Here is a 57671-nt window from a genome sequence, read left to right as displayed (position 1 = left end):
AAATCATCTGGCGTCAAAAGTGCTGTTGTTAGCCTTCGACAGTGATTTTGCCAACCATGCCAGCGCCACGGTGAGGTTCACAATAGAAGGTGTAATCACCAGCGGGTGCATCTGCTGGGAAGGTGGTTGTTTGCTTTTGACCAGGACTCATCAACAATTTCTTATAAGACAGCGCTGTGGCTAGAGCAGCGTCCTTAGCAGGGTTTTTAGCCTTATCAAACACAACGTTGTGGGGGGGAACTTTGTTGTTCACCCATTCAATGGTGTCACCTGCTTTAATTGTCAACTTTGATGGTTGAAATTGTAGTAGTCCTTTGTCACTACCCAGTTTGACTGTGTATGTGTCCGCCGCAGCGCTGGGGGTAAATACAGCAAAGCTGCTAACAACTAAAACAATTGTCAATACAGCTAGACTCAAGCGTCGCCAGCTGGCCGCAATCGATTTCATGGCTCTCTCCTAACAAATAGTTTTATTTTCTCTTTCTCATTTTAAATACAATTAACGCCAAACTATGACAATCTGTCGTAGATGCAATTTTTTTTTAAGGATTGGCAGTCATAAATAGCAAAAACCTGTGCAATCAGCAAAATTACTACATTGCCATACACTTATATATATATGTATTTAGTTTTTTGGAAAAAATGAAGTTAAACCGCAAAAACGTGGATTTTTATGTTTTATGAGGAAATAGCTTTAACTACAGTCTTAGTTGTGGATTAATCTTCAGTCTTGAGGTTATAGCTTGAGTGTAGGTAGTTACAAACCATTGACCCAAATAAAATTCCGAGTTCCCAGTCCTGACTCCAGAAAGAAAATTCCAGCATTGGCACAGAATTGATGGCAATCAGGTATCAGGACTCAGAACTCAGGATTTTACAGTAGTAAGGGTAGATTTCCCCGCCCCTACATCACATAGTATTGAGATTTGCTAGCCTGGATTTAGTAATAAATCTTGCCACCTCCCCACTTAATGCCAACAACTTTTGGTTGTAAGAGAACATGACCTGCGATCGCCACCAAGTCATCATCCGTCAGATTTCGCATTTCTGTGAAAATATCTGCACTCTTCATACTGGGATGCACTTCAGAAATTTCCTCTTCTCCGTCGTAAGTAGTGGGATTTTTCAGATAGTCCACCAAACCTTCAATATTGTTACGGTTAGGTGTTGCCAGTGCCAAATCTTCTGGAGTCAGTCCCACATTCTGGTTTGTCTTGGTAACTCCCCCAGCATGACATTGGGCGCAAGCGTAATTAAATAAAGCTTTGCCTTGCTTAACTTGTTTCAGGCTGAGTACAACGGTATCACCCTGAGCATTTAATGGCACTGTTCGGATAGCTTCATCCAGTTCCACCGCTGTTGCACTACCGACAACCAACTGAAACGTCAGCAAAACAGTAACCACAACAACGCCAATTAGTCTTTTAAACATGTTTCCCCTTAAAAATTTTGATGCTCAACACAGATCAACAAGCGATGCTCAATCTCCACGTTGCCAATTGCCAATAGCTAATTATTCTTTGCTATTAGTCATTAACGATTAGCCAAAGCCTGAGATAGCTCTTCAGGTGACTTCCGTATCACCCACCAAGTTGCTAGTACCTTTTGGGTGTGTTTCAGACAATATTTGGATTTGGGAAAGAATTGCCTTTGCATCCTCTAAGGCCAAACGGGTCTTTTGGTGTTTATAGGCAATTCCCAGTTGGTTGCACAGAGAAAACACTTTTTCTACAGGAATACTGTAGTCTGCTGCTATCTCTGCGATTGATAGGTCTGCAAAACCCATAATGCTTGTTAACTGATAGATAGAGATTGAGTCGCTGTAATACCAATATCACGTTAAGAGTGCAATTTGTTGCCCAAAATTGGGTTGAATCTCAGATAGGGTGATGAGGAGAAATAACTCTTAACAATTAACCTTTGCCCCCTGTCAAGGTCACACCTTGAATAAAATAGCGGTTAAAAAAGGCGTAAATGCCTAAAGCAGGCAAGGTGAATACCATAGAAGCGGCCATAATATAGTTCCAGTAGCTGATGTATTGACCTTTGAAGGTATTCAGTCCCAAGGGGAGAGTAAACATTTCCGGGTCAAACAAAATCACCAGGGGCAGTAAGAAATTATTCCAACTACCCATGAATACAAAAACCGCCTGTGCTGCCAGGGCTGGTTTTGCCAGAGGTAGGACAATAGAGCAGAAAATCCCCAAGGTATTTAAGCCATCCAGTTGCGCGGCTTCCTCTAGTTCTTTAGGAAAATTAACAAAAAACTGCCGCATCATAAAGATGAAAGTGGCATTGACCATACTGGGGACAATCATGCCCTGGTAGGAATTCAGCCAACCGATGGCTTTCAAAATCAAGAAGGTGGGAATCAAGGTAATCTGAGCCGGTACCGCCAACACCGCCAGAATCAAAAAAAACCAGAAGCGTTTACCCGCAAAGCGCAATCTCGCCAAGGCATAACCTGCCATTGAATTTAACAGCAAGTTTAAAATCGTCACACTCAAGGCAATCACCAGACTGTTGAACAGCCAACGCCAAAACAGCGATTCCTGTAGAAAGATTTGTTTGTAGTTGTCAAAAGTAAAATTCTGCGGTAAGAAATTCGGTGTACCGCTGACAATCTCCGATAGCGGCTTAAACGATGCCGAAAGTGCCCACAAAAAAGGAATTAGGGTGATGAGAGCATAGACACTCAGCAACAGGTATAACAGGAATTTGAGCCACCAAAAGCGAAAGAATTGAGTCAAATCCTTTCCCCTCCAAAAATTCGCCGTTGAATTAAAGTGATAGCAATGATTACCGCTGCCAGTAAAAAGGCAACTGCTGCTGCGTAGCCCATCTGTAAATTACGAAATACAGCTTGGTAAATTAGCAACACCACCGTTAGGGTAGCGTTGTTGGGGCCACCGGTGCCGCCAGAGAAGATATAAGATTGGTCAAACAGTTGAAAAGTGCCAATCACCCCCACGGTGACGACAAAAAAAGTTACAGGCTGGAGGAATGGAATAGTAATGTGTATAAATCTTCCCCACCCGCTAGCCCCATCGAGTTCAGCTGCCTCGTAAAGTGTTTGGGGGATGTCTTGCAACGCCGCTAGGTAAATCACCATGTAAAATGGCGCAGTTGACCAAATATTCATGATCATGATGCCTTTTAGGGCAACTGCCGGATCTCCTAACCAGTTATAAGTAGGAAGTCCCACCCAAGCGAGAAAATCGTTTAGTAGCCCATCGGTGTTATAAATCCACATAAAAATGAGGGTCAGTACCGCTGAAGATGTAACTGTGGGCAAAAAGTAGAGGATGCGCCACCAGTTTTTGCCGCGAATCCCAGAATTTAGAGTTATTGCTAGAACTAAAGCCAAAATCGTTTGAGTTGGCACCACAATTGCTACGTATTGTGCTGTGTTTCTCAACGCAATCCAAACCCGTTCATCCTCAACTAACTGCGTGAAATTGCCAAAGCCAATAAATTCATATTTAATGTCGCTGAGAAGTTGGACTTTGTGCAGTGCCAAAAATACAGCGTAGAGAATGGGCAATACTACAAAAGTTCCTAAAACTAGGATGGTGGGCATCATGAATAGATACCCAGTGAAGTTTTCTGTTTGATTCCATTTGGGGTTTCTTCGCCGCCTACTAGTCTCAAACATGACTGAACCTCTGCCTAAACTAACTGTAGCGATGGTTATGCATAATTATTTATCATAGTTAATTTTGAAATTTTGGCAGTTTATGTTCAATCAGTGGAAGCGGCTACTAATAAGTATAGGATTTTTTTCAGATGCCCGACTTCTTAGAGAAGTCGGGCATCTTGTTGTTTTATTTATTCTCCTACTTCATCATATTAATCTGATCATTAGCTGCGTTTTGGGCCTGCCACATTGCCTGTTTTAATGGTTGTTCTCCCAGTAGAGCACTAATAAACTGGTTGTCAAAATTGTTGACGATCGCACTTGGATAATTCCCTACCTGCCAAGGTGTAGCGTAATTAACACCCGCCACTAATGGCGATCGCAATTTATCCTGGTCATAGCCTAACTTTTCAGCCACAGATTTACGTGTTGGTAGGGCAAAGCCTGTACCCGTCCACTTGGACATCCCTACTTTACCCGTGAGATAAGAAATCAACTCCCAAGCTTCAGCTTTATGTTTTGCTTGTTTATTCATCACGTAGGCAACTGTAAAAACCATCGTGCCTTTTTTATTATTAATTCTCGGCACTTCTGCGGTAGCAAAATCTAACTGGGGAAAGGTTTCTTCTAAATAAGGAATTGCCCAATTACCCTCAATCACCATTGCTACCTTACTCTGACCAAACATTTCGCTCCCTGAATTTGTCCCCACATCTGATTTTTGGGCAGCAGTACGGTCTTTTTGATACTGGTCTATCACCAACTGTAAACCCTGTAAACCTGCCTCACCAGCAAAAGCTGCATAACCATTTTGGTCAACAATTTGTCCACCAAAAGCTTTAATTTTGTAAGCCTGACGTGCCAATTCTGGGATAATACCAAAGCCATATTTGTTAAATTTACCTGTCAACTGTTGGGAGTAGTTACGTAATTCATCCCAAGTAGTTGGGGGACTACTCAAGCCTGCGGCAGTAAAGGCTTTTTTGTTATAAAATAAAGCTAAGGTGGAATAGTCTTTAGGAAGACCATAAATATGATTTTGGGACTTAAAGCTGTTGAGTAGAGGTTCTTCAAAATCCTCTAGGTCAAATTCTGGGGTAATGTAAACATCTAGGGGTTCCAAGACATTTTGACTCATTAAAAAAGGAGCCTCCAATGCATCGAGATAGAAAACATCAGGGGCTGCTTCTCCAATCAAACGAGTTTTGATCACATCCATATATTGGTCAGATATCACTTCATACTTAACTTTGATTGCGGGATGTTGTGCTTCAAAGTCTTGCAATACTTGTGTTAAAAGTTTTGGCTCAACGGGGGAACCTCCCCAACCACTGAGTTTGATAGTAACTGAGGATGTGTTTGGCAAAGGTAGACTATGACAACTAATAATAGCGATCGCGATCAGCAATCCCAAAAAACTGAACAATCGATTTTTCATCACTTACTGATGACAGTCCTTCTACCCTCACTTATAACGAAAAATTATTAGTTCCTTGATTTAGCCTAGAGTGCTTCACCCGTAAATATTAAGTTATGGATTCTGTTCAGATTGAAACATCTGCACCTTTAAGTCTGGAAATTCCTCAGATTCAGGTAAATTCCAAATCTCAAACTGCCAAAAATTCTATTCGCACCAGTTTACGAGCCTCAACCTTGGATGCGGTTTTCTCAACAGTTTTTTCCATGACGACTGGCGGGATTTTACTCAGTAATTTTCTGGTGGAATTGGATGCAACTCCAGTGGTATTTGGAATGCTATCTTCAATTCCCATGCTAGTAAATCTGATTCAGCCCTTGGGTGCTTACTTATCGGAACGCACCACGAGCCGTTTTCAGTATTCTTTCTTAATTTATGGAATTTCTCGGTTACTATGGCTGATTCTCGTGATTGGCATTGCAGGTGCAAGCTGGGGAAAATTTAATTCTCAGCAGTTGGTGGTATTAACGCTCTTGATTGTCCTCTTCAGCCATCTTATAGGAGGGTTAGGAAGCGCATCTTGGCTCAGTTGGTTAGCAGTGATTGTTCCCCGGCAATTGCGAGGCAGATACTTTGGCATACGTAATAGCGCCATCACTTTTACCAATTTGGTCTACGTCCCTTTCGCTGGATTAGCCGTATCACATTGGCCTAGTGGGACTCAACAAGGTTATGGGGTAGTTCTGCTATTGGGTATTGTCTTTGGAATGGTTGGTTTAGGGTGTCAGTATTTCAAACGTGATATCAATCCCAAATTACAAAATAGTCATGTTGTCAAGTTATCTCCCAACAGTGAAAATGCACTTACCCCCATAGCTAACAACTCTTGGGTTAGTAGTATCTGGCAAAACTCTAACTTTTTGGTATTTTTGTTATATTTCAGCCTATGGATGCTAGCGATTAATCTCAGTGGACCTTTCTTTAGCCTCTATATGCTAGACACCTTGCAACTAGATGTGAGTTGGGTGACTGTTTATAGTAGCCTACAAGGGGCGGCCAATCTGCTAATGATGATTTTGTGGGGGAAATTAGCAGACAAAATAGGCAATCGTCCCATCCTGATCTTCATTGGGATTATGGTTGCAATTACACCATTGCTATGGTTGGGAATTGGTACTAGTAGCCTGAATCTTTGGTTATGGTTGCCACTATTACACATCTTTCTTGGGAGTATTTGGGCAGCAATTGACTTGTGTCACAACAATATGCTGATAGGAATTGCCCCAGTCAAAAATCAGTCTATCTATTTTGCGATCGTCGCTGCTGTGGCTGGAGCTAGTGGTGCTTTGGGCACAACCCTTGGTGGCTTTATTGCCCAACTTCCTCAGTTTCACGGGTTACTAGGATTGTTTGCTCTGTCTAGTGTGTTCCGACTAGCAGCGCTGATTCCACTGGCCTTTGTCCAAGAACCACAAAATTGAGGAGAGGGGGAAATTCAAAATTTTGAATTGTCCCGCCTCCCATCCATTTATTCAACAACAGTAGAACTCAAGCTCATTGATTCCCACAACAGCATGGGGGGTGTAGTTGGTAAGGGCTGGTGCAAAGCAATTAGCTGGGCTAGGGTGCTCTTTAATTGGGTACGAGACACAATATCATCTACAAAACCGTGCTTGAGCAAATCTTCAGCAGTCTGAAAATCATCGGGCAGTTTTTCCCGCAGGGTTTGTTCAATTACGCGCCTTCCAGCAAAACCAATGGTTGCCTTTGGTTCTGCGATAATGATATCGCCTAACATGGCAAAACTAGCAGTAACGCCGCCTGTGGTGGGATTAGTTAAAATGGGTATGTATAATAATCGGGCTTCTTGATGGCGTTGTAGGGCTGCGGATATTTTCGCCATTTGCATCAGGGAGAGCATTCCTTCCTGCATTCTCGCACCACCAGAGGTGCAGACGATGACCACAGGATAGCATCTCTGGGTAGCTTGCTCAATCATTCGGGTGAGTTTTTCCCCCACGACGGAACCCATACTACCACCCATAAAGCGGAAGTCCATGACTCCCAGGGCAATGGGTAAGCCGTTAATTTGACCCAAACCAGTTTTAACTGCGTCTATTAAACCAATTTTTTCCTGCATTTCCCGCAAGCGATCGCTGTAGAGTTTGCGATCGCGAAATTGTAGGGGATCGGTTGGGCGTAAATGCTCATCCATCGGTCTCCAGGTATTTTGATCGATCAATTGCCGGATGCGTTCATCGCTATCCACCCGGTTATGATGACCACATTCAACACAGACCATCTGATTAGCCCGGAGGTCTTTTGCATAAGACAAAACACCACATTTAGGGCACTTGTGCCACAGCCCATCAGCAATTTCACGTTCTTGGCGTTCGAGGCTAGTAGATCCTGATTTACGCCGATTTGCAAACCAATCAAACAGGGACTTTAAACCGCGTGATTCTTCGTTGTTCGCCATTTTTATCTTATTCAAGTAGGTATGAGGTCGAAAACAGGTCAAGCCGCTACTGTCCGTTTAGGGTAAAAAGTCGAACGTCCAGATTAATTTTGACTTTTTACTCCCGACTTTTGTAGAGACCCGATGAATTGCGTCTCTACACTTAACATTTCGACTAAATCGACAAATTATGCTTCTCAGCAATTCAAACCTGATTTTGCATCTTTGGTTGCCAGCTTAACGAAAATGCTTATCCCAATACAAGTTTTTTACCAAGTGTCACGGTAGTTAATTATATGAACTGACAGGCATTGCAACTGGAATATTCACCCCCCATCAGCACGCCCTTGCCTCCAAATTAATTATTCTTGCTGCCAGGTTATGAGAGCAGTCAGCATCTGTAGTATTTAGTCATGTTTGCCAACTGATTTTTTTTAGAGGCTAATACAACTCACAGGTTAATATTACCAAAATCTGAATCGCAGATGGGGTAATGCAAGTTACAGTCATGGAGGATGGCGGTTTCTGATGATGGGATCACAAGGTAATAAGTAAAGAATAAAAAAAGACATTTAATTTTGAATTTTGAATTTTGAATTACTCCTGTGTTTTAAGATACGGGAAAAAATAACCCCAGGTAACTAGACAAAATCGCTTCGCCGCTAAAGATAGTAACCATGGCGCCTGAAGATAAAAAAGGGCCAAAAGGCATTTTTTGACCCAATCTTCGTCGTGATGAAATAATTGCGCCGCTACCCACTAACACACCCAAGGTACAGGCAATAAAACCAGCTAGAAGCAAATACTTCCAACCCAACCAAGCTCCCATCATGGCGGCTAATTTAGCATCACCTGCACCCATTGCCGCTTTACCAAAGGCGATGGAACCAATGATAGAGATGGCATCAAATAGCCATAAACCCAATACTGCTCCTGCTATCCCCATCATCAGGTGCTTTGTCAATCCCAGCCAGCTAGCTTCTGGTAAATAACCAACCACCATTTGAAAGACAATCCCCACTACCAAGCCTGACTTAGTTAGTGAGTTGGGTAGAGTCATGGTATCTAGGTCTATAAGCGATAAAGCTAATAACCAACTAAAAAATGCCCAATAACCTATTGTAAAAATCGAAACTTTAAATACTAAAAAAACTAGTAAAAATATTAAACCCGTTATGGATTCGATGACAGGATAACGCAGAGAAATTTTGCTTTTGCAATAACGACAGCGCCCTTTTAACCACAACCAACCTAGCACTGGTACATTATCATAGCTTTTAAGCTGGTTTAAGCAATGAGGACACCGAGAAGGTGGCCAAAGAATTGATAATTTAGCAGGTAGCCGATAAACAACAACATTGATGAAGCTGCCAATAGATGCACCCAAAGCGAAGACAATCAGACTCGCCGGGGCGAAGATCAAAATGTCCATAGAGTTTTTTTGTCAGTTGTTGGTTGTAAGTCAGTGCGGTATTGGGGGTCTGCTATACAAACAGTAGCTCCCAATTAGCAACTAACATGTCTCTTTTGGAGGTGCTAAACGCAAGGCGCTTGCTAACGCGTAGCAGCGACCTAGGAGATACCCGGAGGGTCAGTTGTCAGTTGTCAGTGATTAACTAATGACTACTGACTAATGACTAGTACATATACGATTCAATTTGATTCAACGGTACAAAACATTCCTGTGGTAACAGAACTGGTTGATTAGTAAAAATCACTTTACCCCGATGAGTCACGCGACTAATTGCTACACCTGAAGCTTGCCCAACAATTTCGGGATGTACTTCACAGTAGGTATAGTAGATTTGCCCAGCTGCCCTGATCACGGTGGGATCAACCAGAGGCGGCTGGTTTTTTGGGGTAGCAAAATTAGCTTGTCCTTGTCGTAAAGCGTACACTATAAGCTCTTTATACAATTTATAGAGTTCTCTCTAGTTTATCCGAAACTTTCAGCAGTTTATCCGAAACTTTTGGTAACTAATGCTAAAATTTTCCAGCTAAGACTAGCAGATTATTTGGCTTCGAGAATTTGAATCAGTGCGTCGCCCATAGCGCGGCAACCCAAAAGATTCATCCCCACAGACATAATATCTCCTGTGCGATCGCCTTGTTGTAAAACTTGTAACACTCCGTTTTCCATAAAATCAGCTGCCTCTGGTTGATTTAAGCCGTAGCGTAACATCATTGCTGCACTCAAAACCTGGGCTAGGGGGTTGGCTTTATCAAGTCCGGCGATATCAGGGGCGGAACCGTGAACGGGTTCAAACACGCCGGGCCCAGTTGCACCCAAACTCGCTGAGGGTAACATTCCAATACTACCAGTCAGCATGGCAGCCGCATCAGAAAGAATATCGCCAAATAAGTTACCTGTAACGATGGTATCAAACTGCTTGGGAGCGCGTACCAACTGCATCGCTGCGTTATCGACGTACAAATGAGATAGTTCAATATCTGGATATTCTGTGGAAAGTTTGATCATGCGATCGCGCCAGAGTTGCGATACTTCTAACACATTGGCTTTATCCACAGAACAGAGTTTTCCACCCCGCTTGCGTGCCGCCTCAAAGGCCACTCGCGCAATACGTTCAATTTCTGATTCTGTGTAAACCATCGTATTTACACCACGTTTTTCACCTGTTTCTGTACTAAAAATACCCTTGGGCTTACCGAAATAAATTCCCCCGGTGAGTTCCCGAACTACCATAATATCGACACCTTCCACAATTTCTCGCTTTAAGGTGGAAGCATCAATTAACTGGGGTAAAATTTTCGCTGGGCGCAAATTGGCAAATAGTCCCAAACCCGCCCGCAGTCCTAACAAACCTGCTTCTGGGCGTAGATGGGATGGTAATGAATCCCACTTGTAACCACCGATAGCGGCGAGTAAGACTGCATCACTATTGCGGCAGATATCTAAGCTGATAGCTGGTAGGGGTTCCCCTGTAGCATCAATTGCTGCACCACCGATGAGGGCTGTTGTGAATTCAAACTGAATATCAAAGCGCTTCCCTACGACTTTGAGTACGTTTATCGCTACAGCCATAATTTCAGGGCCAATGCCATCGCCGGGAAGTAAGGTAATGCGGTAGTTCTGAGTCATAGCTAATTTTTACTGGGTAAATGTTTGCCGATAAAATATCATACCCAGCAAAATGTACATTATGAAGTTTTTAATTTATTTATCAGTAGTATCGACAGATTAATAAGAAATAAAAAATACATAAGCTAAAGATTAGAAAAACCTATCTATAGATATTGGTAGTCTAATTCGTTCTATCTTTATTGTATTGTAAATATACAAACAAAAATTATGGATTTCAAGCAAATCGGCCAAGTGACGATCGCACTGTTAACTCAGTTTGGACTAAAAATTGTCGGTGCGATTCTGCTGTGGTTTATCGGTCAGCAACTGATTGACTTTGCTATCAAGCTAGTGCGACGCGCTTTCAGAAGCCAACATCTTGATGCCACACTTATTAATTATCTTGTCAATATAATTTCCATTACCCTAAGAATTGTGCTGATTGTGGCACTTCTGGGCTTTTTTGGAGTAGAAACAACCTCCTTTGCCGCATTGTTAGCAGCAGCGGGTATTGCCATTGGCGCTGCCTGGAGTGGACTGCTGGCCAACTTTGCCGCAGGTGCTTTTTTAATTGTCTTTCGACCCTTCAAAGTTGGTGATTTCATTACAGCAGGCGGTATTACAGGCACTGTGACAGAAATTGGATTGTTTACCACCAGTATTAATACCCCTGATAACGTGTTGACCATTATCGCTAATAACAAAATCTTTGCTGACAATATCCAGAATTTTTCTGCTAATCCTTACCGTCGCGTTGACTTACAGGCCCAACTCCATCACGATGTTGAACACAACCAGGCGATCGCACTGTTGAAAGAGAAAATTAGCCAAATTCCTCATGTGCTCTCAAATCCAGCACCAGATGTAGAAATTCTCACCTTTAATTTGGCAGGGCCTGTACTAGCAGTTCGTCCTTATTGCAGTAATGATTATTACTGGCAAGTGTTTTTTGACACTAATAAAGCTATACGTGAAACCTTTGGACAAGCTGGATATCCAGTTCCCGAACAGCGTTATACAGTTAATGAATCATCAGTGAATGGAAATTTGCCTCCCTTTGTCCCACCATCATCTGTCTCCTCTGAATCATGAGACAAAAGCAAATATTTCAATAGCAATTTTAAAAAGATAGGACTTAACGGACAGGAAACACCGAATATGAAGCATTGCTTAAGTCTGTTGTAGGGTGCGTCAGACCCAATAATTTGGCAATAATGAACAGATTTTGGACCTCTGACGCACCCTACAAAGCCATGTTCAAAAGCCGAAAATGACCAACTATCGTTGCTCCATATCGTGTTCAATTTGTATAGTGCGTAAGTTCTAAAAGAGGTAAATAGACTCATTATGTAGGGGCAATTGATCAATTGCCCCGTCAGTATATATATGGAAATCTCCGCCAATTTTCTCCAACCTAGTTACCATTTCCGAAACAAGCCTGACAAATGCTGTAGAGAGAGGTTAGCTTAACTATTAATCTCCAGGCGCATTCTAGCAGCTATGGTAAAAGAACTAGCAATTAGAACCAGTGGACTGACTAAGGAATTTGACCGACATATTGTCGTTAACAATATTGACTTAGAAATCCAGGTGGGTGAAGTTTACGGACTGATTGGCCCCAATGGCGCGGGTAAAACAACTCTCATCAGGATGTTAGCAGCAGCGGAGGAAGCAACTACAGGTGAGATTTATATTAATGGTAATCGCTTAGTTCGGGACAAAAGCAACCCCACCCTCAAGCGTCGTCTGGGTTACTTACCCGATGACTATCCCCTATATGAAGATTTGACAGTCTGGGACTATCTAGATTATTTTGCCCGTTTGTATCGCTTACGAGATCCCCGCCGTACTCAACGCCTACACGAAGTTTTAGAACTCATTCAACTCGGTAGTAAACGCTATAGCCCAATTTCTACCCTATCGCGGGGGATGAAGCAACGCTTGAGTTTAGCGCGAACCATTATCCACGAACCGATTTTACTATTGCTAGATGAACCGGTTTCTGGACTTGATCCCATTGCAAGGATGCAGTTTCGCGACATCATCAAAGCTTTGCAAGAAGCTGAGATGACGATTTTGATTTCCTCCCACGTTCTCAGCGACTTGGCTGAGTTGTGTACCTCTGTGGGAATTATGGAATTAGGCTTTTTGGTAGAAAGTGCCTCACTGCAAGAACTTTACCAACGTCTAGCCCGTCAGCAAATTTTAGTCTCAACCTTGGGTAACTTAGAAGTATTAGTGGCTGAACTAAAAAATCAACCTTTGGTAGAAGAGTGGGAGGTAATCCCAAGCAAAAACAGCGTGCGGGTGAATTTTTCTGGTAAACAGGAAGATAGCGCTGAGTTATTGCGATCGCTAATTAGCGCAGGTATTCCCCTAACTAATTTTCACTGCACCCAAGAAGACTTAGAAAGTATTTTCCTCAAACTAGGTCACAAACAAGCATCTTAATCCGTCAATATTTTGGAGAATTTTTTCCTATGATGCTCAATTTCGTAGACAAAGTGGGTGAATGGAATCCCCAACTGTTTCGGGAACTCAAAGGACGGCTGAAAACTTTCAATGTAGCGATCGCCCTAGTCTCATCCCTACTGCTACAACTGGTAATATTTTTGTACCAGTTAACCCAATTGCCCGATGAAAAATATGCCCTCACCGATAACTACTGTCGTCTGCGTACATTGTACGAACAACAACAAACCCATCTTTACCAGCAACAAGACGCCCTTAATCAAAAAATAAGTAATTATCAACAGATTCAACTAGCCGATCTGACAATCATCCCAAATCTCAAAGCACAACTTCAGCAAGTCAGAACAGAACTGACTAACTTGCAGAATTATATATCAAAGAATGTTTGCCCTCAAAAGGACATTGATTGGCAATTGTGGTGGAAAGATCACTGGGAATATACCTTTCTCTCTATCAGCGTAATTTTTGTTTTCACACTAATAGTTGCTGGAACTTTTTTACTCATCAGCGATTTAGCCAAAGAAGAACATCGCGGTACACTGAATTTTATTCGCCTCAGTCCCCAGTCAGAAGCGAGTATATTGACTGGCAAGCTGCTAGGAGTACCCTGCTTAATTTATCTCTTCATTCTCACAGCAATTCCTCTGCATTTATGGGCTGGACATTCTGCTGGCATCGCCACAAGCCACCTTTTTAGTTACTATGCTATTCTTTCCGCTAGCTGTTTTTTCTTCTACAGTGCTGCCCTATTTTTTGGCTTAATTAGTCGTTTCTTCAGTAGCTTTCAACCTTGGTTAGGTACTGCTGCCATTTTCATGTTCTTATTCATAACAATGGTGATGGCATCATCTTCTGTCGGCTACTCAAACAATCCCACTGCTTGGTTGAGAATGTTAAGCCCTTGGGATATGATAAATCATCTGTTTCCCAATTTCTTTAATAATCATTACGGTCATTTGCCCCTAGGAAAATTGCAATTTTTCTATTTACCAATAGGAGCAAATCTGGTCAGCCTTGTTGGCTTCAATCTAGTCAATTATGGAATCTGTACTTACGGCATTTGGCAAGCAATGAAACGTTGCTTTCGTAACCCCAACGCGACTATTTTAAGTAAAAAACAAAGTTATTTGTTTGTTGCTTGTCTTCAAGTGATACTTTTGGGGCTGGCTATGCAAGATTCCAATAATACACCAGAAGAGGCAATTATCTACTTAGGGTTATTCAATTTTGTCATATCTTTGGCATTAATAGCCATTCTCTCGCCTCATCGCCAAACTATACAAGATTGGGCAAGATATCGACACCAAAATGTCTCTGATTCTAAGAGTGATAAACGTTATCCCTTATGGCAAGATTTGATGTTGGGAGAAAAAAGCCCTGCAATATTAGCGATCGCCATTAATCTGGTAATTACTACTACACCAATCATGGTTTGGATTGTACTTACACCTGATACGACGATGATTGGCGATTATGATAAAATTAAGGCAATTTTAGCTGTGGCTTTGTCGGTCACTTTAATGATGATTTACGCCACTATAGCCCAAATAATGCTGTTGATGAAAAATCGCAAGCGTTCATTCTGGGCAATTGGTACCATAGCCACAGCAATATTTTTACCCCCGATAATTTTATCCTATCTCAGCATATCCCCATCTGATAATCCTGCTGTATGGCTATTTTCAACTTTCCCTTGGGTAGGTATAGAATACGCCCAGACGATCACAATTTTTAAGGCATTTCTAGCTGAGTTGACTGTTCTCACATTGTTAAATTTCCGATTGACAAAGCAAGTCAAATTAGCCGGGGAGTCTGCAACCAAAGCACTGTTAGCAGCACGCTAACTACAGTAGAGACGTTACATACAACGTCTCTACACTCGGCAAACTTACCACCCATACAAGGATGCTAAACTCCCCAACTCAAGAATTGCGCGATACTGCAATTAAATTTTTAGAAAAAAGCCCCCAGCATCGCTTACAAATTCTCCAAAAATTGGGAATTGCACGTTACTATTTTTTAACCGAAATATCTTTAAATGAAGCTAATATTATTTGTATAATGCGGTTTTTACAATTTCCAAATCAGCTAAAATTTCCCAATCTCAAAGGTGCAGATTTATCTGGTTTAATTTTAGATGAAGTAAACTTGATTCGGGGAAATTTATCTGTAGCAAATCTACAAAGTACCAGTTTAGTTAATGCCGACCTTCTATTTGTTAATTTTACCAGAGCCGACTTGAGAAAGGCAAATTTGACAGGGGCTACGCTAAATCAGACTATTTGGTTAGATACCTTAGTAGATGAGTGTCAGTTAGGCGCGGGTATTGGGTTAACACAACTGCAACGTAAAGATTTACAACTGCGGGGGGCTAGATTCAACTATTCAGATGATGATATTTAAAATAAATTAAAATGCTTGGATTGTTGCCCTAAATAAATTTTATGAAAAATTCCCTAAAGCTGCCCAAAAAATTGATGTTACTGGGTTCAGGTGAACTAGGCAAAGAATTTGTAATTGCTGCTCAACGTTTAGGCAATTATGTGATTGCAGTTGACCGCTATGCTAATGCTCCGGCTATGCAGGTGGCTGATTGTGATGAAGTTATTTCTATGCTTAGTGCTGATGACTTAGAAGCTGTTGTTAGTAAGCATCAGCCTGATTTGATTATACCAGAAATTGAAGCAATTAGAACTGAAAAGCTGTTAGAATTTGAGCAAAGAGGAATTACAGTTATTCCTACAGCGGCGGCGACTAACTACACAATGAACCGCGACAGAATTAGAGAATTAGCAAGTCAAGAGTTAGGGATTAGAACGGCTAAATATGGTTATGCAGTGACTCTAGAAGAGTTGATTGCAGCTTCTGATAAAATTGGGTTTCCCAATGTTGTCAAACCCGTGATGTCATCTTCTGGCAAAGGTCAATCTGTGGTGCAGACTCAGAGTGAGGTGGAGAAAGCTTGGCTGGATGCGATCGCCAATTCTAGAGGTGACAGCCAAAAAGTGATTGTCGAAGAGTTCATTAACTTTGAAATCGAGATTACCTTACTCACCATTAAACAATGGAATGCACCAACAATTTTCTGTTCTCCCATTGGACATCGTCAAGAAAGAGGTGATTATCAAGAATCTTGGCAACCAGCAGCCATTGCAGAAGATAAGATATTAGATGCCCAGGCGATCGCCCAAAAAGTCACCGATGCCTTGGGGGGAGCGGGAATTTTTGGAGTTGAGTTTTTTATCACCCAAGACGAAGTGATTTTCTCCGAACTTTCTCCCAGACCCCACGATACAGGCATGGTAACGTTAATTTCCCAAAATCTCAACGAATTTGAATTGCACCTACGAGCTATTTTAGGCTTACCCATTCCCCATATAGAACAGTTGGGAGCATCAGCCAGCGCCGTAATTTTAGCTTCAGAACAATCGGATGCAGTTACTTTTACAGGAGTCGCAGATGCTTTATCAGAAAAAGATGTAGACATTAAGCTATTTGGTAAACCCAATGCTCATCCATATCGCCGGATGGGAGTAGCTTTAGCAAAAGGTGCAGATGTAGAAGAAGCGAGGGAAAAAGCGACGCTGGCGGCAGGTAAAATTAAATTAGTTTAAAAATCCGTAGAACAGGCGAGACGCCTGTTTAAAGGCATTTTCAGGGCAGGCAAGATGCCCGCCCTACGGGATCAATTACGTATTAGGAGAATCAGCTGAAGCCACCGGAATCGGCTGATTTAGGTAATTGTAGACTAGCTGAGAAACTTGGCGAATAAATTCTCTACCTCTCACATCTTTATAAGGACGTTTGACGAAAATAGCTGCTAGATAATGCTTACCATTAGGCATAGTAATAAACCCAGCATTACCAATCAGAAAGCCGATATCGCCAGTTTTGTGGGCGATAACTGCACCTTTCCCCAAACCGGCAGGAAGCAATGTGCGCGTTTTCGTCTGACGCAGAATATCTAAAGCCTGTTCTTTGCTTTGGCTAGAAACTAGTTTATCATTCACCAACAAAGCCAAGGCCCGCGCCAAATCTTGGGGACTGGTGGTATTAGTTCCCCGGAAGTCACCTAAAAGACGACGAATTACTGTGTCTTTCAGTCCCCAACTACGAAAACGCTGATTGAGTCGCGCTGGGCCACCCAAATAATCGATAATCATGTTGGTGGCGGTATTGTCGCTGATCACACTCATCTTGGTGATGGTTTCCAAAGCCGTGTATTTTTTCCCGACTCGTTCATATTGCATGACTCCAGAACCGCTGGCTACCAAGTCACGGCGCATAGTTAGCTGTTTATCGAGGCTGACTTTACCCTCGTCTAAAGATTGAAAAAAGGCGAGTAGAATCGGCAGTTTGATGGTGCTAGCGGCGGGAAAAACGCGATCGCCTCCGATATCTAAATAATCCCCATTATCCAGATCCAAAAAGAACATCCCCGTTTGCAAAAAGCTGTACCGACTCATCAAAGCTTTAATCTGCGGTTCCAGCGCCTTCATTGGTGAATGCAAGGGAACCACACCAGCAAACAAATTTCTATCACTTCCTGGGGAAATATTGGGTTGAAACGCCCTCATTGGTCGAGTGGGACTTACTTGCAGAGGCTTAGGTAACTGCACAGACCAACGGTTAGAGGAATCCTTTTGCAACTTCACCTGTGCAGGGTCGAAGCTGTAACCAGGTGCTAAAGTAATCTGAATGCGAGTCGTATCTGCGTTAAACTGTCTGATGCCAACTTCTTTAATGACAAACCCAACTCTGCGGCTAGCTTGGGGATATCCTAGATTCACACCTGGCAAATCAATTACCAAACGGCTAGGGTTGGTAAGTACTTGCACTTTGGGTTGTACATTTTCATCTGTGCTGAAGTTTAGATGATTGCGGTTGCTGTCAAAATGCCAATTAGCGACGGTTGCGGCTTTGACAGTAGAACCAAGGAGAAAAACGCTTAAAAAGCCGGATACAAACCAGCTAGCTTTGATAATTTTGTGTGTGTGTGTGAGTGGCATCAATTAAAACTTTGTGTGAAAGAAAGATTGAGGAACCAACGAAAATCGAGTTCCATTAAAGCACAATAGTGGAGATTGTGTTGGCCAATCTGCCTTTTACCAATATTCGGGATAGTATTAGGACTAAAGCTGCGTGTCACACTCAATGTAAGATTGTAGGGTGCGTCAGATGTCGAAAATCTGTTTATGGTTAACTAATTATCAAGTCTGACGCACCCTGCAAAGCCATGCCAGTTGCGTAAGTCCTGAGTATGATAAATATTAGCCACAAGCCCAAACAAAGACAAACTCATGCTTGTGTGACTTGCACTGAAGAATGTGTCCAGTACCCAGATCCCCAAAGGAATAAGGTAGATTATCCTGAGAAGCTAGTTGAAAAACCTGACGCATCGGTTCTTGACAAATGGGGCAGCCAGGACATTCCATTCCCTGCACCCATACTGGATAACCCCCTAGTTTATCTCCTTCTAGAGGTGCGATGGAATCACAAAAATCATCCAGATCCTCAAAACCCAATCGCTCAATCACTTCATCTTCTAGCGTCTCATTTCCCAATTGATCCCAACCATAAACCAAGGCTATAAGGTCTTCCAAATCGGGATAATCTGCCACTTCTTGCCAAGCAATAATAGTTTTAGCAGGAAAATGAACTCCATATTTTTCCCCATAAATCATTGGTAAAGGTGGAATAGCCCCTTCTGAAGTTGGTGAAATCATCCGAATCAGCACATTAGGGATGGGATAGGCAGTTCTACCATAGTAGACTTGAGCAGGTTTTAGGATTCCTTCACAGTTACTAGGAAGACAATGAAACATTTGGATTAATCCAGTACCATATTCGCTTTTTACAGGCTCTGGTAATTCGCTCAAATTAAGTTGAAAAAAGAGTTGCATAGATGACTTACCGCAACAAGGGCAAGTTGGCCAAGATTCATTTTCAGCTAACCAAGGACGACCCGCGAATTTAGAGGATAGTAGCGAATCATCCCCTTCTCTGACGATAGGTTTCCAAGCTGGACGTATGAATTGAGATATATCTAAATCTTTATGCTCCAAGAGATTTCGTTTATTCTTTACTGTTTGCACATATCCTTTCTTCAGTTTCTCATTAACTTTTTTAGATGCTGCTAACCGTGCTTTTTCTACAGTAGGGTAGGTATTAGTAGAAAATTGCCCTTTTGCCCCAATTCGACCATAGTTAATGACTACTTCTGTACCCTTAACGACGACTTCGTAAAACTTGTGAGATTTACTGTCAGAAAATTCTAGATATATTCTTTGTGTTAATAACGTTTCTGTTATAGGAGGAGTTATAGGAATTTCTTCTATAGAGGAAGAAGAAAAAGATTCATAGTTCTTAATAATTGCTAAGTAAAGATTTTCAGCCTCAGCCTGGTCATTCAATTTATGAGTTTCAAAACCTTCTACTTCCCTTTGGGGAATGAATGTTATCAGATTGACTATACAACCCTCTAAACAAATTAGACATTTTATTCCTGTGTTTAATGTTAATAGACGCTGTTTGAATAAAAGCATTTTTTTGTATCACTTAATTTACTATTACAGATTAGCAAAAATATCTAGGAATCCTATTTGATTTTTGTTGGCGAAGAGTTCGCTTTCTGTTTAGAGGATATTTTAAAAGTTGTTTGTGATCAAGCAAACACTCGTAGATTACCCTAAATCCACACAAGTCTCTCTCAATGCAATTTATGGTTGCGAGAATACAGGAAATTAAACCTCACCCTGGTTATTGCTACGCAAAACCTGTCCCTCTCCTTCGCAAGGAGAGGGATGTCCGTTAGGACAGGGTGAGGTTTTTCAAGACTTTTGGGTAATGGGATAACTTGTGTGTACACGATAGCCTCATAGGAGAGAGGTCAAAGTGTATTGCATATAAGCGATAACCGCTGTATCGAGGGAGAAAATCAAGCCTCTGGACTAGAAATCACCACCTCAACCACCCAAAACCCCTGTTTATTCTCCATAATTAAGAGAGGTATTACTTAACACCCGCCCCCACCCATGAACGAACAGCGACAACAAGCTTATCTCCAGCTAATCGATGAGTTGCTAAGTTGCCCTAATGGGGAAGAACCGGGGATTTTACAAGCGCATCAAGACTTACTCGATGCCGACTTTTTGCAAACAGTGGAAGCAGTAGCGGAGTATTTCGCACAGCAGGGAAATGAAAATAACGCTGGTTGGTTGAGGAATTTGGCAACTCAACTCCGTGGGGCGCTGAATTTAAATATGTCAATACTAGATTTAGAGGCTTATGGGCAATTTTTACTAGAGGTGCTGCAAGCAACAGCAGACAGCAAAGGTGACGCGCAAGTAGTTTACCCTTTGCTGGCAGCCAATACCGATAAATTAAATGATACTTTTGCGAAATTATTGCACCGTTGGGCAACAAATAAATTCGCAGAAGCGGAACCAGACACAGCAGCATCTATCGCTGGACTGATTGTTAATTCTAGTAATCTGATTCAGCAGTTTCCCTTGGGTAATACATCCAGGAACATGGAAATTGCCATAACTGGTTATGAAATAGCCTTAACTATAGTTACCCGCACTGTCTTTCGCCAAGCTTGGGCGAGGATACAAAATGATCTGGGTAAGGCTTACAGCGAAAGAATCAAGGGTAATACAGCTGAGAATATCGAACAAGCTATTGCTTATTATATAGCTGCACTAGAAGTCCGCACCCGCATTGACTTTTCCCAAGATTGGGCAAGGACGCAACATAATTTGGGGAATGCTTACAGTAAAAGAATCAAGGGCGATACAGCGGAGAATATCGAACAAGCTATTGCTCATTACATAGCTGCACTAGAATTCCGCACCCGCATTGACTTTTCCCAAGATTGGGCGGAAACACAAAATAGTCTGGGTGTTGCTTACAGTAAAAAAATTAAGGGTAATACATCTGAGAATATCGAACAAGCTATCGCTCATTATATGGCCGCACTACAAGTCCGTAACCACACCGCAAATCCGGGTCAAGAATGGGCAGATACGCAAAATAATCTGGGTGCTGCTTACAGTAATAGAATTAAGGGTGATCCATCTAAAAATATCGAACAAGCTATTACTGCTTACTCTCTAGCTCTGAAAGTTCGTATCCGCACTACCTTTCCCAACGATTGGGCAGGTACGCAAAATAATCTGGGGAATGCTTACAGAGACAGAATCAGGGGAGATAAACCTGAGAATATTGAACAAGCCATTGCTGTTTACTATTTAGCTCTAGAAGTTCGTACCCGCACTGACTTTCCCCAAGAATGGGCAGATACGCAAAATAATCTGGGGAATGCTTACAGTAATAGAATTAAGGGTGATCCATCTGAGAATATCGAACAAGCTATTGCTTATTATAGAGCCGCACTAGAAGTTCGTACCCGCACTACCTTTCCCCAAAACCATGCTGAAACATTATTCAATCTTGGCATTGTCTACCTAGATGCAAAACAGTTTAATTCAGCTTACTCTACCTTTGCCTCTGCCATTGAGACAGTCGAAACTTTACGCTATGAGATTGTTTCTGGGGAAGAAAGCAAACGCAAACAAGCAGAAAAATGGAATCAACTTTATAGACGAATGGTGGAAGTTTGTCTAGCATTAGGCAAAGAAACGGAAGCTATAGAATATGTTGAACGCAGCAAAACCCGGAATTTAGTTGAACTTATCCTCAACCGTGACCTCAAAACAACCTTTCCTCCAGACGTAGTTACTAAACTAGAACAACTGCGAGACGAAATAGCTAGTGGTCAATATCAGATTCAAAATGGCAAAGCTGAAAACCCAACTGTTTTAGCCCAGCATCTTCAAGAATTGCGACAGCAACGCAATGAATTACAAAATCAATATCTACCAGTTGGTTACAGTTTCAAGTTTGACCGATTCCAATCAACCTTGGATGTAAACACAGTAATTGTAGAATGGTATATTACGTTTGAGAAAATTATAGCTATTGTAATTAAACCTCAAGGGCAAAAAATCACAGTTTGGCAATCTCAATCAGAAGATAGAAAATATTTTTATGCTTGGATAAATCAATATCTAGATGACTACTACAGACAAAAAGACCAATGGCAAAATCAGTTAGAAGAACGTCTGAAGAAGTTAGCAGAAATCCTACAAATTGAGGAAATATTAACCATAATACCTAAACACTGTGACAGATTAATTCTCATTCCCCATCGCTTCTTACACCTGTTACCTCTCCATGCTTTACCCGTTAAGGAATCATACTTACTTGACTTATTCCCCAAAGGTGTCGGCTATGCTCCCAGTTGTCAACTATTACAACAGGTTCAACTTCGTCAACGCAATGATTTTCAATCTCTATTTGCTATCCAAAACCCCACAGATGATCTCATTTATGCTGATTTAGAAGTAGAAAGTATTCAGCATTATTTTCCTGCTGATAAAACAACAGTGTTGCGTCAAAACGATGCTACTAGAAACGCTTTAGATATAAATCTAGCAAATCTAGCAGAGGTAAATTATCTTCACTTCTCTTGTCACGGTTCCTTTAACCTGAACACCCCTGAAGATTCTTGTCTATATTTAAATGGTTCTATTCTTAATAAACAAGTTGACCTCAACAAATGCTTAACCTTGGGTGATTTATTCAACAAGGATTTTAACCTTAATCAATGTCGTCTCGTTGTCCTTTCTGCTTGTGAAACAGGTTTGATTGATTTCAACAATACCAGCGATGAATATATTGGCTTACCTAGTGGTTTCCTCCATGCAGGAAGTTCAAGCGTAGTTAGTAGTCTTTGGACAGTTAATGATTTATCTACAGCTTTATTGATGATTCAATTTAATCAAAATATGAAGCAAGATATGACTGTATCTATTGCTTTGAAAGAAGCACAAAATAGATTAAGAAATTTATCTTTAGCTCAATTTGAGCAAATTTTAGAGGATTTAACACCGCAATTAGATAAAGTGTTAGCAAAATTAAGACCTGGACAAAAATTAATTATAAAAGAACAAATTAAGCAAATTAAAAACCGAGGTGAGAAACCATTCTCTCACCCCTATTACTGGGCTGGTTTTACAGCTATTGGTATTTAATTACTTAAGTGTTTTGCTTACAAAATTGTTTTACTCCAATTTTAAATACAAAAAGACCTAGTGGTAAACCTAAAGAGGGATCAACTAAAGGAGAAAGAAGACCGAATAAATCGAGAATATCCTGAGCTTCATCTTTACAAATTACAGAGCGATATTTATTAACTAAGTCTAATAAATTAACAGACCTATCCGGTTCTATTCCTGTTTTTCTCATTTTTATCAAGGTAACAGCGTCCTCTAAATGCCCCTCACATTCTTCAATTACATCCAAACTAGCAAGTGCTTGTTGATGATCAGCAAATTTTAGCCGTAGGTCGGCAATTTCTTCTGAACTCAGGGTAATAGCGTCAGTAGTCATACTTTTTCAAAAAATAATAATTACAATTATTACCCAAATTTAAGTATTATCGCTACTACTTTGTCAAGTTAGTTTTGAGGTTTGTAGTAAGCACTTTAGTGCTTAGAAAAAGCAGGACTAAAGTCCTTACTACGAACTTAATTAAAGCCCCAAATCCGTAGCAATGCGATGGGCGCAAGCGAAGCCAGAAAAAGCCACCGCATTCAAACCCTGACCGGGAAAGGTACTATCCCCCACACAATAAAGGCCAGGAAGCGCTGTGCGATTAAATGGCATCCCCAACAACCCCCGCAACTTGCGCCGGGGAATTGGCCCGTAGGTGCCATCTGCACGACCCAAAAAGCGGCGATGGGTGCGCGGTGTCCCTACTTCCAGATAATCCAAACCCGCATCTAAACCGGGGAAAATTTGCTCTAATCGCTCAATAATTCGCCCTGCTGCTTGTTCTTTCTTCGCTTCGTACTCACTCGGTGAAAGTTTTTGCCAATCATCAATCCAGTGGGGTGTAAAAGCATGAATGATGTGATGTCCGGCTGGTGCTAAATCTGGGTCAAGTAATGTAGGGATGGAAACAAAAATAGTGCCTTCTGGTGCTGCCATTTTTTGCCAATCTTCGAGCAAAATATGATGACATTCTGTCCCCGTTGGTAAAACTGACGCCTTCACTCCGATATGTAGACTCAGAAAACTAGGGGATTTTTGATAACGTTGTTGCCACTTTTTTTCATTAACTGGCATTTCATCTGCTGGTAGTAATTTTTCAAAGGTATCCCAGCGGGTTGCGTTAGAAACTATGCGTTTACCCTGATAAACTTTACCGTTAGCCAGTTGCACGCCTACGGCTTGACCTTTTTCGGTAATGATTTTTGTCACCCTTGCTTGGTAGCTAATTTCACCCCCAGCCTTTTCTAAACCATCAGCTAATTTCTGGGCAATTTGTCCCACACCGCCTTTAGGGTAGCGGACGCCGCCATAATGCCTGTCAGAAAAGACCATGCCAGCATTAATCATTGGTGTCATGTTAGCGGGGACTACTGACCAGCAATAACATTCGATATCGATAAATTTCAATAACTGGGGGTCTTTAATGTAGCGTCGCGCTACATCACCAACATTTTGCGGCAGATACTTGGCTAAACCAAGGCAAGCTAAAGGATGTTGAAAAAAGACCCGCATCACATACCTGGGTTCTTCCAGGGACAGTAAATCTATGCGATTGAGGCAATTGAAAACTTGCTGACATTCGTCATAAAAGCGACGAATGCCTTTTTCTTCATGAGGGAAATAAGCAATAAGATTTTGCAAAAAGTTTTCATAAACTCGGTCAACCTTTAAATCTAATCCATTCGGCAGATGATAGTGAATTTGTACTGGATCGATAATTGACTCTAGGCTGACATTCACAGCTTTTAAGGCGCGGGTGAGTAGGTTGGTCGTACCCTGATCTCCCAAGCCAAAGATCATCGATGCACCAACGTCAAATCGATATTCTTGATGTTCAAAATAACCAGCGCTACCACCTGGAATCAGATAACGTTCCAGTACCAGCACTTTAGCTCCTTTTGCTGCTAGTTGGGTTGCTGTGACTAAGCCACCAATACCAGACCCAATTATAATCACATCAAATAACGTACGAGGGGGCATAAGCAATTCAAGAGGAGAGTTTGGTTAGTAGTGAGGGATAAATCGCTCGATTCAAATATTTTAAGGACTAAAGTCCTTACTACGAACTTTCTTTTAATTTAATTTTTATACTTACATTCAAAATAGTTGCTCAAATGCCCTGTGATGGGTTTGATTGGTTTATTTGGAACTGAGGTAAATCTTTTTTTGTCATACTCGGATTAATTGAGTTCAGAGTATCTCAATTATATTGAAATGGGTAAGTTGGGCAATTGTGAATTGCTTTCTGTTTCCGCACACAAAAAGAGGGACAAGCCTGCTACCGCCCGCTTATCCCGTCTGCCGATTCTTAAAGAGAGGAGAACACTATATAAAACTATAGCTTGGTTGAGAATTAATGTCAACTATTAATGAAAATTTTTATCAATAAATTATGTGTGCTGATTTTAGCTATCAGCCGCACACTGGAAAGAGTATGATGATGTTTCAGTTCTTATAGAATAAAAAGTGGCCCATATATTTGGCTATGACGCAACAACTGCTTGTTTATGTTCCACCCCATCCCCTAATCAAGCACTGGTTGGCAGTCGCTCGTGATGTTGCTACGCCTTCAGTATTATTTCGTAGTGCCATAACTGAGTTAGGACGATGGCTAACCTATGAAGCGGCGCGAGACTGGTTACCAACGCTAGAAACAAAGGTGCAGAGTCCGTTGGATATCTGTCCTGCAACTTTGATTAATCCAGAGATACCTGTAGCGGTTGTGCCGATTCTGCGGGCTGGGCTAGGATTACTAGAAGGAGCACAGACGTTGCTGCCTTTGGCCTCAATTTACCATCTTGGCTTAGTGCGAAATGAGGAAACACTAGAACCTGTGTGTTACCTGAATAAATTGCCAGAAAAATTCGACCCCCAAACGCGGGTGTTAATTACCGATCCGATGTTGGCGACGGGAGGATCAATCATGGCGGCAATGGCAGAATTAGTAAAGCGGGGTGTTGATCCAGCTTTGACGCGCATTGTATGCGTGGTGGCGGCTCCACCAGCTTTGCAAAAACTGAATGCTGCTTATCCTGGTTTAATCGTTTACACCGCTACTATTGACGCAACGCTTAACAGCAATGGTTATATTGTGCCAGGGTTGGGTGATGCTGGCGATCGCATCTTTGGGACTTGAGCTAGTATGCACCTAGGGCAGGAAAATAGCTTAATGACTTTAAAAATCCCAGGTTTCTTCAAGGCGGTAAAGATATGAGTCAGCGAGATGGGTTTGCCAGTGGTTTTTTTGCAGGGGCCTTTGTCGGTGGTCTAGTTGGTGGTATTCTGGGGGCAGCGATCGTTTCTCGGCGTGATGCTCAATTGGCAGCAGAAGGGGAGACAGAACTGACTCAGAACCAGGATGAAATCAACAAAGTACCAGTGAGAAGGCGTCAGATGAAAGCCTCTGCCAGTGAAAACCTGGAAATGGAAACTGCGAGGCGATCGCTAGAAGATAAAATTGCCCAGTTGAATGCGACAATTGATGACGTGCGAAAGCAATTAGGGAATGTCAATGGTAGTGTATCTCAGCCGATGAATGAGCAATCCCTCAGACAAGACTCCTGAGGTGCATCTGTAGCTTCACCAAAGTGGCAATTAAAGATTTTTCAAACACCATGCCCTTAAGCGAAGAAAAGGGTCAATCGCCCTCCCACCTAATTTTGCCGACGCCAAATTAGTGAGGAGGGCTTAGACGTTTCGTTTTTGTCCCCCTTATCTGCCCCAAGGGTGTACCGCTCTCTTTGAGGGACTTACAGCGAATAAGTTAAAATCAATTATAGACCGCGTTTAACACTTAGCAGGAAACCAACACAACCATGTATTTACTGATTAACACTCTGGCTACGTTCATACAGATTTATACTACTTTATTGCTTATTAGGGTTTTGTTGACCTGGTTCCCCAATATCGACTGGTATAACCAACCATTTTCTGCTTTGAGCCAGATTACTGATCCTTATCTAAATCTGTTCCGCTCAATCATTCCCCCATTGGGTGGTATGGATTTTTCTCCTATGTTAGCAATTATACTACTTCAAATATTAGGTAGTATGATAGGTGGTTTACAAGCCTTTGCGTAAAATAGAATTTCTTGTTTGCTCCAGCCACGTGCAATGAAAAAATTTGATATCTGGGCTGATTAGCCCAGATTAATTCAACCTCTAGATTAACGCCGGACTTGACCGCTAAATCCAGCAGCTTTAAACTGCTTCAGCTGTAATGGAGTAGGCTGATTTGCGGGTACTGTAATTCTGAATTCAAAATCACTGATGCCTGGTGGTACCTCAGCAATAGAACCTAGACGGGTGCGGTTTTGCATTACTGAGTCGTTATTAGCATCATAGATGCGCCCAAAAATATCTGCATCGTAAACTGTTTTGTAGGTGCCATTTTCCGCTTTACCAATGACAATAAAGCAACTGGCAGATGCAGAACCGCTACTAATCACAGTTCCTTTTGCCAGTTCTGGGGGACAATCCTTATAGGAAACGTCAAAGAGTTTAATCTGTGTCAACGCTACAGCGCTTGGTGTAAACCCCCAGGCTAGAACACTGATGAGACAGGAAGTAAAGACGACCTTGATTAGTCCTAAGTACTGAGTCTTGAGTTTTGAGAAGTTATTCATGAATACAGCCAGGTAATTCTACAAAAATGCTAAACGGTTTTTCTTTTCCATATCTAAACTTTAGCTGCTAAGAAAGTAGACTGAATCAACCAAGAATTTACCTACTTGGCATAAAATAGCAGAATTATGGGGAGTTTGTACTCACAGAGTTAGGTAATAATTAGGGAAATAGACCCTCAATTGCTTTTAGCTTATGACGACCGATGAGATTGAAGCAGCCTTGCAAGCAGCCTTTAATTGTTGTGATGCAGCCAGCTGTCCTCTCACTGATACGCAGAAACAGATATTACTGCAAGTGGTCGAGCAAATTCAGGGAAACCATAACTCTAGGGTGTCAGATATTGCTAATCCTTTAGACGAACTTACCTCAGAGGAATTGGAAGCATTTTTACAGTTTGTCAAGGCAGAGGAAGAAGAAAATCGGACATGGAAAGTACAATTACTCAATGACTGGCTTCTGCAACAAGATTCCGGAAAAGTGCAATTTATTCGCCAAAGCTATGGTTTGCAGTGGCTAAATCGTGTTGAGTCATACCATTTTGATAAGTATGCTTATTTTGAGGATGCACTAAAGCTGAGGATAGGCGATCGCATTGAAGTTTGCAATGCACTATGGGAATGGGTACAAGATAATGGCCCCTGTCAGCGTGAATGGGTTCCCTGCATGGTGATTCAGATTGAACATATTAGTAATGGCGATGATTCTGTTACCAATTGCCAGATTCGCTTTTATAGCGGTAATGAATATGAAATTCAAGGAATCTATGAATGGAATCGCTATAACTGGCGCTGGCCAAAGGGGTAGGGCAGACAAGGAGATTTCTAATATCGTATCCGGTTAAAGACTTATCATTAAGACCGCTTTCTTGCAGGGGGAAACCCTGTTTTTGCACAGATGTAGGAATTATAACTAATTAGCCGGACATGATAGCAGTCTTAACTAATTAACTGCGCGGCTGAATTAAAAAACTGACGACATAAACCCTTGGTGACTAAAACGGTTGTCAGCAAGTTAGCCACGACTACCATAAACATAATCAAAATTTCGTAGGATACAGCATCGAGTGGTTTTATCCCAGCCAATAATTGTCCGGTGGTGATTCCTGGTAGTGCAACCATACCAATAAGCATCATTTGATTGAGAGTGGGAATCAATGCGGCTCTGATGGCGTCTTTGCGGTATTGGCTAATTGCTTGCTTAGGAGTTGCGCCTAGACTCAAGTGAGTTTCTATTTCCGTAGGCTGCTGTTTAATAGTATTGACAAGGCGTTCTCCGGCGATGGCTGCTGCATTCATCGCATTACCAAATATAATCCCAGCTAAGGGAATCAGATACTGCGGTTCAAACCATCTTTCTGGTTGAATAATCAAGAAGTTGACGTAAAGTAGCGTCAAAGCGGTACTGACGAAAATTGCTCCCCACACCAAAGGCGATAAATAGGGAATTTTTTGGCTGATACGGTTTCGGGCAACAATCGCCGTAATTGTCAGCATTACTGTTAAAATCGCCAAAACTGCCCAAATATTGTCAATAGCAAAGATGAAGTCGAAAACGTATCCCAACACGAGTAGCTGGAGGATAGTTCTGCCGGTAGCAAGGACTAAATTTAACTCTAGTCCTAATTTTTCCCAAGCAGATAAGCCAATGGCTAGAGCCATTAATCCCACAGCCATAGCCAAATCAACTAAATCCAGCTTGATCAAATTCTCCATGGGTTCTGTATCTCCCGACATTTTTTCCTGAACACAGCCCAGACATTTGGAACTTTGATTCCACCCGTCTGATCTTGGTAAATATACATTACCCATTGAGTCGCGGCGAGGAAGCCCCGAAATTTTCTGCAAAATTTAAAATTTAAAATGGCTACAAGTTAAGGTAGATCCTCTGAAGGAGGCACAAAATGCTATAAACCTATGATGGCAAGTACCCAGTATGCTGGATATCTGTAAATTAAATGTACAATCGCTGTCCGCCCTAAAACTTAAGTAAAAACCTTTCTTATTTCAGTATTGTATACAACAGTCTTTGCCAGGCTTTTGAATTAACAATTCTTTCAGCAAACATCAACTGTTGAAATGCCTCCTTTGTATCTCCCGATAAAATGAGTACTCATGATCCAAAGCATAAATTCCATCCCAGCTTTTGATATTAAACAACAATACACCTCCATCGCCGCCGAAGTGAATGCAGCTGTCCTAGAGGTTCTAGCTTCTGGTCGTTATATTGGCGGCCCAGTGGTTGAAGGCTTTGAGCAACAGTTTGCTGCCTATCATGGTGTAACTGAATGTGTAGCTTGTAACTCTGGTACTGATGCCCTCTACTTAGCTTTACGCGCCTTAGAAATTGGTGCAGGTGATGAAGTAATTACTACACCTTTCACCTTTTTTGCCACGACTGAGGTAATTAATGCTGTGGGTGCAAAGCCAGTGTTTGTTGATATTGACGCCACTACCTTTAATTTAGATGTGACGCAAATAGCAGCGGCGATTACACCCAAAACTAAGGCAATTATCCCGGTTCACCTGTTTGGGCTACCTGTGGACATGACAGGGCTGATGGCGATCGCACAATCTCACAATTTAGCAGTAATTGAAGATTGCGCTCAGTCTACAGGCGCAAGTTGGGGTGGTCAAAAAGTAGGTAGTATTGGACATATTGGTTGCTTTAGTTTCTACCCCACCAAGAATCTTGGCGGTTGTGGCGATGGTGGTGCAATCACAACTAATGATTCGGCGATCGCCTCTAAACTGCGGGTACTCAGAGAACATGGCAGTAAAACCCGCTATATCCATGAAGAAATCGGAGTAAATAGCCGCTTGGATGCCATACAAGCAGTTATCCTCCAAATAAAGCTGCGTCATCTCGATATATGGAATAAAAAACGCCAGGAACTCGCCACTTATTACTACCAATTTCTCAGTCAGATTCCCGGTATTGTCCCACCCCAAGAATTACTTGGCGGTGTTGGAGTTTGGAATCAATACACCATTCGCATTTCTGGTGAGGGGCGAAATGGTGCTAGCGCTCAATATCGGGACTGGGTGCGGAGTCAATTGCAAGAAAAAGGCGTGAGTTCGATGCTTTACTACCCCCGTCCTCTACATTTGCAGCCAGTTTATGAAAGTCTCGGCTATCAACCAGGGCAATTACCAGTGTCTGAGCAAGCCTGTCATGAGGTGATATCTTTGCCTATGTTCCCCGAATTGACAGCGGAACAGCAAGATCAGGTGATTTATGCTTTGAAAGACTGTTTGTCCTAAATCCTGGGGGCACAGCATTGCTCATTGGTGTCAACTTAAGCTGAAATAGGCGGTTAGAAACCGCAACTACACAGGCAAAACCCACCTGCGTGGGTTTCAAACAGCTAGTTTTTCCTGAGACCGGGTCGGTGGACTATCCCTACGGGACGCTACGCGAACGTTTGGGTAGCCGCGACTTCTAGTCGTTAGGGCTTAAGTTGATACGTATGAGTATTGCTGTGTCCCTACAGGTTTATGCGAATGTCCGAGAAGTGCTAGCAGTCGCTAAAGCTTCTACTAAACCACGGACAGCGGCAATCATGGCGATTTCGCTATTGAGTTGGTTGATGGCGGAACCAACACCAATACCAGCTGCGCCAGATGCGATCGCTAATGGTGCAGTCACGCTAGAAATACCAGAAGCACACAATACAGGCACAGATACCGCGCGGGAAATTTCATAAGCTGCTGCTAGGGTGGGGGCAGCTTTTTCAATTAATCCCAAAGTACCCCCGTGGGTTGGCTGGCTGCTGGTACCGCCTTCAGTTTGGATAATATCCGCACCTGCTTTTACCAATTCCTCAGCTAGTTGTACTTGTTGGTCTAGTGTCAGAATATGGGGAACGGTGACAGATAGGGTGATTTCGGGTAACAAAGCGCGGGTTTGCTTAGTTAGGGCTAAAACTTCCTCAGCTTCAAATCTGCGTCCTTGAGCATAGAAGGAATCAAAATTCCCGATTTCAATCAAATCTGCACCAGCAGCCACAGATGCCACAAATTTTTCTGGTTCTACCGCTGATACACAAATAGGTAGATTGATCAAGCTTTTTACCAATCGCACTAAGTCAGCGTCAGCAGCGATATCTACAAATGTAGCACCGCCTAATTCAGCAGCTTTGGCGATCGCCGCCACGTTCTCCGCGTTGAAATTATTCAAACCGCTGATCACTTTCAAAACACTGCGGTTAGTAAATGCGCGTTGGAGTGAAGAATGCATTGTCATAGTTCGTTTTTTTAAGCTATCAAGGTAAAAATATTGTCACACTACTAGCCGCAACAGGCTAGAGGCTGAGGAAAGAGAATCGGTAATTGGTAATTGGTAATTGGTAATTGGTAATTGGTAATTGGTAATTGGTAATTGCGAACACAGGAAACAAAACCTCACCCTGGTTCTGCTACGCACAACCTGTCCCTCTCCTTCCGAAGGAGAGGGATGTCCGTTAGGACAGGGTGAGGTTTTTCAAGATGTTTGGGTAATCGAATAACTTGTGTGTACACGGTAGATTAAAAAGGCTGGGGGAATCTTATTTGTTTCAACGTTATGGGGAATTGGTATGAGGTAATAAAAAATACTTGACAACCTGGGAGCAAAGGTTTTATTTTTATAGAAATTGGCAAACCAAAGCGGGGGCAAAAACCCTGGGGGGTTCGCCAAATCTTCAGAACCTTGAAAATTCAATAGTTCCAGCGTTTCAATAGTTTCAATCGGCAGTTTTTTGGAGCCTGAAATCGATCTAAAAATAGAGGTCTGCCAAAATCCTGTCTAGAATCTTTATCCAGTTTGATTTTCAGGTCGCGGACTTTCCGCTAACTAATTCCCCGCAAGGGGATTGAAACAAGCAGTCCACACCCGGCACTGATACTTTTAGCAACTCTTTCCGCTAACTAACTCCCCGCAAGGGGATTGAAACCGGATAACTCCCCACTTCTCCGGAGCTCAGGTATGAGTCGCTTTCCGCTAACTAACTCCCCGCAAGGGGATTGAAACTCTCCATCTATAACACTCACCACCAACCAGTTTTCAGACTTTCCGCTAACTAACTCCCCGCAAGGGGATTGAAACTAGCCAACCCCAAAGAAAACTAATGAGACATCCTTACTTTCCGCTAACTAACTCCCCGCAAGGGAAATAAAAGATGGTTTTGTTACCGTTTTTACCAACATTTCAGTTAGATGGCTGCTTGGTGCTGAACTGGGGTAATCTGAAACTTGTAACTTTTATCACAGGAAGAACGGTTTGTGAAGATGCAGATCAAGAAATTCCTCGTAGCAGCTTCCTTATTAATAAAATGATAGACTTTACAACCATGAATGGGAAAAACACGGTACTTGCTCAGGTAAAACCCCTACAGAATACCTAGCATTAAGCAAACAGTTAAAAGATTCCGTCGCCATTCCCACAGCATATAATCGCCCCGCTAAACCCTTCCGCACCACCATCAAAGACTTGAAAAGTTCTTTTGTGAGAGCTAACAGTAAATTTACTGTTGACCAAATAGCACCTTACTGTTCCGATTCCGGCAGGTTTTTGCAAGAAGTGTTCTTTTGCTTTGCTAAAGACGGTAAAGCAGGGGCTTGTAGTGCAGAAATTTTGCAGCGTTCTCAAACAAGCTGTGGTCAGGCAAATTTTTTGGTGAGGAATGTCAGATAAGATTCCCCCACTTATATCCTTCCCTGGTCTAGGGGGTTGGGTTGAATGGAATACATATTTTGTCGTAACGTCTCTACAATGTGTGGTCTACAAAGGCGAAAGCTGCTGTAACACCAAGGGTATTGGGGTTGGGGGGATTTTAAAGAGAAATGGGATTAATGGTTTTTGAGGACTGAAGTCCTCACTACGAACCTGAAAACTTGATCTTGCCATCTTCGAGAGAGATTGTTGTCAACAGGGGTCTAACGTTCATGTAGATTGGTAGAGTGAAAACATAAGCAAAATATAAAGTCGCCAGATTTTTACCGCAAAACATGGGCAGTATTTGGGAAGTCGATTTTTACTCCCGTCCGATTCTGGACGAAAATCAGAAAAAAGTTTGGGAAGTCTTGGTGTGCGAAACTCCTTCAGATATCCGCACTAATATAGATTCTCTGTTTCGCTATGCTCAATATTGCCCCAGTAGCCAGGTAAATTCGGGTTGGTTGCGGACGGCGTTGCAGGAAGCAATTAACAAGGCCGGGGAAGCACCAATCAAAGTCCGCTTTTTCCGCCGCCAAATGAATAATATGATTACCAAAGCCTGCGAGGATGTGGGTATTCCTGCCTTACCTAGCCGACGTACTTTATTTCTTAATCAATGGCTGCAACAGCGAATGGAGGAAGTCTATCCGCAAGAACCAGGGTATCAAGGGGGGTCTAATGCTTCAGTGCGCTTAGATAGACCTTTACCCCAACGGTTACCAGATGCCTTGGAAGGAAAACAGTGGGCATTTGTCACTCTAGAAGCTCAAGATTTTGCGGATATGCCAGAGTGGGAAATTGGCTTTGGTGAAGCTTTCCCTTTAGAGTTGGCGAAATTGTCGCCAGAAACCCGCATTCCTGGGATTTTGATTTTCTCACCTAGGGCTTTACCTTTAGCTGGTTGGATGTCGGGTTTGGAGTTGGCTTACTTAAAATTTGACACTAGTCTGGGTGAGAGATTGATTTTAGAAACCGGTGCTACAGAAAGCTGGATTGTGGCAAATATCAGAACGCCTCAACTCCTTGCAGAAGCTAAAGGTTTTGAATCCGCCAAGCAAGCAGCTAATGGGGTACATTTTATTGGTGTGCAGTCTGATGCCCAAGCACAATCTTTTGCAGGATTTTGGCTGTTGCAAGAGATAAATTTGCCGTAAATAGTTGGTAGGGGGTAATGGGTAATAGGTAATGGTAATGGGTAATGGGTAATGGGTAATAGGTAATGGGTAATGGGTAATAGGTAATGGGTAATGGGTAATGGGGAAAAACCAATGACCAATGACCAATGACCAATGACCAATGACTAATGACCAATGACCAATGACTAATGACCAATGACTAATGACCAATGACTATTGTCTATCTGCGGTGCAAAATCCACAAACCACAATTCACCAACGGTCATGGGTTCTGAAAATTTGTCACAAGATACGCTAGCAGAACAGCTGCTGGAACTAGCTTTGAAATCTGGAGCAGAAGCCGCTGAGGTGTATCAGTCGCGATCGCTTTCTCGACCAGTTTTTTTTGAGGCCAACCGACTCAAACAGCTAGAAACAAGCCAATCTGAAGGCACAGCGCTGCGGCTATGGTGCAACGGTCGTCCTGGACTCATGGTGGCTTATGGTTCTGTGGAACCACAAGCAATGGTGGAGCGATCGCTGGCTTTGAGTCAACTAAATCAACCAGAACCAGTGGAATTAGGCAGCAATTTTCAGCCATCTTACCCAGATTTGGGGGAGGCTGTACCTATAGAGGTGCTGGTGGACTGGGGCAAACAAGCGATCGCCTTAATCCGCGATGCATAGCCTGATGTTCTCTGTCATAGTGACTGGGAATGTGATACAGAAAACACCAGACTAGTTAATAGCAAAGGTTTAGATTGCTACTACACCGACACTACCCTCAGCTGCTATATGTCAGCAGAATGGGTACGAGGTGAGGATATTTTGAATGTTGCTGATGGACAAACTCAACGGGGTGAACTCAACCCAGATAGATTAGCTCACCAAATTTTACAGCGGTTACTTTGGGCTAAAGAAAACGTTTCTAGCCCCAGCGGTCGTTTGCCGGTTTTGTTCACTTCTAAAGCCGCTGATATGCTTTGGGGTACTGTGCAAGCGGCTTTGAATGGCAAACATATCTTAGAAAAAGCTTCACCTTGGGGAGAAAGGCTAGGTAAACCAGTTATGTCACCCAACCTCACCCTCTACCAAGATCCAGAAGCCGGGCCTTACAGTTGCCCTTTTGATGATGAAGGTCAACCGACCCAGCCTTTAATTTTTATCCAAAATGGGGTTCTACAAAATTTTTATTGCGATCGCACCACCGGGCGTCAACTTGGTATAACTACCACTGGTAATGGTTTTCGTCCTGGTTTAGGCAGCTATCCCACCCCTGGTTTATTTAATTTCCTCATCCAACCTGGTTCTGCATCTTTACAAGACTTGATTTGCCAGATGGATAATGGCTTGATTGTTGATCAAATGTTGGGCGGCGCTAGTGGCATTTCTGGCGATTTTTCCATCAATGTTGATTTGGGTTATCTTGTGGAAAATGGCCATGTCATTGGACGTGTTAAAGATACTATGGTTGCTGGTAATGTCTATACAGCCCTCAAACAATTAGTTAAAGTGGGTAGTGATGGTGATTGGAATGGGCCTTGTTATACTCCCTCTCTAATAGTAGAAGGACTATCAACCACCGGGAGGCATAATTAAAAATTCGTCATTCATGGCAGATGATGAACGATATATCGGACATTTAATCTGACTGAGGTACACAAAGGCGGGCTTTCCTGCCCACCCCACAAGATTTATAAGTTAAATTTTGAATTTTAAATTTTAAATTTAGTATGTCGCTTCCTATTCTGACTCAGTTCGTTCGCAACTTGTGGCAGCCTAGAAGAGGTTTAGCGATATCTTCGATGGGTTTCGCCAACGCAGAAGCTTCTGTTATCGGTCTAGTAGCCGCTCTAGGAGCGGTATTTCTGAAAGTGGGATCGGGATGGTTGGGAACCTGGCGAGTTCATACTACTCAACTGTTACCACCATGGCTAGTCCTACCGGTAATTGGTTTAAGCTTTGGGTTTCTGGCTGGCTGGTTAGTGCAGAGATTTGCCCCAGAGGCGGCGGGTAGCGGTATCCCCCAAGTCAAAGCAAGTCTTGCCAATGTGCCAGTTAAACTATCCTGGCGCGTAGCGATTGTCAAGTTACTCAGTGCGATCATTGCTTTAGGTTCGGGAATGACCTTGGGGCGACAAGGCCCCACAGTCCAAGTAGGGGCAGGTTTGGCAGCGGGAATGAGTCGCTGGGTACCCACTTCCCCAGATCATCGGCGGCAAATGATTGCTGCGGGTGCAGGTGCGGGTTTGGCAGCTGCTTTCAATGCCCCGATTGCCGGGGTGTTGTTTATCGTAGAGGAATTACTCCAGGATTTATCAGGACTGACTTTAGGAACTGCCATTATCGCCTCCTTTATTGGTGGGGTAGTCTCCCGGTTGTTGGGTGGCGGCAGTTTGGAACTAAACCTGGAATTGACACAGTCTTCTAGCCAGTTCTCCCTCCCAGAAATTCCGGCTTTCCTGCTACTGGGCATTTTGGCAGGTTTGCTGGGTGCATTATTTAATCGAGGCTTAATTTTTAGTATTAAATTATATCGACGGTTGCACGTCAGCTTACCCCTACGGGTAGCCTTAGCTGGATGTATATCAGGCATTGTTGTGGCAATGCTACCTGAACACTTCCGGGATAATACGGGGTTAAGAGAGTATGTAATTACTGGTGAGCCTCATGCTTCTTTAGCTGCGATCGCCTTTATAGCTCAGTTCATTCTCACCTTAGTAGCATTTGGTTCTGGCGCACCAGGAGGGATATTTGCCCCTAGTCTAATCTTGGGTTCTTGTCTAGGACACCTAGTTGGTGTGTCTGAGTTCTACCTTTTGGGAGTGGGTTCCCCGGCTACCTTCGCTTTAGCGGGGATGGGGGGATTTTTTAGCGCTGTTTCCAAAGTTCCAATTACAGCAATTGTGATTGTCTTTGAGATGACTACAGATTTCAATTTGGTATTACCTTTAATGATTGTGTCTGTAACTGCTTACTTGGTTGCAGAGAAGGTAGTACCTGGATCACTGTATAACAAGCTTTTGGAGTTAAATGGCATCATCATCAAAAAAGAGGCTGCCATCGAGGGGATATCGACAAAGTTAACAGCCAGAGATGTGATGCAACAACGGGTGGAAACTCTAGATACAGAGATGAATTTAGATGAAGTCATCCAGGCATTTGCCCGTTCTCACCATCGCGGTTTCCCGGTAGTTGAGAACTGCAAGCTAGTGGGGATTGTGACGCAATCAGATTTGCAGAAAATCCGCGATGGCCAGCTAGCAAATGATAGTCACTTAAAGGAAATCATGACACCGCAGCCGATAACGGTAACACCCCAACATAACTTGAGTCATGTCCTGTACTTACTTGATCGTTATCAAATTAGCCGTTTACCAGTGGTGGAAGGAAAGAAACTGATTGGGATTATTACTCGTGCCGATATCATCCGGGCGGAAGCTGATCATCTCAATTGTGAAAATGGTGTTCCTGGCCCGCGACCAGAACCTTCTTATGTAGTTTACCAAACGCGATCGCCTAACATCGGCAGGGGTAGATTATTAGTAACGGTGGCAAATCCAGAGACAGCTGGGACATTATTAGAAATGGCAGCAGCTATTGCCCGCGATCGCCACTATGAAATAGAGTGCATCCAAGTAATGCTGGTATCGCGTCACATTTCCCCTGCCGAAACACAGGTAAAAACTACAAAAAGTCGCCGTTTGCTACGACAGGCGGAAGTTTTAGCCAAAAAGTGGGCAATTCCCCTGCATACCCAAATCCGAGTCGCCCATGATGTGGCCCAGGCAATTTTAGAGACAATCAACGAACGCAATATTGACCTAATTTTAATGGGGTGGAAAGGTAATACTTCCACCCCAGGACGTATTTTTGGCAATGTTGTAGATACCATAATTCGCCAAGCCACCTGCGATGTCGTCTTAGTTAAATTAAGCAATATTCCAGAGTCAACAGTTACTCCATCTCCCCACTCCTTTAATCATTGGTTAGTGCCAATGGCTGGTGGCCCTAATGCGCGGGTGGCGATTAAATTGTTACCTGCTTTGATAACTTTGGGGAATCAGCCCCAAATTCGCCTGACACAGGTGTTTAAGCCATCGGAATTAAAGCCAGATATGACAGTGTTAGAACAAGCAATCCGCCAGCTAATGCGTCGCCGTAAATTGTCTAGTACTGTCATTGCTACCCCAGTTCAAGCCGATTCAGTTTCTGAAGGTGTAATTAAGTTGGTGAAAACTGAAGGTTTTGATGTTGTGGTTTTGGGGGCTTCTCGTGAGGGATTGTTACAGCAGGCGATTCAAGGTAATATTCCCGAAGCGATCGCCTCTGGCGTCAAGAGTACTGTTATTTTGGTTAGAGGCGCAATTAATAATTAAAGCTTAGGATTAAATATTCCGAAATCGAGGAAGGCATTTTCTTGATTGTGCCATCGTATTTATGGGTTGGGTAATGAGTTTGATCCCATTACCCATGACTATTAACTAACAACCCTAGAAATAGCTACCTCCGTCTATAGGTTGGGGTAGTTCACACGCTCACCTTAGCTTTTGACCAAACGCCGTTCTCGTCTTCATCAAATTGCTGACGAACTCCATCCCAGGCCGATTGTTCAGCCGTGAACGCGTCACTGGTTTCGTTGAGTATAGCGTTATAACGCTCAATGAATGTGCGTTGAGCTTCTTCAGACAAATGAGCGCGAACCTCAGGAGATAAATCCGCTGAACTGTTGCATGGGCCAAGACAAGGACGAGCTAGTGTTTTCTCTACAATGTGAATTTCTTCAGCACCAGCACTTTCGAGTAGCAATTCAAACTCGCCAGTGCGATCGCTTGGAACTTCTGCCAACAATAAAAACTCACCAGCTTGCAAGCGAGTTTGGTAGATAGTAGCTTGATCTTCTGGCATCCCCAAAGTAGTCAGAACTGATACTAAACCAGCACCTGCACTACCTGCGATCGCACCACTAGCCGCCCCAAGCAGCACAGCACCAATAGGGCCAGCTGCCACAATCGGACCGACAAAGGGAATAAATAACACCCCTACACCCGATAACAAACTCAGGAAAGAACCAAACAAGGAACCAAAAATCGCCCCTGTTGTCAAACCTCCCAGAATTACATCCCTCTTAGTAATGAACCCTGCAATTCGAGTTTCTGACTGGAAATTTCTGCCCATAACCGAGATATTATCCCTAGGCACACCCCTGTCTAGTAAACGCCGAATGACATCATCAATTTGCTGCTGTTCTTTAAATATTGCTGAAATAGTACGTTCAGCTTGATAGGCTTCTGGCACTTGTATACTCCTTGTATCTCGTCTTTGCAATGGACAGATAAAAGCAGCGAATGCAGTGAGATTCAAACCTTCTGCATACTGCCTTCCTCAACTTAGGCGCTGGACTACACACCTACTGGAGTTTTAGCCGCTTCTGTCGGCTCTTTATGATCTGGTTCCAGTGCCTGCCCTTCAATAAATGAGCGCAGCATCCAAGCTATTTCTTCATGTTCTTCCATTAGTCCAGTCAAAAAGTCAGCAGTTCCCTGATCATGGAACACTTCACTACACTGATTCACATGCTCCCTTAAATTGCGAACAACTTGCTCGTGATCTTCCACCAGTTGAGCCACCATCCCTGTAGCTGTGGGAATATTACCAGCATGTTCCTTGAGGGTAGCAATATTTAGAAATCCCTCCATGGTGCCAACTGGATAACCGCCCAAAGCACGAGTCCGCTCTGCCAATGCATCAATATTTTCAGTCAGCTTTTCGTAGTGTTCTTCCCAAAGCTCATGCAGAGTGCGGAACTGTGGCCCGACAACATCCCAATGATACTTTTTGGTCTTTACTAACAGTACATAAGCATCAGCTAAATCTCCATTCAACAGATTAATCACACCTTCACGCTGTTCTTCTGTCAAACCAATGTTGATTGTAGGCATTATTTTATATCCCTAAAAGCACTTATTTATAAGTTCACAGATTCTCGGTATGATCAACATCAACCCAAAGAAAGAGAATATAAATGATATTTATCAATACGATGATACTCATCCTTGCATTTTAATAAGTACTCAATTAAACTGAAAAATATCTCTTGATTCTCTTGATTGTCATCCCTAGACTTCTGGCGCAATACGAAATTGTTATACTAGATTTTCTCAAAATGACTTTTCGTCGAAGTCTACTCCTTAAGATATATATGTACCAAAAATTAAACTATGTAAATCACAGTTCATAAAACTACTCACAATTCCATCAAAACAATTAATCATGGGTAATTGCTTGTCCATAATTACCCATGATGATCAAAGTATTAATACTGCTTACTTGTCACCAGTAACTTTTTCTAGAAAATTTTCTACTTCCTCTTTGACTGAAGTTGCATTTTGTGAATTTTCAGGACGTTTCATTTTGTTAATATCAGCATCTCCCTGAACTTCATTCAGCCCCTTATTAGATTTCTCTTGCACCTCTTTCAGTGTTGGGGGTGCCGATTTAGCTACTTCATCAGTTCTGCGTTGAGTTTCCAGTAATTGGGTAGTCCCTTCAGTCGGGTCACTTTGATAGCTGCTAATTGCAAAAGCGGGAAAAGCCGTAGATAAAAAGATAAAAGTACAGGTAACAGCCACAATTACAAAACGTACTGGATGCAAGATAGATAAAGCAAAATTAATCAACTTCATGTGAAATCCTCGATAACAACGTTGTTAACTATGTAGAACTTCTAATAATAGAAGCATATTTATATTTTTAGATAGTCAAATTGACTAGCTAAATCAGCTTCTATTTTAAAGTTCTTAAATGCTGAACTTGCTGAAGAAGAAAATATCTTTGTCTTTCTTCTACATATCTAATCAGGAACAGTTAATGAGCGAAATCCCATTAATTATTCAATTCCATTAAAATATGGGGATTGACATTGTTCTTCTCCATTTTAAAATTCGCGCATTTTTTCTATTTGGATTTTACTTGGAAGAAGAGAATAATTGAATCAACCTGTAGACTGAAGCTGCTGAAATCTGAATTAATCAGAAAATCACCCTAAAGGTAGAGCAATTGAATAAAGCTTTAAAGGTTTAATTGTTCTATTACTTCTATTACTTCCAAAACACCACAGATGCGAGTAGCGGTTTTCTCAACTGTGGGGGCATAACGTTTCTAGCGGCTTTGTAGGGTGCGTCAGACTCGATAATTCGGTAACAATCAACAGATTTTCGACATCTGACGCACCCTACAATCTACAATAGGTTTCCCATTTTTTCGGATTTTATGGTTCAGACATAGCGTTGCGTAAACTCATACATTAAATCCACTCTACCCTTGCGTAACATCGCTGGATCTAATCTTTCAGTAGTATTACAAGTCATTAATATCACCAACCGCTGCTTCATCTGAATGCCAGATTCATCAATTACACTCTGGTACAAAGTACCATCAAGCAAAGCCAAAATATGTTCTGTTTTGTTATTGTATTGTGCTACTTCCGAAGCGCGATTTTGAGCTAAATTATCAGCTTCATTAATGACAATACAAATCCGCTCTAAATAAGTCGGTGGGACAAAATTTTCAATCGCATCATGATCGAGAATAAAAATTACATACCCTAAAGCTACAAGAATTTCTTTCGCGACTGCCTGTGTCCATGCCGTTTTACCTGTACCCGGTTCTCCATGTACCACAACCGCTAATTGATTTTGGTTGAGAATTGCCTGCTGTACCGAGTCAGTAAAATTTTGAATATCTGCCGGAAATGTGCGAATAGGAAACTGACTGTGAACCTTGCCTACACGACTTTGATATCCACTCAGCATCACTGCTAAGTCATAAGTCGCTTTGTTAATTAATGGCGCAAGATTTTGCGACAGTAAAGTATATTGCCGTCGTCCACGATCATAAGGGTCAATTTGTAGCCAAAGGTCGTATTTTATCCAGTAAGCATAAACAGTATTAACAACTTCTAGGCGTTCCCAGTTAACAAATTTCTCTACAGGAAAATAAAAATCTCTTTCTAAGTAATACTGGGTAATAATATCAGGACTTCCCAACAAATTTAAAACTCGCAAGACAGTAATTTCTTGCAGTCTATTTAGAACATAATCAATAGGAATGCTGCTGCGGCTGACAAATTGCAAGATAGGCGTTTCTGTACTCAAAACGTCTTTGTAGCGTTGATCTGGCATCAAAGGTTCTGGTGTAATGTAATTCCAAAACTTTTGAAACTCGCCACGGGTATAATCTGAAGCTACATTTAATATATTTGCAAACCAAGAATAATCTTTTCTTCCTAAAGCATCAGCATAATAACTTGCTAGGTTAATACTTTTTTGGCCTAATTCTTGGGTATCATGAGATAGAATTTGCCAGAAAAAGCCCCAATCAAAATCGCGCTGAAACGGACGCCAACCGCTAGCCAGCAAGCTTTGACGGTTATTATTTGCGGGATTGCCTTCATTATTTCTAAAATAATCAAATTCCATATTTTCGGTTGTGCAGCAATAGTTGATTTATTCTGTTCTAACGCAGGAGCTTGTGAAAAAGTTTGATCGTAACTATAAACTACTTGCGTGCAAGTTGCCAGGGTAAAGCGTTCATTATTTGGCAGGGATTCCGCTGGTGAGTTATTACACAGTCCTTGCTGTGTATGTAGGCTAGTCTCGATCTCTGAACTCTGAGGACACACAAGTGGCTAAATTTGAAGAAGACAGCCAGTCAGAATCTTCTGACTCAGCTTTAGCTGTATTACATAAATTTACATATTATCTCGCTGCTGGGTTGAAAATTTTGAAGACTAAAGCAGGACAGGCAGTAAATAATCAGCAAAGCGTCTGATTTCACTCTAGCTCCTGTAGTACAGGATAATACACAAGAACAGCTGCGTCAAGGGTAAACAACAAAGCAGATACCAGCTAAGTAAGTAGGCGAAAAGAAATAAAACTATGTTAATTAAGGTGAAAAATATTGAAATTATTTCGTAGTAAGGGGTTCAGCCCTACGTTGTAAAGAGAAAGCGGGCATAGCTGCGCTTACCGCGTAGCGTTGACCACAAGAGATAGAGAGGGCTTTAGCCCTCACTACCAACCTTGAATTATTTACACCAACCTACTTAACCCTTTCACAAGCTGAGTGATGCAAAATTTGACTTCCTTCAAATTAAGAACAGTCAGTATTTAGGCAAGATTCCTTTTCTAGTGCCCACAGTCAAGTCAGCATTTATCGGGTTTACCGAACCACTAATATTGCAGCTTTCCACACCTATTATTAGGGTTCGGGAATCATCATTAGCCTGGTGATAAAAACCGAATTTACAGCATTTTAATTTCTCAATAATATGAGAACAAATCAAGGATTTGATTCCGGCGATTGGTTCACCAAACATATTACTCACAGAAGGAATAAACCAATATGTTAGTTCGTTACAACCCTTGGCAAGAATTTAGCACTCTCCAACGTCAAATCGACCGCTTGTTTGAAGATACTAGAGTTCCATCTGGATTGATTGAAAAAGGTTTAGTCAAGGTTCCTGCGGCTGAGTTGCAAGAAACTGAAGAGGCGATTCATCTGAAGTTAGAGCTACCAGGAATTGAGTCTAAAGACCTGGATATACAAGTTACAGAAAAAGCCGTTTATGTCAGCGGTGAGCGTAAGCAAGAAAGCAAAACTGAGGAAAAAGGTATTACAAAGACCGAATTTCATTATGGTAAGTTCCAGCGGTTGATTCCTTTGCCATCTCAAATCCAAAACACTAAAGTTACGGCAGAATATAAAGATGGCATCCTAAATTTAATACTGCCGAAACTTGAGGAAGAAAAACTCAAGGTTGTTAAGGTTAATTTAGAAAAAACTACTGCTTAATTGGTTGTGTAGAGCTAATTATTAGCTCTGATTAAAGCAGCAATTGTGTGGTAGTTTAAGCTAAATATTAGCCTAGTTGCTGTTATAGCAACTAGGTTTTTTATGTTTTTGGAAATCAGGGATAAATAGGAATCATATCTGTGTGGTGAAGATAATTTTTTTTGACGTACTGCAAAGGAGGCAAAGAGCGCAGAGCGAAAAAATAATTTATTATACACTTTGTTGCAAGTACCTCTCACTATATCAAATTGTTGATAAGTTAAAGATGTCTCTTGGCTAAAATCAGGGATTTATTAGTCATGATGGTAATAGTTTGGTTTTCGATTTTAGTTTTTATGTGGCTGATTGGTTTATCGCTTGTGGCAGAACTTTGGCTTTACGAAGAAGAGCAGGAGTTGTGACGTAGATGCAGAGCGCCGTACGGTAGGCTACGGCAAAGGTTGCTCCCGTTCTCAAGGAAGAAAAACAAAGATCGGTTTGCTAATGTCACCATTCGTTTCTTTCAGCGCTTGTTTATAATTGATCATCCCAGCGCCTGTTTTGTTACGCAGTTGTTTAACTACTTGTTTGTGCCGATATTGCTACTATTTTGCCTCGAATGTGCAAGTTTTGAGTTGAGAGTGAAAAATCCTCAGAGTAATCTTGTTGTGGCAAATTTTGATCACCTTAATTATGGATTAGTCTATGTGTGGATAAGTAATCTGATTGAGCAATGTAATATTTTGTTTAGTGATGCTGGCATACTACATTGCTGTCGATCATCTAGGCAAATTTTTTACTCTATTGTGAATAAGTACCACAAGTCATAAAATTATTTACTAGGTATTTTTAAGTATTAGTTAAGTACTTAAATAAAATGTGGCTACAAGGAAACTAATGTTGTAATTTATGTAAATTAGTATTTATATTTTCTATATAAAGTTATAGTAAAGTTATGGAGAAAACTTTCTTTAATTTTGCGTATAATCAAGATGTGTCTGCTTACCCCATTAAGATTGAGGTTTTCTTGCCTTTTTTTAAGTAGCTAAGGATTGAAGAAAGATTATTAACCCGGTGAAAGCGAAACACGAGTCAACCCTGAATGAGCGCTATCAAATCGCTTGCGGGATGTCTCGTCTGTTCTCATAAGAAAGACGATGAATCCCAATTGAATCTTCTGGAGAAGAGATGTATCTGACACATTCATTCATGAGTGATGAAAAGAAGCACAACTCTCAGTGGCCTTTGGTTTTGGCAGTAGAAGATCATGATGATAGTCTACTGCTGATTAGTTATACCCTTGAGTCACTTGGTTGTAGATTCATTTGTCAAACTGATAGTTCTATGACTATACCAGTGGCGAAAGAGTATCAGCCAGACCTGATCTTGTTGGATATTTTGTTGCCAGGTCTCAGTGGTCTGGAAATTGTGCGTTATTTGAAGCGAGAACCTCTAACTAGGGACATTCCAGTGGTAGCAGTTACGGCTTTAGCTGGTAGAGAACATCAGGAACGTATCCTCAGAGCGGGTTTTAATGACTACATTAGCAAACCCTACATGATTGAGGATTTAGAGGCGATTATTTGCCGTTTGCTTGACGGGAAATTCCATCCACACTTGGCTTTTGAGGTGTGTAAGGAATAACCCCCTCAGGAGCAAAATTCAAGTGTGCTTTGGTAGTTTCACTGTGAATACGCTGCCTTTGCCTAATTCAGAGGTAACTTCAATTGTGCCACCGTGTGCTTCTACAATGCGGCGCGATAGATGTAGTCCCAAGCCACTACCTGAGCGTTTATTTCTACCTTGACGAAAGCGCTCAAAAATTGTTGCTTGGTCTTCGGCAGCTATCCCATAACCTGTATCTGCAACTTCAATTGTGACTCCATCTTTATTGGTAGCAGTGGCTGAGGTTGCAAAAATGCGGACTTCTATGCCGCCTGTGTCTGTAAACTTGATGGCATTACCGATTAAGTTGTTCAAGACTCGTCGCAGTTCTAGGTGATCACCCAAGACGACACCAGCATTATCCCCCAGTTTGTCTAACTCATGGGTATCTATTTTCAAAGTCAAGCTTTTCTCATTTGCCAGAGGAGTTAGTTCACTAATTACCTCTTGAGCTATCTGGGGTAAATTACAGTCTTCACAACTTAAGGTTTTTTTCCCTGCCTCAAAGCGATAGACTTCTAGTAGGGTATTGACCATTTGCATCAAATTTTGGTTACTGCGAATCATGACAGCGATCGCTTGTTTCATTTCCGGCGAAATCTTGCAGAAGGTTTCCTGCTCAAATAAAGCAAGCATGCGATCGGCAGCTACTAAGGGTGTTCGCAAATCATGAGTCAGACGGGATACAAAGTCTTCCCGTTGGCGTGTCATCTTTTGTTGTTCGTCAATACTGTGCTTTAGGCGCAGCAGCGATCGCACTCTTGCCAACAATTCATCTGTATCAAATGGTTTACGAATAAAATCGTCGGCGCCACCATCCAAGCCTTCAACAACGCTGGATTCATGAAAAGCAGTGATCAACAAAATTGGAATATAGCTGAGATCGGGATTATTGCGAATTCGGCGTGTCACTTCATAACCATCCATCCCTGGCATCATCACATCAAGCAAAATCAAATCCGGTGGAGATTGTTGTACCTGTTGTAAAGCTGCTGCACCGTCTGTTACTAACTCAATTTCATAGCCTTCACTTTCTAAAATTGTTTGTACTAAAATTAGATTATCTCTAGTATCATCAACGGCGAGGATACGGTCGATTTTAGAATTTTTCACAACAGACATGATTTATCAACTTTTTGAAGTAATTTAAAGTAATCTATAGTTTGATATGGGGATACCCTATTGGGGCTTTGCTAGATTGGGATGGAGACTGATGAGAATTTTGCGCGGAATAAAAAATCTCGTCACCATCCAAGTTTAAAGCCGGAGTACTGACCGCTATAGTCGGTGATGTGATTTGACGTGGCAACTCAATCTTAAACATTGAACCTACCCCCAATTGACTTTCAAGTAATATCTTGCCCCCCATCATTCGTACAAGCGAATTAATAATTGCTAAACCCAAGCCTGTGCCGGGATACTTACGCGTGGTACTCTGATCAACTTGCCGAAAAGCTTCAAAAATATGTTTGAAATCTCTCGGAGATATACCAATTCCTGTATCCCGAACGATAATTATTACTTGATTTGGAATTTCTTTAACCTCAACCCAAATACCCCCAGACTCTGTAAACTTAACTGCGTTGGAGAGTAGGTTAAGTAAAATCTGGCGGACACGCACTGGGTCATTAAACACTAAAGTGTTTTGCAAATTTGTTTGAACTAGTAAAGATAATTTTTTGGCTTCAGCTAGGGAACGTATTTCGCCTACCGTAGTATTTATCACCTTCGGCAGGTCAAAAATTTCCGGCTTTAACTCTAATTGTTCTGCCTCCAATTTAGAAAAATCTAGAACTTCATTGAGCAATATCAGCAAATGCTTACTATTGTTTAAAATCCGCTCTACCATATCTGCTTGCTGATGCGTCAGTTGACCAAACTTGGGACGCAATAAAATCTGCGAAAAACCAATAATAGCATTCATTGGAGTCCGCAACTCGTGAGATATGGTTGCTAAGAACTGTGACTTTAGCCGGGATGCCTCCAATAATTTCAAGTTTTGTAACTGAATCTGTTGCCGTTGCTTTTCCAATTCTTGGTTTTTCTGGAGCAACTCCTCATGACTTTCTCTGAGTTGCTGATTTGCCAAAGCTGCTTTCATTTCTGCCCTATGTAACCGAATGGCATTTCGCAAAATTTGTGCCAAAGTTTCTGATGTTACCCTAGATTTAGAGAGATAGTCTGTAGCACCTGCTTTCATCAATTCAACAGCAATTTGTTCATCTCCTTGATTTGTCAAGATGACTACAGGAACTTTGATTTCTGAAGAGCGCAGCTTGTGGATTATGTTTAAACCATCTTGGTCTAGTAGGCAATCATCAAGTAAAACGCAGTCATAGCTATGATTTTCTAGGGCAGAGATTGCATCATTGCCATCACCTACCTCAGTCAATTCCATGCGAACACATGCTTTAGTCAGGGCACGACGCACTGCCATGCGGTCTACTTCGTCATCGTCTACAACCAAAATTTTCAGCGTCTCTTCCATCGGTTTTTATTTTCGCTGCCAAACATAGGTTGATGTATAGCATTTCTATTTTCAAACTATCCAACTGAACAAGAAAGTATTTTTTAGGTCTTGATTAACTCAGAAATTTTGTACATTCGGCGTTGCTATCGTCTCCACAAAGCTAGCTAAGATTACAGGTTTTAGAATATATTCAGCAACATTTAAGTTGTTGATTTCTCCGCTCATGGCTAATAGCTCTAAAATAATTAGCAATTTGAACATAATTGTCTGCCATGACAAACTCAGCCAATCTAGAGTAAAATAAAATACTTTATCTAGCTCAAGACAATTGTAAATGAGTAGGCGATTACCCGTCCTCAGCCATTAGTGAGAGTTGCATACAAACATTGGTACCAGAAGCTTGAGCAGTTTGATTCATCCAGGTAAAGTAAAATGCGCTGACTACGCCTACTGGTGAATTTAAAGTAATCAGACCTCCTTGTGTTTCAACGATTTTTTACCGAACCCCAGACCAATGCCAGTATTTTCTGTGTGATTACTGTCTTCTAAAGTTTATAAAATTACAATAACCTGCTTGTACTCCTCGGCTATTATCTGCGGTGGGAAATCTAGTTCTTAATTCCATTCCCCATTAAGTTGGTAAATACCTGTAGATTAGCCATGCCAGAAGCTAGAGCTAGGGTGAAAATTACCAATGCTTTCGAGTTGCGGCACCAGAAGTAAAGCTTTTGGCGTAATCCACTTACTGTCAGGTATCTGAAAACGGGTAATCCCTTAGGCTTCATGGAAGATTGCCCCTTGACCGAAGGAGGCAGGAGAGCGAGGAGCAGGAAGCCAGAGGGAATTACCTGTACATAAGATTTCAGAGCAACTCAATTTATTTATGGAAAAGGGCAAAAGATTTCTTTTGAGATGCGTTCATCCTTGGCGTTGCCGTATGCTAGCACAAGAAATAAGTATCCTTGCTTCAAGGCTCTAATCTTATTGGTTCTCTCCCGTCTTTTCTGACTAGTTTACCAAAAGGGGCAACTAAGACCTGCGCTTAAGGCAGCTTCGGACTATTTTAATTATTTCATTTGTGTTACCTTTTTCAAAGGTTTGTATAAGATAATTTTAAAGGTAAATCTTGACGAATGAAGGCTGAGTCATTACAAAGGAGTATTAGGTTTCGTGTTCGTATCAATATTTCATAGTTGTTGAGAAAATAGCCATATACCTCCAGCTAGATTTTTAGCTCTAGACTAAATAGAAAAAAATAAGATTATTATTTCTATCGGTGGATGCAGGTTGGGTTAAATATCATCTATCTTTGGTTTGGGAAAATAATAAAAAAGCACTTATAAAGGTCATAATTTGCAGAGATGCGATCAGCTAAGAATGGGTGTAGCAATGAGTGAAATTAGCATTCTTTTAATTGAAGATCATGATTTGACCAGAATGGGACTAAGAGCTGCATTACAGTCTCACAGCGGATTGAGAGTTATTGGTGAAGCTGCAAATGCCACTCAAGGACTCAAACTTTTGGAGACTACTAAGCCAGATGTGGCAGTCGTAGATATTGGCTTGCCGGACATGGATGGCATTGAACTCACCCGCAAATTTAGACGCTACCAAGCTGAAACTGGGCAGTCGGCAACAAAGATTCTCATCCTGACAATGGATCACACAGAGGATGCCGTCCTGGCTGCTTTTGCGGCGGGGGCAGATTCTTATTACATGAAAGAGACAAGCATCAATAAATTAACTGAGGCAATACAAGCAACTTACAATGGTAACTCTTGGATTGATCCGGCAATCGCCAATGTGGTTTTGCGGAAGATGCGGCAAGGTATACCAGGAGATAACCAACCATCTGATAAGTCTAAGACTGTGAAAATTGAGGCGCTGGCCACTGAATACGAGAAAGTTTTAGAAACTTACCCCCTGACTCAAAGAGAACTAGAAATTTTAGAGTTGATTGTCTCAGGATGTAGCAATGGGCAGATTGCTGAGAAACTTTATATTACTGTTGGGACGGTCAAAACCCATGTTCGCAACATCTTGAATAAACTCTGTGCGGATGATCGTACTCAAGCAGCTGTTCGCGCTTTGCGTTCTGGTTTAGTGGCATAGCTGAGACAAATTTAGATAGAAGAACCAGAAAAGAAATTTTTGCAGTTGTTAATCACAATCCCACTGCTTAAAGCAGTGGGAGAATCTTAACCCAGTCGTTCCCGCAAACGGTCAGCAATACGTCTGGCTGCCCCTGGAGTTCCCATTCGCTGGACACCATTTTCGGCTATGAGCTGCAAGCTGTCGGGATATTTCAGCAAGGATTGGACTACTTGTGCCACTTTTACTGGTTGGTCTATTAAAATCAGAGATGCTCCTAAAAGACGACTTTGGGCTTCGGCGAAGGCAGGGTTATATTGGGGGCCATTGCCGGGAATGGCGATCGCTGGTTTGCCTAAACCAACAAATTGTTCTGTGGCTGTTCCTGCCATAGCGATCGCTAAATCTCCTAAATGCAAGCAGTCATTATATGCATATTGTGACAACATGAGATAGGCATTTTTATTTTTAAATATTAAGGCATTGGGATCAGCAAGTTGGATCGGAGACGATTCATGCAGTCGCCAGCCTTGGACTTTCAATGTTTGGGACAAAATGTCGCAGTCCAAACCAGGTGCGATCGCTCCTAAAAAAACCACTGTACCATTCGAGGGAAAAACAGAATCTCGTTCCCGAAAACCTGCCATCAGTGCAGATACAGCAATCATGATCATTTCCCAATTGCTATATGCTTCTGGTGGACGAGAACCAGGCAAAAGCGTCACAATTAAAGGGCGAATTATTTCTTGTTGCTGGGCATCAGCACTATAAAATTGTGGGCGGGAAAAACTGGGTTCCAAACCATCCATCATCGGATTTCCCAAATCAAAAGCAGGAATCGGCCACTTCTTTAAAATTTGTGTTGTCAATGAATCTCTAGGGAACACCGCCCGACAAGGTTGACGACTCATTAACCATCTCTCCCAAGGATGATAAATCGAACCAGAAAAGTTTTCCCAATTGGCAGATTTTGATTTTCGTGGTAACAGCCCGACTTCATCCCGCACATAATATTCCGATTTCGCCGTGCCCACAAAGGCATAGTTAGCACCGCTGAAAGTTGCAAATAATAACGGTACAATATCCCCTACAGCTAAGATAGCTTTCTTGTTACCTAATTTTTTTTGAGAACTAACCCAGCGGCGCACAGCTTGAATTTGGTTCCAGGTAAGTGACAATAAACCGCCGCGCACATCTCGCACCAATTGCCGTCCATCCATATAAATAAAGCCCCCAGAAGGCATAGTGCGGACTGAACCGATCAGCGGTAGATCCAACTGTTGGTAAGCGCGTCCTTCACCCACCAGAGGTAAAGCAAATATATCTGGTGGGTTTGATTGTTGCTGGAGTTCTTGCAAAATGCGAACTGCAATCATATCCTCCCCATGACCATTACTTAAAACTAGTAACTGCAAACGAGACGTTGCGCCTTGGGCGTGAGAAGATGAAGATAACTGGGATAAATCACTCATAAAACCTCACGTTGAGAATTTTCAGTATCAAAAAGTCTTTTCTCTGATAAAAATAGGAATTAACCAGTAGTCAAATTTTTCTTTGTTTGGTGAGGCAAAAGTTTCCAACTGACAGCCAGAAGTTGCCGACAGGAAACAAAAAATCACAATCAACTGTCTGTTTGTCCAAAGGGTATAAATGGGGGTATAAATCGGCAAAGCAGCTGGAAGTTAGTATTATCCCCATTGCCTGACCTCGCTACAACTAACTCCCAGTTAATTAGGTTAAATATATTATGCGAGTTTCTTCTGCGGCAATTTTTACTTTAGCTACTTTGGCTGCTAGTAATGTCACTCAGCAAGCTAAGGCTGCACCTGCTAAAGCTGCCACTCAGGCGGAAAAAGCCCCAGATGTGGTGGTGTCAGTCATTGAAGATACACCTGCACGGGTGGAGGCGACCATCGCTTCCCCAGAAACCGTAGTTACTCAGCAATTTTCTCAAAATCCTGTAGTTGTGCCAACAGGTGTGAATAACAATTCCCCAGTAGTTTTAAAATCGGTAGTTAAACAAAACTCTCCAGTTAGAATCATCGTCCCACCTCCCCAAGGGCTAGATTTTCCCACTCCTGAATTTTCTAATTCCTCAACTCCCCAAAGGCTAGATTTTCCCACTCCTGAATTTTCTAATTCCTCAACTCCCCAAAGGCTAGATTTTCCCACTCCTCAAATCCCCAACTCCCCAAATCCCCCAACTCCTCCTACCATAGTCAATGATTTAGTCGTCACAGCTACAGATGTGCAGATAGTGGGGGTTGGTCAAGAATTGCAGCAGATAATTCGCCAAGTGATTAAAACCCAAAAGGGGGGAGAAACTAGTCAAAGCCAGTTGCAAAAGGATGTAGCAGCAATTTTAGATACAGGTTTATTTGCGATCGCCAGTGTGAACAGCCGCATTACCCCTGCTGGGTTAAATGTAGTGTATCAGGTGCAACCAGTTGTGGTGCGATCGCTGCAACTATCAGGTGCGCGTATCCTCACTTACAAAGTAGCCCTAGAAAGCTTACAGCCTCAGATTGGCAAAGTCATCAGTCCCGCTGGACTTAAGCTTGCAGTACAAAAAATTAACAAGTGGTATGCCGACAATGGTTATAGCCTAGCTAGGGTACTCTCCATCAAACCCAGCCGAGAAGGCATCCTCACCTTAAATCTTGCTGAAGGATTAGTAGGTGATATCAAGTTTCGCTTTGTCAACGACAAGGGAGAAACCATTGATAGCAAAGGTGAACCAGTAAAGGGACGTACTAAACCAGATTTTTTGCGACAGCAACTCAAGTTACAACCAGGTCAAGTTTTCCAAGAAAATCTAGCCAGACAAGACGCGCAGCAACTATCTCGTACTGGCTTATTTGAAACCGTGAATCTTGCCTTTGAAGGGGATGCCACAAAAGTTGATTTGATCTATGAACTCAAAGAACTTGGGGCACGTTCGGTCAACTTAGGCGGTAACTATAACGCCGATCAGGGGCTAGTAGGCACCTTAAACTATAAAGACCAGAATGTCGGCGGCATTAACGATACCGTGGTTGTGAATGTTGGTGTTAGTAGCCAAGACGTGCAATTTGATACGAAATTTACCAGTCCCTATCGGGAAACTAACCCTAATCGCTTAGGCTACAGCATCAATGCCTTCCGTCAGCGTGAACTTTCCGATACTTTTGATGACAAAATTAAACTGGCTAACGGTGATAAAGTGCGGGAAGCTAGATTGGGCGGTGGTTTTAGTTTCCAGCAACCGATTGACGACTGGAATACATCCTTAGGGGTTAACTATACTCGCACCAGTATTCGCGATCGCGACGGCAATATCACTCCCACCGATGCCAAAGGTAATCCCCTATCTTTTAGTGGAACTGGGGTGGACGACCTTACCACCGTATCTTTCAGCGCCATCCAAGACCACCGGAATAACCCCACTAAACCAACTCAAGGTTCCATCATCAGTTTGAGTACTGAACAATCTATTCCTCTCCTCGGTCAAGGTAATATTTCCATGAATCGTCTACGGGCGAATTACAGCCAGTACGTGCCACTCAAGCTATTTAACAGCAAACAGCCACAAGTCTTTGCTCTGAATCTGCAAGCCGGTACAGTGATTGGTGACTTACCACCTTATGAAACCTTTAACTTGGGTGGTTCCAATTCAGTGCGCGGTTACAACTCTGGAGAAGTAGGCAGTGGTCGCAGTTATGTGTTAGCTTCCGCCGAATACCGCTTCCCGATCATCCCAATTTTAGGAGGTGTGCTGTTTGCCGACTATGCCTCAGACTTAGGTTCTGGTGATACCGTCTTGGGAGACCCAGCAGGGGCAAGGGGTAAACCAGGTTATGGTTTTGGTTATGGGGCTGGGTTGCGCGTTGACTCACCTTTGGGCTTAATTCGCGCTGACTACGGCATTAATGACCAAGGTGAAGGTCAAGTGCATATAGGCATAGGTCAGCGCTTTTAGCCGCAATAACGCATTCAGGGTATTAGTGAAAGTATGAGCTTCATCAGCTAGAGTGAAAAGACAAAACTAGGGCAATCGTGAGGAGGTTTTTCCCTTGAAGGCGATCTAAAAACTAAATCATCCCGTAGGATAGGCAAGCAGGACTAGCCATTAACTGACGAAATTTTTGCTCGATAAAATATGGGAAAACTTTTTTTGGCAATCTCTTAACACTCAGGACTACTTACTAGATAGCTAATTATCCAAGTATTTCGTCTAAATCTACATAAATTGTTAGATGATTGACCCTTGACTGTTACAGGCTGATTCTTTTTTAGACTAAATTCCCTATGTTAGCAGGCACAATTTTACAGAGTGGAAAATATACCCTAATCGAGGAAATAGGGCGCGGCGGCTTTGGTGTGACATTCAAAGCTATGCATCACTATTTAAATCAAGAGGTAGTGATGAAAACCATTAATGAACCACTGCGACAACATCCTGATTTTTCCAAGTTCGAGGGACAATTCCAAGATGAAGCCAGAAGATTAGCTACTTGTGTCCATCCAAATATAGTCCGGGTCAGTGACTTTTTTGTTGAGGCTGGACTGCCTTACATGGTGATGGAATACATTCCTGGTGAAACTTTAGGAGAGGCATTTGTCTTACCAGGGATACCTTTGTCCGAAGCAACAGCAATTCATTACATCCGGCAAATTGGCGCGGCATTGCAGGTAGTACACCAGAATAGTCTGCTACACCGAGATATTAAACCGGATAATATCATTCTCCGCCAAGGAACTCAGGAAGTAGTGCTGATTGATTTTGGTATTGCTAGGGAATTTAATAGCGGTGTGCAGCAGACTCACACGGGGATAGTTTCTGAGGGTTATTCCCCAATTGAGCAGTATATGACCCAAGCACCGCGCACACCAGCAACAGACATTTATGGTTTGGCAGCAACCTTGTATGCACTGCTAACGGCACAAGTTCCTATTCCGTCACTGCTACGCGATCGCGAAAAGATGCCCTCCCCCCGCGAACTACAACCCCATCTGAGTGCTGCTGTTAATCAGGCTGTAATGCGTGGTATGGCAGTGGAATCTCGTTTTCGACCGGCGACAGTCGCAGAGTGGCTGCAACTTTTACCTAGAAATGGGCTGGATTTGACGCCTCAATCCGTACCCACTCACACAGTACCCACCATCAGTTTATCTGTACCGCAGCAGCCAGAAAAGTTGCTAAAGAAAACAACCCAGAGTCCCAATCAAGTACCATCGACGAAGGGGAAAGTTATATCACCGACTCAGAAATTGCTCACATCTAAGGTATTTGTGAGCCTAGGTGTGGCACTTATTGCCGCCACAGCAAGTTTTAGCATCACAAGGATGTTACCCAAATCTCAGCCGCAGCCAGTAGCCAAACCACTTTTTGAACAGCCTACTCAAAAACCTTCTCAGGTAATACCTTCTATTAATAGTGCCTCGTCACCCCTGGGTAAACAGACGGAAACCTCCTCGCCAACTGAATCTGTACCACTGTCTTCTACTTCTAGGCGTAGCAAGCGTAATCGTCGTGTTTCCCCAGAAGAAACTCCCAGTAACAGTAACATTTCAACAGAGCGATCGCCTCGAAACAACTCTGAGGCATCCTCACCGCGCGACACAGAGCAACCCTCAGTTACTCCTACTGTTGCCCCTTCACCGTCGGTAGTGGAGAAGCTGCGGGTGATTCGAGAGACTCGTAATTCTTCCCCTGAAACACCCCCAGAAAATAACACGCCCCCTGCTAGTCAGAATTCCAGCCCACCTCAACCCGTCAAACCGGAAAATTCTGTAGTTATACCAGCAGCCCCACCACCGACACAATCCCAGCGCTCAGATCCTGGGGCTGTGGTAGTCCCAACACAGGAAACAAAACAAAATTCACCTGTTGAAACTCAATCCCAAAAAGATGAAAAGCCAGCAGAAAAGCTGGAAGGCAATTAGTTAAGCTTATTTGCTATTGAACACTATAACTTCTCCTTGTTGATTAAACTCCACAGGATCATTAGGGAAATCGGATTTATTCAAATATCGCAGGAGTCCTACAGTCCGAAAATGTTGATCGATTTGCGGAATACCTTGGCGATTTAGATGAACTGGGATAATTTTACTTGATACTAAATCTCCCTCTGAGTTGAGCTTGACTTCTAAAATCATCGAGTAACCAGTTTGGGCATTTGTGGCTAAAGTCCGGTATCCCAAAAAGTTGCCTAAAGAATAAGCAATCATCTTTCCTTTATACATTTCTATCGCTCTCGGAACGTGGGGCCCATGTCCCAGCACTAAATCCGCTCCTGTATCTATCATTGTCCGGGCAAACTTCAGCGCATTACCCCGATTTTCTCCATAAAAAAACTCTGTTTGATTTTTAATATGCAGCGAGCCTGTTCCCTCTGCTCCCACTTGCATCGACACGATCACAATTTTGGCGTTATTTTTGGCTTCTTCTACCAGCGCTTTGGCTGCTTCTAAATCGTTGACAGAATTATATAAGTCATAGGTGTTGACCTCTCCCCGGTCTAAAGACACGGGGATTCTAAACTGATACTACGTGGTAGGCTGAAGCCGTACCACTTCGCTTTTTAGTTTTGGTTTCCCAGATACGAAATCTGGTAGCAAGGGTCAAAACTTGCCTACAGACCTTGACTAGGACGAGTCCTAATTGTGTCTCTACCTTGCGAAGTATATTCGCTGCACCATTTAAATCAGCGTTAATAAATAGTCCTTTTCCTGTGCGGAACATACCGCGTTTTACTCGTTTTCCACTTGGTTTCCACCCTTCAGGTTTTGCGCCGAAAGTAGGTAGAAAATCACCATCTAAAAAACTAGTTTTACTGGTATAGGATTCTTCAGTTTCTACAAATTTGATGCCGTGGTACTCGCATAACTGTTTAACTCGTTTTTTGAGTTTGGCGGTTGGTATCTGCACAAATGATTGCGTTGTTCTACCTAACTGCGCTTCTTGTCTTTGTCCCTGATTCCACCCAAATACCACTACACCAATTTGATGT

Annotated in this window: 47 protein-coding genes, 3 pseudogenes and 1 CRISPR repeat array; of the genes and pseudogenes, 23 read left to right on the top strand and 27 right to left on the bottom strand. The window is 42.3% G+C overall.

All coding sequences use genetic code 11. The features are described from left to right. Positions 1-28: 28 nt before the first annotated feature. From petE to H6G32_RS01240, 6 genes are all read right to left on the bottom strand, one after another. On the bottom strand, positions 29-448 hold the full coding sequence (petE, locus tag H6G32_RS01265; protein ID WP_190453638.1) for a plastocyanin: 420 nt from the start codon (positions 446-448) through the stop codon (positions 29-31). A gap of 492 nt (positions 449-940) precedes the next feature. Further along, positions 941-1432 (bottom strand): photosystem II cytochrome c-550, encoded by a 492-nt coding sequence (gene psbV, locus H6G32_RS01260; RefSeq protein ID WP_015208362.1) that lies wholly within the window; start codon positions 1430-1432, stop codon positions 941-943. Between the two features lie 132 nt (positions 1433-1564). Further along, positions 1565-1786, bottom strand: a complete 222-nt coding sequence (locus H6G32_RS01255) for a hypothetical protein (RefSeq protein WP_190453636.1) — start codon at positions 1784-1786, stop codon at positions 1565-1567. Positions 1787-1913: 127 nt separating this feature from the next. Beyond that, positions 1914-2750 carry a carbohydrate ABC transporter permease gene (locus H6G32_RS01250; protein ID WP_190453633.1) on the bottom strand — a complete coding sequence of 279 codons (837 nt, stop codon included), beginning with the start codon at positions 2748-2750 and terminating at the stop codon, positions 1914-1916. After that, on the bottom strand, positions 2747-3655 hold the full coding sequence (locus H6G32_RS01245) for a carbohydrate ABC transporter permease (protein ID WP_190453631.1): 909 nt from the start codon (positions 3653-3655) through the stop codon (positions 2747-2749). Before H6G32_RS01245 ends, H6G32_RS01250 begins: the two co-directional genes overlap by 4 nt. Positions 3656-3836: 181 nt before the next feature. Next, a complete protein-coding gene (locus tag H6G32_RS01240) occupies positions 3837-5075 on the bottom strand; it encodes an ABC transporter substrate-binding protein (RefSeq protein ID WP_190453628.1) in 1239 nt (412 codons plus the stop codon). A 95-nt stretch (positions 5076-5170) separates the two neighbouring features. Between H6G32_RS01240 and H6G32_RS01235 the strand changes: the two genes are divergently transcribed. Beyond that, entirely contained in the window at positions 5171-6535 is a 1365-nt protein-coding gene (locus H6G32_RS01235) for an MFS transporter (RefSeq protein WP_190453625.1), read from the top strand. A gap of 47 nt (positions 6536-6582) precedes the next feature. On the opposite strand, the gene accD is transcribed toward H6G32_RS01235, so the two are convergent. The 4 genes from accD to leuB form a co-directional block, all read right to left on the bottom strand. Next, positions 6583-7533 carry an acetyl-CoA carboxylase, carboxyltransferase subunit beta gene (gene accD, locus H6G32_RS01230; protein WP_190453623.1) on the bottom strand — a complete coding sequence of 317 codons (951 nt, stop codon included), beginning with the start codon at positions 7531-7533 and terminating at the stop codon, positions 6583-6585. A gap of 589 nt (positions 7534-8122) precedes the next feature. Then, positions 8123-8944 (bottom strand): prepilin peptidase, encoded by an 822-nt coding sequence (locus tag H6G32_RS01225; protein ID WP_190453620.1) that lies wholly within the window; start codon positions 8942-8944, stop codon positions 8123-8125. Between the two features lie 205 nt (positions 8945-9149). After that, positions 9150-9410 (bottom strand): hypothetical protein, encoded by a 261-nt coding sequence (locus H6G32_RS01220; RefSeq protein ID WP_190453618.1) that lies wholly within the window; start codon positions 9408-9410, stop codon positions 9150-9152. Between the two features lie 113 nt (positions 9411-9523). After that, on the bottom strand, positions 9524-10612 hold the full coding sequence (gene leuB, locus H6G32_RS01215; protein WP_190453613.1) for a 3-isopropylmalate dehydrogenase: 1089 nt from the start codon (positions 10610-10612) through the stop codon (positions 9524-9526). Positions 10613-10822: 210 nt separating this feature from the next. Here leuB and H6G32_RS01210 point away from each other — a divergent pair, with 210 nt between their 5' ends. The 5 genes from H6G32_RS01210 to purT all read left to right on the top strand — a co-directional run bounded on the left by H6G32_RS01210 (position 10823) and on the right by purT (position 16680). After that, positions 10823-11686: a mechanosensitive ion channel family protein gene (locus H6G32_RS01210; protein WP_190453610.1), complete on the top strand. Its 864-nt coding sequence runs from the start codon at positions 10823-10825 to the stop codon at positions 11684-11686. Positions 11687-12094: 408 nt separating this feature from the next. Next, complete coding sequence (locus H6G32_RS01205; RefSeq protein ID WP_190453607.1) at positions 12095-13045, top strand: ABC transporter ATP-binding protein; 951 nt, start codon at positions 12095-12097, stop codon at positions 13043-13045. Positions 13046-13074: 29 nt separating this feature from the next. Continuing rightward, the gene (locus H6G32_RS01200) at positions 13075-14910 is read left to right on the top strand and encodes an ABC transporter permease subunit (RefSeq protein WP_190453604.1); all 1836 of its coding nucleotides are present in this window, start codon (positions 13075-13077) and stop codon (positions 14908-14910) included. Between the two features lie 61 nt (positions 14911-14971). After that, entirely contained in the window at positions 14972-15469 is a 498-nt protein-coding gene (locus H6G32_RS01195; RefSeq protein ID WP_190453601.1) for a pentapeptide repeat-containing protein, read from the top strand. Positions 15470-15510: 41 nt separating this feature from the next. Then, the gene (purT, locus tag H6G32_RS01190; protein WP_190453599.1) at positions 15511-16680 is read left to right on the top strand and encodes a formate-dependent phosphoribosylglycinamide formyltransferase; all 1170 of its coding nucleotides are present in this window, start codon (positions 15511-15513) and stop codon (positions 16678-16680) included. 75 nt (positions 16681-16755) lie between these two features. On the opposite strand, the gene H6G32_RS01185 is transcribed toward purT, so the two are convergent. Together H6G32_RS01185 and H6G32_RS01180 are read right to left on the bottom strand one after the other, a co-directional pair. Beyond that, entirely contained in the window at positions 16756-18075 is a 1320-nt protein-coding gene (locus tag H6G32_RS01185) for a serine hydrolase (RefSeq protein WP_190453596.1), read from the bottom strand. Positions 18076-18336: 261 nt separating this feature from the next. After that, positions 18337-19611 carry a WGR domain-containing protein gene (locus H6G32_RS01180; protein ID WP_190453593.1) on the bottom strand — a complete coding sequence of 425 codons (1275 nt, stop codon included), beginning with the start codon at positions 19609-19611 and terminating at the stop codon, positions 18337-18339. Positions 19612-20100: 489 nt separating this feature from the next. On the opposite strand from H6G32_RS01180, the gene H6G32_RS01175 reads away from it, so the two are divergent. Then, the gene (locus H6G32_RS01175) at positions 20101-23163 is read left to right on the top strand and encodes a CHAT domain-containing protein (protein ID WP_190453591.1); all 3063 of its coding nucleotides are present in this window, start codon (positions 20101-20103) and stop codon (positions 23161-23163) included. Between the two features lie 4 nt (positions 23164-23167). Here H6G32_RS01175 and H6G32_RS01170 read toward each other — a convergent pair whose 3' ends face one another. Both H6G32_RS01170 and crtH read right to left on the bottom strand, forming a co-directional pair. Beyond that, on the bottom strand, positions 23168-23521 hold the full coding sequence (locus H6G32_RS01170) for a hypothetical protein (protein WP_190453588.1): 354 nt from the start codon (positions 23519-23521) through the stop codon (positions 23168-23170). Positions 23522-23662: 141 nt separating this feature from the next. After that, positions 23663-25165: a carotenoid isomerase gene (crtH, locus tag H6G32_RS01165; RefSeq protein WP_190453585.1), complete on the bottom strand. Its 1503-nt coding sequence runs from the start codon at positions 25163-25165 to the stop codon at positions 23663-23665. A 505-nt stretch (positions 25166-25670) separates the two neighbouring features. Between crtH and upp the strand changes: the two genes are divergently transcribed. The 3 genes from upp (at position 25671) to H6G32_RS01150 (ending at position 27264) form a co-directional block, all read left to right on the top strand. After that, on the top strand, positions 25671-26321 hold the full coding sequence (upp, locus tag H6G32_RS01160) for a uracil phosphoribosyltransferase (protein ID WP_190453583.1): 651 nt from the start codon (positions 25671-25673) through the stop codon (positions 26319-26321). A 74-nt stretch (positions 26322-26395) separates the two neighbouring features. Then, positions 26396-26749 (top strand): hypothetical protein, encoded by a 354-nt coding sequence (locus tag H6G32_RS01155; protein WP_190453580.1) that lies wholly within the window; start codon positions 26396-26398, stop codon positions 26747-26749. Positions 26750-27000: 251 nt separating this feature from the next. Continuing rightward, on the top strand, positions 27001-27264 hold the full coding sequence (locus H6G32_RS01150) for a YggT family protein (RefSeq protein ID WP_190453577.1): 264 nt from the start codon (positions 27001-27003) through the stop codon (positions 27262-27264). 86 nt (positions 27265-27350) lie between these two features. On the opposite strand, the gene H6G32_RS01145 is transcribed toward H6G32_RS01150, so the two are convergent. After that, the gene (locus tag H6G32_RS01145) at positions 27351-27809 is read right to left on the bottom strand and encodes a biotin carboxylase (protein ID WP_190453573.1); all 459 of its coding nucleotides are present in this window, start codon (positions 27807-27809) and stop codon (positions 27351-27353) included. 193 nt (positions 27810-28002) lie between these two features. On the opposite strand from H6G32_RS01145, the gene H6G32_RS01140 reads away from it, so the two are divergent. Continuing rightward, the gene (locus tag H6G32_RS01140; RefSeq protein WP_190453570.1) at positions 28003-28614 is read left to right on the top strand and encodes a hypothetical protein; all 612 of its coding nucleotides are present in this window, start codon (positions 28003-28005) and stop codon (positions 28612-28614) included. 131 nt (positions 28615-28745) lie between these two features. Here H6G32_RS01140 and H6G32_RS01135 read toward each other — a convergent pair whose 3' ends face one another. Then, a complete protein-coding gene (locus H6G32_RS01135; RefSeq protein WP_190453994.1) occupies positions 28746-29522 on the bottom strand; it encodes an ABC transporter permease in 777 nt (258 codons plus the stop codon). A gap of 399 nt (positions 29523-29921) precedes the next feature. Between H6G32_RS01135 and H6G32_RS01130 the strand changes: the two genes are divergently transcribed. Further along, the gene (locus tag H6G32_RS01130; protein ID WP_190453567.1) at positions 29922-31070 is read left to right on the top strand and encodes a DegT/DnrJ/EryC1/StrS family aminotransferase; all 1149 of its coding nucleotides are present in this window, start codon (positions 29922-29924) and stop codon (positions 31068-31070) included. Between the two features lie 232 nt (positions 31071-31302). On the opposite strand, the gene H6G32_RS01125 is transcribed toward H6G32_RS01130, so the two are convergent. Further along, positions 31303-32052 (bottom strand): DUF561 domain-containing protein, encoded by a 750-nt coding sequence (locus H6G32_RS01125; RefSeq protein ID WP_190453565.1) that lies wholly within the window; start codon positions 32050-32052, stop codon positions 31303-31305. A 577-nt stretch (positions 32053-32629) separates the two neighbouring features. Further along, positions 32630-32965: a CRISPR direct-repeat array (repeat unit 37 nt; unit sequence CTTTCCGCTAACTAACTCCCCGCAAGGGGATTGAAAC). Here H6G32_RS01125 and H6G32_RS01120 point away from each other — a divergent pair. The 5 genes and pseudogenes from H6G32_RS01120 to H6G32_RS01100 all read left to right on the top strand — a co-directional run bounded on the left by H6G32_RS01120 (position 32966) and on the right by H6G32_RS01100 (position 38998). Next, positions 32966-33190 (top strand): hypothetical protein, encoded by a 225-nt coding sequence (locus H6G32_RS01120; RefSeq protein ID WP_190453562.1) that lies wholly within the window; start codon positions 32966-32968, stop codon positions 33188-33190. Further along, positions 33181-33480 (top strand): annotated as a pseudogene (locus H6G32_RS01115) (ribonuclease T2 family protein); the annotation flags it as partial. The gene H6G32_RS01120 and the pseudogene H6G32_RS01115, both read left to right, overlap by 10 nt. Positions 33481-33794: 314 nt before the next feature. Continuing rightward, positions 33795-34658 carry a Tab2/Atab2 family RNA-binding protein gene (locus tag H6G32_RS01110; protein WP_190453561.1) on the top strand — a complete coding sequence of 288 codons (864 nt, stop codon included), beginning with the start codon at positions 33795-33797 and terminating at the stop codon, positions 34656-34658. Between the two features lie 246 nt (positions 34659-34904). Continuing rightward, positions 34905-36218, top strand: a pseudogene (locus tag H6G32_RS01105) (TldD/PmbA family protein). A gap of 134 nt (positions 36219-36352) precedes the next feature. Beyond that, entirely contained in the window at positions 36353-38998 is a 2646-nt protein-coding gene (locus H6G32_RS01100; protein WP_190453557.1) for a chloride channel protein, read from the top strand. 151 nt (positions 38999-39149) lie between these two features. Here H6G32_RS01100 and H6G32_RS01095 read toward each other — a convergent pair whose 3' ends face one another. The 4 genes from H6G32_RS01095 to H6G32_RS01080 form a co-directional block, all read right to left on the bottom strand. Continuing rightward, entirely contained in the window at positions 39150-39917 is a 768-nt protein-coding gene (locus tag H6G32_RS01095; protein WP_190453553.1) for a ChaB family protein, read from the bottom strand. Positions 39918-40021: 104 nt separating this feature from the next. Then, positions 40022-40561, bottom strand: coding sequence for a Dps family protein (locus H6G32_RS01090; RefSeq protein ID WP_190453551.1), 540 nt, complete (start codon positions 40559-40561; stop codon positions 40022-40024). A 384-nt stretch (positions 40562-40945) separates the two neighbouring features. After that, entirely contained in the window at positions 40946-41305 is a 360-nt protein-coding gene (locus H6G32_RS01085; RefSeq protein ID WP_190453548.1) for a hypothetical protein, read from the bottom strand. Positions 41306-41896: 591 nt separating this feature from the next. After that, positions 41897-43099 carry an AAA family ATPase gene (locus H6G32_RS01080; protein ID WP_190453545.1) on the bottom strand — a complete coding sequence of 401 codons (1203 nt, stop codon included), beginning with the start codon at positions 43097-43099 and terminating at the stop codon, positions 41897-41899. A 205-nt stretch (positions 43100-43304) separates the two neighbouring features. Between H6G32_RS01080 and H6G32_RS01075 the strand changes: the two genes are divergently transcribed. The 3 genes from H6G32_RS01075 to H6G32_RS01065 all read left to right on the top strand — a co-directional run bounded on the left by H6G32_RS01075 (position 43305) and on the right by H6G32_RS01065 (position 46097). Beyond that, the gene (locus H6G32_RS01075) at positions 43305-43451 is read left to right on the top strand and encodes a hypothetical protein (protein ID WP_190453542.1); all 147 of its coding nucleotides are present in this window, start codon (positions 43305-43307) and stop codon (positions 43449-43451) included. Positions 43452-44024: 573 nt separating this feature from the next. Further along, positions 44025-44474, top strand: coding sequence for an Hsp20/alpha crystallin family protein (locus H6G32_RS01070; protein ID WP_190453535.1), 450 nt, complete (start codon positions 44025-44027; stop codon positions 44472-44474). Positions 44475-45641: 1167 nt separating this feature from the next. Next, the gene (locus tag H6G32_RS01065; protein ID WP_190453533.1) at positions 45642-46097 is read left to right on the top strand and encodes a response regulator; all 456 of its coding nucleotides are present in this window, start codon (positions 45642-45644) and stop codon (positions 46095-46097) included. Between the two features lie 18 nt (positions 46098-46115). On the opposite strand, the gene H6G32_RS01060 is transcribed toward H6G32_RS01065, so the two are convergent. The 3 genes from H6G32_RS01060 to H6G32_RS01050 form a co-directional block, all read right to left on the bottom strand. Continuing rightward, positions 46116-47240 carry a hybrid sensor histidine kinase/response regulator gene (locus H6G32_RS01060; RefSeq protein WP_190453530.1) on the bottom strand — a complete coding sequence of 375 codons (1125 nt, stop codon included), beginning with the start codon at positions 47238-47240 and terminating at the stop codon, positions 46116-46118. 34 nt (positions 47241-47274) lie between these two features. Then, positions 47275-48606 carry an ATP-binding response regulator gene (locus H6G32_RS01055; RefSeq protein ID WP_190453527.1) on the bottom strand — a complete coding sequence of 444 codons (1332 nt, stop codon included), beginning with the start codon at positions 48604-48606 and terminating at the stop codon, positions 47275-47277. Between the two features lie 590 nt (positions 48607-49196). Then, a complete protein-coding gene (locus H6G32_RS01050; protein WP_190453525.1) occupies positions 49197-49373 on the bottom strand; it encodes a hypothetical protein in 177 nt (58 codons plus the stop codon). A 604-nt stretch (positions 49374-49977) separates the two neighbouring features. Between H6G32_RS01050 and H6G32_RS01045 the strand changes: the two genes are divergently transcribed. Beyond that, positions 49978-50700 (top strand): response regulator transcription factor, encoded by a 723-nt coding sequence (locus tag H6G32_RS01045; RefSeq protein WP_190453522.1) that lies wholly within the window; start codon positions 49978-49980, stop codon positions 50698-50700. A gap of 86 nt (positions 50701-50786) precedes the next feature. Here H6G32_RS01045 and H6G32_RS01040 read toward each other — a convergent pair whose 3' ends face one another. Beyond that, a complete protein-coding gene (locus H6G32_RS01040) occupies positions 50787-52151 on the bottom strand; it encodes a lipid-A-disaccharide synthase-related protein (RefSeq protein ID WP_190453519.1) in 1365 nt (454 codons plus the stop codon). A gap of 275 nt (positions 52152-52426) precedes the next feature. Here H6G32_RS01040 and H6G32_RS01035 point away from each other — a divergent pair, with 275 nt between their 5' ends. Both H6G32_RS01035 and H6G32_RS01030 read left to right on the top strand, forming a co-directional pair. After that, on the top strand, positions 52427-54637 hold the full coding sequence (locus tag H6G32_RS01035) for a BamA/TamA family outer membrane protein (protein WP_190453516.1): 2211 nt from the start codon (positions 52427-52429) through the stop codon (positions 54635-54637). Between the two features lie 329 nt (positions 54638-54966). Then, positions 54967-56604 (top strand): serine/threonine protein kinase, encoded by a 1638-nt coding sequence (locus H6G32_RS01030; RefSeq protein WP_190453513.1) that lies wholly within the window; start codon positions 54967-54969, stop codon positions 56602-56604. 6 nt (positions 56605-56610) lie between these two features. Here the strand turns inward: H6G32_RS01030 and H6G32_RS01025 are convergent. Together H6G32_RS01025 and H6G32_RS01020 are read right to left on the bottom strand one after the other, a co-directional pair. Continuing rightward, positions 56611-57159 (bottom strand): annotated as a pseudogene (locus tag H6G32_RS01025) (CapA family protein); the annotation flags it as partial. Between the two features lie 37 nt (positions 57160-57196). Next, a partial coding sequence (locus H6G32_RS01020; RefSeq protein ID WP_190453510.1) for a zinc ribbon domain-containing protein occupies positions 57197-57671 on the bottom strand: 475 nt, incomplete at its 5' end.

This window comes from Cylindrospermum sp. FACHB-282 (assembly GCF_014697195.1).
Taxonomy (GTDB): Bacteria; Cyanobacteriota; Cyanobacteriia; order Cyanobacteriales; family Nostocaceae; genus Cylindrospermum.
The sequence above is the reverse complement of the archived record's forward strand: the minus strand, read 5'-3'. Positions and strand labels throughout refer to the sequence as shown.

Coding starts and splice junctions, on each gene's coding strand:
- petE (WP_190453638.1), bottom strand. CDS start 448: ATGAAATCGATTGCGGCCAGCTGGCGACGCTTGAGTCTAGCTGTATTG.
- psbV (WP_015208362.1), bottom strand. CDS start 1,432: ATGTTTAAAAGACTAATTGGCGTTGTTGTGGTTACTGTTTTGCTGACG.
- H6G32_RS01255 (WP_190453636.1), bottom strand. CDS start 1,786: ATGGGTTTTGCAGACCTATCAATCGCAGAGATAGCAGCAGACTACAGT.
- H6G32_RS01245 (WP_190453631.1), bottom strand. CDS start 3,655: ATGTTTGAGACTAGTAGGCGGCGAAGAAACCCCAAATGGAATCAAACA.
- H6G32_RS01240 (WP_190453628.1), bottom strand. CDS start 5,075: ATGAAAAATCGATTGTTCAGTTTTTTGGGATTGCTGATCGCGATCGCT.
- H6G32_RS01235 (WP_190453625.1), top strand. CDS start 5,171: ATGGATTCTGTTCAGATTGAAACATCTGCACCTTTAAGTCTGGAAATT.
- accD (WP_190453623.1), bottom strand. CDS start 7,533: ATGGCGAACAACGAAGAATCACGCGGTTTAAAGTCCCTGTTTGATTGG.
- H6G32_RS01225 (WP_190453620.1), bottom strand. CDS start 8,944: ATGGACATTTTGATCTTCGCCCCGGCGAGTCTGATTGTCTTCGCTTTG.
- leuB (WP_190453613.1), bottom strand. CDS start 10,612: ATGACTCAGAACTACCGCATTACCTTACTTCCCGGCGATGGCATTGGC.
- H6G32_RS01210 (WP_190453610.1), top strand. CDS start 10,823: ATGGATTTCAAGCAAATCGGCCAAGTGACGATCGCACTGTTAACTCAG.
- H6G32_RS01205 (WP_190453607.1), top strand. CDS start 12,095: ATGGTAAAAGAACTAGCAATTAGAACCAGTGGACTGACTAAGGAATTT.
- H6G32_RS01200 (WP_190453604.1), top strand. CDS start 13,075: ATGATGCTCAATTTCGTAGACAAAGTGGGTGAATGGAATCCCCAACTG.
- H6G32_RS01195 (WP_190453601.1), top strand. CDS start 14,972: ATGCTAAACTCCCCAACTCAAGAATTGCGCGATACTGCAATTAAATTT.
- purT (WP_190453599.1), top strand. CDS start 15,511: ATGAAAAATTCCCTAAAGCTGCCCAAAAAATTGATGTTACTGGGTTCA.
- H6G32_RS01185 (WP_190453596.1), bottom strand. CDS start 18,075: ATGCCACTCACACACACACACAAAATTATCAAAGCTAGCTGGTTTGTA.
- H6G32_RS01180 (WP_190453593.1), bottom strand. CDS start 19,611: ATGCTTTTATTCAAACAGCGTCTATTAACATTAAACACAGGAATAAAA.
- H6G32_RS01175 (WP_190453591.1), top strand. CDS start 20,101: ATGAACGAACAGCGACAACAAGCTTATCTCCAGCTAATCGATGAGTTG.
- H6G32_RS01170 (WP_190453588.1), bottom strand. CDS start 23,521: ATGACTACTGACGCTATTACCCTGAGTTCAGAAGAAATTGCCGACCTA.
- crtH (WP_190453585.1), bottom strand. CDS start 25,165: ATGCCCCCTCGTACGTTATTTGATGTGATTATAATTGGGTCTGGTATT.
- upp (WP_190453583.1), top strand. CDS start 25,671: ATGACGCAACAACTGCTTGTTTATGTTCCACCCCATCCCCTAATCAAG.
- H6G32_RS01155 (WP_190453580.1), top strand. CDS start 26,396: ATGAGTCAGCGAGATGGGTTTGCCAGTGGTTTTTTTGCAGGGGCCTTT.
- H6G32_RS01150 (WP_190453577.1), top strand. CDS start 27,001: ATGTATTTACTGATTAACACTCTGGCTACGTTCATACAGATTTATACT.
- H6G32_RS01145 (WP_190453573.1), bottom strand. CDS start 27,809: ATGAATAACTTCTCAAAACTCAAGACTCAGTACTTAGGACTAATCAAG.
- H6G32_RS01140 (WP_190453570.1), top strand. CDS start 28,003: ATGACGACCGATGAGATTGAAGCAGCCTTGCAAGCAGCCTTTAATTGT.
- H6G32_RS01135 (WP_190453994.1), bottom strand. CDS start 29,522: ATGGAGAATTTGATCAAGCTGGATTTAGTTGATTTGGCTATGGCTGTG.
- H6G32_RS01130 (WP_190453567.1), top strand. CDS start 29,922: ATGATCCAAAGCATAAATTCCATCCCAGCTTTTGATATTAAACAACAA.
- H6G32_RS01125 (WP_190453565.1), bottom strand. CDS start 32,052: ATGACAATGCATTCTTCACTCCAACGCGCATTTACTAACCGCAGTGTT.
- H6G32_RS01120 (WP_190453562.1), top strand. CDS start 32,966: ATGGTTTTGTTACCGTTTTTACCAACATTTCAGTTAGATGGCTGCTTG.
- H6G32_RS01110 (WP_190453561.1), top strand. CDS start 33,795: ATGGGCAGTATTTGGGAAGTCGATTTTTACTCCCGTCCGATTCTGGAC.
- H6G32_RS01100 (WP_190453557.1), top strand. CDS start 36,353: ATGTCGCTTCCTATTCTGACTCAGTTCGTTCGCAACTTGTGGCAGCCT.
- H6G32_RS01090 (WP_190453551.1), bottom strand. CDS start 40,561: ATGCCTACAATCAACATTGGTTTGACAGAAGAACAGCGTGAAGGTGTG.
- H6G32_RS01085 (WP_190453548.1), bottom strand. CDS start 41,305: ATGAAGTTGATTAATTTTGCTTTATCTATCTTGCATCCAGTACGTTTT.
- H6G32_RS01080 (WP_190453545.1), bottom strand. CDS start 43,099: ATGGAATTTGATTATTTTAGAAATAATGAAGGCAATCCCGCAAATAAT.
- H6G32_RS01070 (WP_190453535.1), top strand. CDS start 44,025: ATGTTAGTTCGTTACAACCCTTGGCAAGAATTTAGCACTCTCCAACGT.
- H6G32_RS01065 (WP_190453533.1), top strand. CDS start 45,642: ATGTATCTGACACATTCATTCATGAGTGATGAAAAGAAGCACAACTCT.
- H6G32_RS01060 (WP_190453530.1), bottom strand. CDS start 47,240: ATGTCTGTTGTGAAAAATTCTAAAATCGACCGTATCCTCGCCGTTGAT.
- H6G32_RS01055 (WP_190453527.1), bottom strand. CDS start 48,606: ATGGAAGAGACGCTGAAAATTTTGGTTGTAGACGATGACGAAGTAGAC.
- H6G32_RS01050 (WP_190453525.1), bottom strand. CDS start 49,373: ATGAAGCCTAAGGGATTACCCGTTTTCAGATACCTGACAGTAAGTGGA.
- H6G32_RS01045 (WP_190453522.1), top strand. CDS start 49,978: ATGAGTGAAATTAGCATTCTTTTAATTGAAGATCATGATTTGACCAGA.
- H6G32_RS01040 (WP_190453519.1), bottom strand. CDS start 52,151: ATGAGTGATTTATCCCAGTTATCTTCATCTTCTCACGCCCAAGGCGCA.
- H6G32_RS01035 (WP_190453516.1), top strand. CDS start 52,427: ATGCGAGTTTCTTCTGCGGCAATTTTTACTTTAGCTACTTTGGCTGCT.
- H6G32_RS01030 (WP_190453513.1), top strand. CDS start 54,967: ATGTTAGCAGGCACAATTTTACAGAGTGGAAAATATACCCTAATCGAG.